This window comes from Providencia sp. PROV129 (genome assembly GCF_028482245.1).
Taxonomy (GTDB): Bacteria; Pseudomonadota; Gammaproteobacteria; order Enterobacterales; family Enterobacteriaceae; genus Providencia; species Providencia vermicola.
In genome coordinates this window covers 57,672-115,342 of the sequence record NZ_JAMPQD010000017.1, presented here as the reverse complement: position 1 = coordinate 115,342, position 57,671 = coordinate 57,672, and the positions used below count along the sequence as shown (strand labels likewise).

The following is a 57,671-nucleotide window of genomic DNA, read 5'->3' as shown; positions in this document are numbered from 1 at the left end:
AGGCCGTTGGCTCTACCCCGCATCAAAAGCAACGATGCTGGAAGTGACTCGCAGCCAAGCGATGGATTATGCCGATAACGGTATTCGTGTGAATTCGGTTTCCCCTGGCTGGACATGGTCCCGTGTGATGGATGAAATTACGGGGGGCGACCGCAAAAAAACCGACCGTGTTGCTGCGGATTATCACTTATTAAAACGCGTGGGTGACCCTGAAGAGGTGGCTCAAGTTGTTGCGTTCCTACTTTCTGATCTGGCGAGTTTCGTGACTGGCGCAGATTACGCCGTTGATGGCGGTTACTCCGCTATGGGCCCTGAACAGGCTAAACCTGCAATTCCCCGTCTTGCACAATAAGACACCATTTAAACTTTGCTGAGGAAAATACTATGCGTCGTATTGCTATCGTAGGTGGTGGTCAAGCGGGGATGCCGTTGGCTTTAGGTTTGTTAGATAAAGGCTATTTCGTTACTGTTGCGACAAACCGCACACCAGAGGATGTTAAAAATGGCCGTGTGATGTCGAGTCAATGCATGTTTGATATTTCGCTGCAATTTGAGCGTGATTTGGGGATTAACTTTTGGGAAGACAAATGCCCTCCTGTTGAAGGCATCGGTTTTACTGTTCCTCATCCTGAAAAAACAGGTGAAAAAGCCATTTCTTGGCGCTCGCGCTTAGACAACTATGCACAAGCCGTCGATCAGCGCATTAAAATGCCTTATTGGATGGAATTGTTTGCAGCACGTGGCGGCAATTTACATATTGAAGATGTTGGCGTTGCAGAGCTGGAGCGTTTGGCAGAAACCCATGACCTCGTTGTGTTGGCGGGGGGAAAAGGGGAAATTGTTAAACTGCTTGAACGTGATGAAACGCGCTCGCCATATGATAAACCCCAACGTGCCTTGGCACTCACTTATGTGCACGGCATGTTGCCAACGTCTGAATACTCTCAAGTGTCGTTTAACTTGATCCCTGGTGTTGGTGAGTACTTTGTGTTTCCATCCCTGACCAATAGCGGTGATTGCCACATTATGGTCTTTGAAGGTATCCCTGGTGGCCCAATGGATCAGTGGGGTGAGGCGCGTACACCGCAAGAACATTTGGCGTACAGTAAAAAAATCCTTAACACCTATTTACCTTGGGAAGCCGATCGCTGTCGTAATATCGAATTGACGGATGATAACGGCATCTTAGCTGGGCGCTTTGCACCGACGGTGCGCAAGCCTGTATTAACGTTGCCATCGGGTAAGATTGTGTTTGGTTTAGGGGATGCGTTAGTGACGAACGATCCATTAACAGGCCAAGGCTCGAATAACGCGACTAAGGCTTGTAAAGTCTACTATGACGCGATCTTAGCGCACGGTGATAAGCCCTATACTGCACAGTGGATGAACGACACCTTCGAACAGTTCTGGAAATATGGTCGCCATGTTGTGGAGTGGACAAACTCATTATTAGCGCCACCAGAGCCACATATTTTGCATCTGTTAGGTGCTGCCCAGCAATTACCATCCCTCGCACACACTATTGCAAATGCTTTTAACTACCCGCCAGTTCTGTTCCCTTGGTGGAAAGATGGGGCGGCATGTGAGGCCTACATTCAATCACAAATGATGGAAGAAGCCCGCGCTTAACGGGGAGGATTGGCTATGTCTATGATTGCAGAGGATACATTTATGTGCGAAAGGGAATGGGGTCATACCGAATTTGAGTCGAAAACCTTGCGCAACTTGCTCGGGTGCTACCCAACAGGGGTCGCAATCGTGACAACACGAACCGCAGATGGCCGTGATGTGGGGCTAACCATTAACTCATTTGCCTCGTTATCACTCGATCCACCATTAGTTTTATGGAGCTTAGTGAATCATTCACCAAACTTAGCGGTATTTCGTGATTGCTCACATTTCACCATCAATATCTTAGGCCACGGGCACCAAGAACTTGCTATGCGCTTTGCGAATCCACGCATTGAAAACAAGTTTGAAGAGGTGGCTATCCATCTGACCCCTGAAGGCGTGCCTGCTTTGCACGGCGCGATTGCGACGCTAGTTTGTGAAAACCACAAGCAAGACACTCTAGGTGACCATTTATTGATGGTGGGGCATGTGCGCCGTATCGGTAGTGAAACGGGTAAGCCGTTAGTTTTCCACGGCGGTGGCTTTACCGCTTTACATGAATCGCCATTGGCGTAGGAGAAACACCATGAATCAGCAAGCATTGATGACATTCGCTAAAGAATTACAGCAAGGCAATATTCAGGTTGTCGATCTAACACAAACCTTATCGCCATCATTCCCTGCACTGCAATTACCTGAGCAGTTTGGGCAGGTGTGGTCGTTCAGTATGGAGCAAATCTCCCGTTACGATGATAATGGCCCTGCTTGGTATTGGAATAACTTTAGTTGTGGTGAACATACTGGCACGCACTTTGATGCACCTATTCACTGGATCAGTGGTAAAGACCAAGCGAATAACACGGTCGATACCATCCCTGTTGAAAATTTTGTTGCCCCTGCCGTGGTGGTAGATGCAAGCAAAGAAGTGGCTGAAAATTCAGACTGGGTGTTAACGGTCGAGTTTTTGCAAAAATGGGAAGAAAAGCATGGCAAAATTCCCAAAGCGGCTTGGGTACTTTTTAGAACGGATTGGTCGAAAAAAGCGGATGATCCTGCGGCTTATGTGAGCATGCGTGAAGATGGGGCTCACACACCAGGGCCTTCCCAAGAAGCGGTTGAATGGCTCATTCACGAGCGTGACGTAAAAGGGTTTGGTGTTGAGACCATCAATACTGATGCAGGGCAGTCCTACAGTTGGCCTGTACCTTACCCATGCCACACCTTAATGCATGGCAACAATAAATATGGCCTACAGTGCTTGAAAAACCTCGATAAATTACCGCCAACAGGCGTAGTAATTGTTGCGGCACCGCTGAAAATCGAAGGGGGATCAGGTAGCCCATTACGCGTCTTGGCACTAGTGGGGTGAGGTATGGCAACACTTTCTAACCCACAAGTGATCGTCGTTGGTAGCGGGATGAATTCCTTGATGTGCGCGGCTTTGCTGGCGGTGCGCGGAAAATCGGTGTTGGTGTTAGAACGAAACGATCGCTTAGGCGGTTGTATTCGGACTGAAAATTTATTTGAAGGGTATACCCATGATCTGCTTTCTTGTTGGTATTCACTGTTTGTTGGTAGCCCCGGCTATCAAGAATTAGAACCCCATCTGAAAAAGTATGGATTAGAGTTTGCCCAATGCGACTATTCAACAGGGTTAGTCCAACCCGATGGGAAGTCTATTGCACTGAAGCGGGATGTTGCTGAGGCAGCTAAACAGCTCGATCTCATTGCGCCTGGTGATGGGCTAGCATTTCGTAAAATGGCAGACAAATTATTCACCCAAGATGCGGCGCTCACATTTGGTTTATTAGGGCAAAACCCTTATAGCGGCGGTATGTTAAAGCTGTTGTTTTCTGAATGGCGTAAACGGGGTGTCGATGGGTTGTTGGATTTTGCTAAATCAGGTGTGGAAAGCTTTCGTCGTTGGTCAGAACGTGAATTACAGCACGATTTTAGCCGCGCATTGATGGCGCCATGGGTACTTCACACAGGGTTAGGGCCTGATGAAGCGAGTTCGGCGCTAATTGGTAAATTAACCTTCGCTGCCGTTGTTGCTGGTGGGATGCCTGTCGTCAAAGGCGGCAGTTATCGCATCGTTGAGGCTTTTGCAAAAGTGATTGAAGCCCATGGTGGCGAGCTTAAAACGGGAATGCACGTTGAGAAAATAGTGACTCAAGGTGAGGGGAAAAATAGCCGTGCGACGGGTGTTATCGTCAATGGACAAATGATTAATACTACCGAAAGTGTGGTGTGCAACGTGACCCCAACGCAGCTATATGGCTCATTACTCGATAATGTATCGCCTCAGGTGATGGAAAGGGCAAAAGGCTACCGCTATGGCCGTGCAGGTATGCAAATTCATTTTGCATTAAGTGCGCCACCACCTTGGTGCAATCCCGAATTATTAAATGTTCCACTCGTTCATTTCACTGAAAGCATGGAACAGGTTTGTTTATCCGTAACTCAAGCGAACAATGGCTATCTACCTGAAAAACCAACGTTTGGCATTGGGCAACCTACTACGTTAGATCCCAGCCGTGCGCCAGATGGCGGATGGATTTTATGGATCCAAATGCAAGAATTGCCAAGGCGCCTAAAAGGTGATTCCGCAGGAGAAATTCGCATCCCTGAAGATGGGCGGTGGGATGAAGACGTACGAGAGGCGGTCGCGGATAGAATTCAGCAACGTTTAGAGTTAGTCATGCCTGGTTTTTCTTCGTTGATCGTGGGGCGCCACGCAATTTCTCCTGCAGATTTAGAAAGTTATAACTGCAATCTTGTCGGTGGCGATCCCTATTCAGGTACTTGTTCCCCCGACCAATTTTTCTGGTTACGGCCTTTTGCAGCATCAGGTCAAACAAAAACACACAAAACAGCGGTTAAAAACCTTTTTCATATTGGCGCATCAACACATCCAGGGCCTGGTCTTAGCGGTGGTTCAGGTTACCTTGTAGCGCAAAAATTGACGAAAAAATAGGACATAAATAAAACGCAAGGGAACTGCGAGATAACAGGCAAAGCACACACAGTAAGAAAACCCACTATGGCAGGAAACATGATGAATAAAAAAATAATCAGTCAGCTTGTTGCAGGTTCGTGTCTCAGCATACTTTCGTTTGGTACCCTCGCGACGGAAGGGGGTGGGCTAGGGATCTATCCCGATGGTCTCGAAAACTTTATGTCAGGTGCATTACCTCCGCAAGGTGTACATGTGCTGATGTATGGTGGAAATGCCCATTATGACAGTATTCGCGATAATAAAGGGGATAAAATTCCTGTGCCAGGTTTTAGCGTGAATGTGAATGTATTGGCTCCTCGCTTAATTTGGGTAACGGATCAAAAAATACTGGGTGGTGACTTAGCCTTCCATACCATCGTGCCATTATTGGATGTGACTGCAAAAGCGGCAGGTAAAAAAGAGACGAGTCGTGGGCTAGGCGATGTAACGTTTGGACCTGCACTGGGCTTCCACCCTTCGGCAGATTTACATTATGTGGTTGGGTTAGATGCCTATGCACCGACAGGAAAATACAGTAAAACAGACCCTTCTAGTTTAGGTAAAAATTATTGGGCGTTACAACCCGTGTGGGCAATTAGCTATATTCCCCCTGTGGGCGTGAATGCGGATTTAAAAATGATGTATGACTTCAATTTTCGCAATAACGATACGAAAACTCGCTCAGGGCAAGCCTTTCATGCAGATTATGGTTTAGGTTGGGGATTTGGTAATGGGTGGGTAGCAGGGATTGGCGGCTATGCTTTTTGGCAAACAACAGATGATAGTGGCCCGAATTCGGCCCAAGGAAAAGCGCGTGCTTACTCCATCGGCCCTTCAATTCGCTACGCGAATCCACAAGGCTGGTTGTTTACTGCTAAATGGGAAAAAGATTTTGAAGTCAGAAACCGCCCAGAAGGTTCTCAAATTTATTTAAAAGCCTCTATTCCTTTCTAACTATTTAATTTTATTGATTTGAATGCACAGCATAATAAAAACCATGCTGTGCTTTTTTATTTATACTGTAAATATATAAATGATATTCTTTGTGAATAAAAAGATAAAAATGTATCTTTATATTTAAATGAAGGTTTAATGGATTTTAACTTCTATTTTATTGGCGTAAGTTAAATTAACTAATTTATCCTTAATATTGAAAATAGAGTTGACTTAATGTTTTAAGTGTATATTATTTCGCTCGGTTTTTAGTTGTAATATAAACTAGCATTAAATTTCTATATTAAGATATTCTTATTGCATTGATTTTTATTTATTTTTTTAGTGTTTTGATCATTTAAAAATATAACATTTTTACTTTAACGTAAAAATTTATATGAATGCTTTATGGTCTTATTTTTGAATTTTTATGTGTGAGTTAAAAATTAATTGAAAATCTGAATAACGTATTTTTCATTTTTGTCTCTATATTAGATACCCCTCTATACTTTAGAGTAAAGAGGGTTTTTTTTTCTTATATTTTAATATCATATTATATACAATAGCTTAATAAATATAATAATTATTGTTATTAAGCTTTTTTTATACTTTGACTTGGTGATTCACCATAGCGTTGTTTATATTCAGCACTAAAACGGCCCATATGTGCAAATCCCCAACGCAGTGCAACCCCAGTGACATTGGTGGCTTCACCTGATAACAATTCTGCACGTACGCGTTCCATACGCAAATCACGTAAATATTGCATGGGGCTAATATCTAAAAACTCTTTAAACCCTGCATATAAGCTACGTAAACTGACACCTGCAATATGTGCTAATTGCTCTACTGTAATTGGCTCGTGGGCATGAGCTTCTAAGTATTCCTGCACGCGGCGAACATGACGGGGACGGATTGTCGCTCGGCGTAAGCCCGAATCTTCAGTATAGTTATGGGCGTGCGTAGAAAGTAGCGTGACAGAGACTAATTGTTCCACTTGCGTGGCAATTAACTTATGTTGCAGAAGATCAGGGGTTCTCGTAGCGCATTCAATCAGGTAATTCATCAACGTGCGCCATTCAATACAAGATTGCCATGCAAAGCCTAATTCAAACACGAGTGGTTTATCCAGCGTATGGCCAAGTTGGCCTACTAATGATCTCTCTAATAATGATCGAGAAATTCTTAACATGCATTGGTCGTTATCACTATTCCAACGCATGGTTGTTGACTCTTCAGGGCTTAATAAAGAAGCCATTTGCGGTGTAGATTCTAGACGTTTTCCACCACTTTCAATGATAGCACTGCCTGCAAGTGGCATTTGTAAAAGAAAAAAATCCTCTAATTTTCCTGGTGCAATTGTCACATCCGCACCATAGCGTAAGCGGCTTAAGGAAATATCACCCATAGGAATATAATGCATACGTGCATCAAGGCGTTGATGGGGATTGAGTTGATGAAATTGGTGCGGTTTCATCACTCGACCCACCATTGATTTTATTTCTTCAGGATCAGCGGATGTAAATAACAAACGTTCTGACGAACAGATCTGATTTTCAATCTGAGGCGCAGATGAATGGGACCACGAGTTGCTCAACATCGAAGGTACCTCCAAAATGAGTCGCCAACCCCTCAGTGACTGACTTAAGTAGTGGCTTGGCTATTTTTGCTTATTATAGGTTTTCTCAATGAATTCAATTAATTATTTTATTTAAGGCAAAAGTGCTTTAGGTTTTTTATTCAACATACTTTATTTTATTTATTATGATGATTAACCTTTTTGTTATTAACATTTCGTTAAAATATTTTTAACCAATTGTCAGTTGAACATATCATAAACAATTTTTCTTACCTAGCTAAATATGTGCAAAAACTATCCAGAAAGTGCAAGAAATCAGAAACAGTGTGGTTATTGTGATAGCCATAACAATATAAAAAATAAAGTTATTTTTATTTTGTTTTAGTAAAATATACATGATTAATCATATTGTTCGTTCTATTTGTATTTTAATTTAACTTTTTATTGGTTTCATTATCTAAAAATCAATTTTTTAGTGGTTTAAAATGCCAAAACCTTTTTTATTGTAGGGGTAATTGACTGTTACTTAATGATTTAACGCCTTTTTTATACATTATCTTTTGTTCTTCTTTATGGGCTATTTCTTGTCGTAAATCTCTCTTTTTCTCTTGTTTTTAAAGGTGATTTGTCCCTTATCTGCAGGGCTTATCCACTCTCTGCATAAATTCAATTTACATGATTAATCATGGATTGACCTTTAATTAACAAAAGAGATACAACTAAGAAACACAAAAAAGATAAAAAACGTTCTGACGTTGACTGGTGAGGTTAAAATGGCTGAGCGCTCGTTTGTTCAAGAAGTTCAAAAGTTACGACAAGGGCAAGGTGATGTTTTCAGTGGTGAAGGCATTCTTGCAGTGACAAAAGCCTTATTAGAATCTGGTGTTTCCTATGTTGCAGGGTATCAGGGGGCGCCAATTTCACATCTCATGGATGTTCTGGCAGATGCACAGGATATTCTGTCTGAATATGGTATTCGTTTCGAAAATAGTGCAAGCGAAGCGACTGCTGCTGCAACGTTAGCGGCTTCTGTTAATTATCCTTTGCGCGGCGCGGTAACATTTAAAGCAACTGTTGGAACAAACGTTGCTTCCGACGCTCTGGCAAACCTTGCGTCAGGCGGTGTATTAGGTGGCGCACTGATTATTGTTGGGGAAGATTATGGCGAAGGTTCCTCAATTATGCAGGAGCGCAGTCATGCATTTGCGATGAAATCACAAATGTGGTTACTTGACCCTCGTCCAAATTTACCTTCGATTGTTCAAGCTGTTAAAGATGGTTTTGATTTATCTGAGGCCAGTAATACACCCGTTATGCTGCAAATGCGTATTCGTTCATGTCATGTGCATGGGCAATTTGTTTGTGCAGATAACCAACATCCAAAATTTACAGTTAAAGATGCACTTGAAAACCCAACCCGCGATGTGAGCCGCATTGTGTTGCCTCCTGCGAGCTTTTTGCATGAAAAAGAGAAAATCGAAGCACGTTGGCCAGCAGCTGTTAAGTTTATTCAACAACGTGAATTAAATGAGTTTTTTGCTGAGGATGCTGATGATGTTGGCATCGCGTTACAAGGGGGGTGCTATAACACATTGATCCGCGCGCTCAACCAAATTGGTTTAGCCGATGTGTTTGGTAATAGCAAAATTCCATTATATGTCATGAATGTTGCTTACCCATTAATTGATGAAGAGTTTGAACGTTTTTGTCGTAATAAAAAAGCGATTTTAGTGTTGGAAGAAGGACAACCGAATTTTGTTGAGCAGAATGTTGCTAGCATTTTACGCCAGCGAAACATCGATATTGAATTACATGGTAAAGATATGCTACCAATGGCGGGAGAGTATAACACCGCGACGGTACTTGCAGGTCTGCGTTCTTTTTTTGAACGATACGGAAAAATAGAACCTCAAGTCAAAGCGGCTGCGAAACAAATTCGTATTCCAACAATTAACATTGCTGCTGGGCAAACCGAAGAATTATTGCCTGAATATGTCAATGCAGCAGAGCCAACACTCGATGACACTGTGCATGCGCGCCCACCAGGGTTTTGTACAGGTTGCCCTGAAAGACCTATTTTTACAGCAATGAAACTGGTTGAGCGTGAACTTGGCGAGCACCATGTCAGTGCTGATATCGGCTGCCATTTATTCTCTATTCTTCCACCATTCAACCTCGGTAATACAACAATGGGGTATGGCTTGGGTGGTGCAGGAGCAGCGGCATTAAATGCCAAAGCAGGGAAACGCGCGATTTCAGTCATGGGGGATGGCGGTTTTTGGCATAACGGCTTAACCAGTGGTATCGCTAATAGCGTATTTAACCGTAGTGATAACTTAACCATTGTTATTGATAACAGTTATACATCAGCAACAGGTGGGCAAGACATCTTGTCATCAACAGCACTTAACCCAACCCGCAGCACAGGCCATGAAATCGAAAAAGCAGTGAAAGGGGTTGGTGTGAATTGGGTGAAAACCATCAAGCGCACTTATGACTTAAAAACAATGACTAATACATTGCGTGAAGCACTGACTACCGATGAGAAAGGCCCTAAAGTACTGATTGCGCAAAGTGAATGCATGTTAAATCTACAGCGTCGCGAAAAGAAAAAAGTTCGTAGTGATGTTGCTGCAGGAAAACGCGTTGTCCGTGAGCGCTTTGGTGTTGACCCTGACACCTGTACGGGGGACCACTCCTGTATTCGCCTTTCGGGTTGCCCATCGTTATCGATAAAACCAAATCCAGATCCATTAAGAACAGATCCTGTGGCGACAGTGATGGACAGTTGTGTGGGATGTGGTTTATGCGGCGAGGTTTCACACGCTGCCGTTCTATGCCCTTCGTTTTTTAAAGCACAAATTATTACCAATCCAAATCGCTGGGACAAATTACGCCACCGTGTCCGCGGTTGGTTTATTGGCTATTTACAACGTCGTGATGCACGTCGTCGTGAAGAACTCAGTTTCTAAGGGGGAATAAATGCTTTCATCTCCATCATCAATCGCATTACAGCCCATTAAAATCGCCATTTTAGCCATGGGGGGTGAGGGCGGCGGCGTCCTCGCGGACTGGATTGTTAATTTAGGCGAAGAAAACGGTTATTTTGCACAAACCACCTCTGTACCAGGCGTTGCTCAACGTACAGGAGCAACGATTTATTACGTTGAATTGTTTCCTGGCGCGGATAATCCAGAAACGCCAGCACCTGTTTTGGCATTGATGCCAATGCCAGGCGATGTGGATGTTGTCCTTGCCTCTGAACTTATGGAGGCCGGTCGCTCTGTTCAACGTGGTTTTGTTACGCCAGAACGCACGACGTTAATTAGCTCTACACACCGTGTTTACTCTATTGCTGAGAAATCAGCCATGGGTGACGGTCGGGTTGATAGCCAAGCATTGATCCGCCACGCGGGGCTTGCAGCTCGTCAATTCATTCACTTTGATATGGCGCAAGCCGCTCAAGAAAGCGGTAGCGTGATCAGCGCAGTATTATTTGGCGCTTTATTTGGTTCAGGCGTTTTACCTTTTAGCCGCACACAATTTGAAGAAACCATCGTGCGCGGTGGTGTCGGGGTAAAACCCAGCCTGCGTGCATTTGCGCTTGGTGCTGAAAAAGCCGCGCAACCCGAAGAGGCATACCAAGCTCAATCAGCTCAAACAGTTTCGTTACCCCCTAAAAATAAACAAATTTCTGCGCTATTAGCGCGTATTGATCATGAATTTGCTCCTCATGTTCATTATTTAGTGACAGAAGGTGTTCGCCGGTTAATTGATTACCAAGACCCTGCTTATGCTGCGTTGTATTTAGACCGCCTTAACAACCTATTTGCGCAAGAAGGTGGCCAAGATGAGCGTTTACAACGAGCACTTGTTCGCCACTTAGCATTATGGATGTCTTATGAAGACACTATTCGCGTGGCTGACCTCAAAATTCGTGATAGCCGATTCACTCGAGTACGTAATGAAGTTCACGCTAAAGATGACCAATTATTGGATATCAATGAATTTATGCATCCACGTATTGAAGAGATTTGCGAAACGCTTCCCAAGAATTTAGGTAATTGGTTGATGAAGCCACATTGGTTTCACAAAGCGCTTCGCAAACTTACGCAACGAGGGCGAACAATCACTACCAGTTCTTTGTGGGGGTTTTTACAGTTATATGTGCTCGCCGCTTGGAGAAAAGGTAGACGCTCAACTTTACGCTATCAATTAGAAAATCAGCGAATTGAAAAATGGCTCACAGCAGTGGTTGATGCCGCACGGACAAACCCCGCTTTGGCAACTGAAATTGCGCAATGCCAGCGGGTAGTAAAAGGGTATAGCGATACTCATGCGAGAGGTTTGCGTAATTTTCAGGTTTTGATGGACATCGTGACGCGGCAAGGTAGCAAATTAGCGCCGATTAGCTTACGCGAATTACGTGAAGCTGCGCTTGCTGATGAATATGGCCATGAATTAAAGAAATGTCGCCAACGTTTGGCTATGGATTAAGGATAACATCATGAGTTTATTGAAATTTACTAAACCCTATAAGATCCATTTCTCTGAGTGTGATCCTGCAGGGATCGTGTTTTATCCACAATATTTCGTGATGTTCAATAACCTCCTTGAACGTTGGATTGATGCGCTGATCCCCCAAGGGTTTGCTGGATACATCCTCGAACAACGTTTCGGGTTACCTACTGTGCACCTAGAGGCTGAGTTTAAAGCCATTAGTCGCATGGGGGATGACGTTATCTTAGAGCTGATAGTTGAGCGAATTGGGCGCAAGTCACTCACGCTGCGCCAACGTTGTATCAGTGTGACGGGGGAGCTGCGTATGCAAGTGACACAAACCTACGTTACAACGTCGTTGATTACACACCAAGCCATTCCTATTCCAGAGGCCTTGCATCAGGCACTCACGGCTCAGTCAGCGGTATAAACAAAGGGGTACTTTCATGAATATAGTGTGTATTGGCGGGGGACCCGCTGGGCTGTACTTTGGGCTACTGATGAAACTGCAAAACCCACAGAACCGCGTAGTGGTCGTTGAGCGCAATCGCCCGTTTGACACGTTTGGTTGGGGTGTCGTGTTCTCTGATGCGACGCTCAACAACTTACGTCACGCTGACCCTGTGTCTGCGCAGACCATTTCTGCAGAGTTTAGTCACTGGGACGATATCGACATTCACTTTAATGGTGCCTGTAATCGCAGCGGTGGGCACGGGTTTATTGGGATTGGCCGTAAAAAGCTATTGAATATCTTACAAGATCGTTGTCTTGAGCTGGGGGTGGAGCTGGTATTTGAAACCCAAGTAACGGATGACCAAGCCATTGCACGTGAGTACAACGCGGACTTACTGATTGCCTCTGACGGGATTAACAGCGCGGTACGTACCCGCTATGAAAATGTCTTTAAGCCCGACATAGACCCGCGTCGTTGCCGCTTTGTCTGGTTAGGCACCAAAAAGATTTTCGATGCCTTTACCTTCCTATTTGCCAAAAATGAACACGGTTGGTTCCAAGTTCACGCGTACCAGTTCCAAGAGGGGTTATCGACCTTTATCGTTGAAACCACCGAAGAAACATGGCTCAAAGCGGGTATCGATCAGATGTCCCAAGAAGATGGCATTGCGTATTGTGAAAAACTGTTTGCCCCGTGGTTAGATGGGGAGAAATTGATTGCCAATGCAGCGCATTTGCGCGGTGCAGCAATTTGGATCCGTTTCCCACGGGTGATTTGTGATAACTGGGTGCATTGGACACAGCCTTCACCAGGTAAAGACGTACCTGTGGTGCTGATGGGGGACGCGGCGCACACCGCCCACTTCTCTATTGGGTCAGGCACCAAACTGGCTTTAGAAGATGCGATTGAACTGTGTGAAAGCTTGAAAACCACAGAAGGGGATTTGCGTAAAGGACTTGAACATTACCAAGCGGTACGCAGCGTGGAAGTGCTAAAAATTCAAAATGCAGCGCGTAACTCGACTGAGTGGTTTGAAAATGTTCGTCGCTATGAAAACCTTGCCCCTGAGCAGTTTGCCTACTCACTGCTAACACGTTCTCAGCGCATCTCCCATGAAAATTTACGCGTTCGCGATGCGGCGTGGCTGGATAACTATGAGCAGTGGTTTGCTACGCAAGCAGGCGCAACAAGGCATGTTCCTCCAATGCTTACGCCATTTCAGGTGCGAGATATTACGTTGAACAACCGCGTTGTGGCCTCGCCGACTTTGTTATACAGCGCCACTGATGGTGTGGTGGGTGATTTTCACACAGTGCATTTGGGAAGCCGTGCCCTAGGTGGTGTGGGATTAGTGATGACCGAAATGACGGCTATTGCCCCAGATGCTCGTATGACATTGGGATGCCCAGGGTTATGGAATGATGAGCAGGCGGTGGCGTGGCAACGTGTGACAAAATTTGTGCATCAACACAGTACGGCCAAAATCGGCATTCAGTTGGGGCATGCAGGGCGCCGTGGCTCAACCCAGCGGGGGTGGGAGCAGGAAAACTACCCGTTGCAGAGCGGGAATTGGCCGCTCGTATCTGCTTCTGCCTTGCCGTATTTACCGAACGTGTCCCAAACGCCAGCGGCTTTAACAGAAGCGCAAATGGCGACGGTGATTGACCAATTTGTAGCAGCAGCTAAACGGGCAGACCATGCGGGGTTTGATTGGTTAGAGTTACAAGCAGGGCACGGCTATTTATTGTCGAGCTTCTTATCGCCACTGACGAATAAGCGCACTGATAACTTCGGGGGTAACCTTGAAAACCGCCTGCGTTTCCCACTGGCGGTGATCCAGGCGGTACGCCACGTGTGGGGGAAACCGTTGGCGGTACGTATTTCGACCACCGATTGGGTTGAGGGTGGTACCACCGTGGACGAGGCCGTATTGATGGCCAAGGCGATGAAACAAGTGGGTGCTGACCTTATCGATTGTTCATCAGGGGAAGTGTCCCCTGAACAAAAACCCGTATACGGGCGTATGTTCCAAACACCGATGGCAGACCGCGTGCGCAATGAGGCGGGAGTCCCTGTGATAGCGGTGGGGGCAATTACAGATGCTGACCAAGTCAACAGCATTATTGCCGCGGGGCGTGCTGACCTTTGTGCTCTATCACGCCCGTTATTATCGAACCCTGCGTGGCTGCTGCACGAATGTGCCCGTCACGGTTGGGAGGTCACGTGGCCTGCGCCGTATGAATATGGGCGTCAACAGCTGTTGCAGCAAGTCAAATCCAACGGGCGTTAATCGCCCCGTGAATGAGGAGAACGAGCCGATGAACATGAAATCCCATGACCAATACCGTGAAAGCGTGGCAGGCCGCGCAGATGTAGCAGATACCCCTGAGCTTGTGGCGTATTACCAAGAGTTAGCCGACCTGAAAACGGGGGCCTTGTGGACGGTAGCAAACAAGATTGAGCCATGGCAGCCGCAGTCGTCGTCAGTCCCTGTGTTATGGCGTTACCGTGATTTGCGTGAACATGTATTGCGCTCAGTGGAGCTGGTGACCCCTGAAAAAGCGGGGAGGCGAGTGGTTTATCTCAATAACCCAGGTCGTCAAGACGTGGCGGCAGCCGTGGGCTGGTTGTACTCTGGCTTGCAAGTGATGCACCCAGGGGAAGCAGCATCTGCCCATGCCCACTCCTCTTCAGCACTACGTTTTATTATGGAAGGGCGCGGAGCGTACACCATCGTGGAAGGGCAAAAGATGATGCTTGAAGCGAATGATTTTGTGCTAACCCCGAATGGAACGTGGCACGAACACGGTGTCGCGGAAGATGGCTTGCCGTGCATTTGGCAGGATGGACTGGACATTCCGCTGGTCAATGCGATGGAAGCGGGTTTTTACAAAGTCCATCCAGACTTACACCAAGCACACACGCGCCCTATTGATTACCCTGTGGGGATGTGGGGCGGTACTGCCTTACGCCCACACGATATCGGCTGGGATAAACCCTATTCGCCATTATTTAAATATCAATGGGGGCCAACCTATGAGGCACTGTGCCGAGCCGCAAACGTGGCCGACGGTTCGCTATTTGATGATGTGCTAATGCATTACACCAACCCTGTAACGGGTGGTCACGTGATGCCCACCATCGGTGCGAGTATGCAATTGCTGCGCCCAGGGTTTGTTGGCAAAGCCCATCGTCACACGGGGAGCTTCATTTACCAAGTGGCGAAAGGCCAGGGGTATTCGATTATTAATGGACAGCGCTTTGATTGGCAAGAACGGGATATTTTCTGTGTGCCATCGTGGATGTTCCATGAGCATGTGAACACCTCACAGACTGATGATGCGTGCCTGTTCTGTTTTAACGACTTACCCGTGATGCAGTCATTGGGGCTGTATTACGAAGAGGCATTAGTGGACAACGATGGCCATCAAAAAATGACAGGCTAGGTGGTGGAGTAAAGGGCAAGATTCACGTCCTAACCTCGATGAAATTATTTATTTAATTGATTTTGTTAGTTTATTTATTTTTGATTAACCGATTTTACCTGAAATAGGCAGATGGCGAAACGCCGTATGCTGAGGAGAAAACACCATGCGCTTAATTACTTACCGTTCTGATATCACTGCTGCGGCCCGTTTGGGTGCGATTGTTGACCACCAAGTCGTCGACTTGGCGTGCTTGGCAGAAGAGCAAGGGCTGTACTTACCCGATAACATGCTGGACTTTATTGATTTAGGCCCGCAAGGGATACGTGTGGGGACCGAGTTGCTGAACACCTACCAAGGGAAATTTCCTGCAGGAACGGCTTGGCCAGTGCAAAACGTGAAAATCTTGGCACCGATCCCACGTCCCCGCAAAAACATCTTTGGTATTGGGCTCAATTATGTTGAGCACGTGGCGGAATCCAGTCGTACCTTAGACACATCGAAAGAGCTTCCTAAAGAGCCCGTGATTTTCTCTAAGCCACCGACCACAGTGATTGGCCCAGGAGATGCAATTGAACATAACGCTCAAATTACCCAACAACTGGATTGGGAAGTGGAACTGGCGGTGATTATGGGTACGCGAGCCAAAGGGGTGTCAGCGAAAGATGCGCTGAATTATGTGTTTGGTTATAGCCTAATGATTGACATGAGCGCCCGTGATTGCCGTCGCGCTGGGCAATGGATTTACTCAAAAGGGCAAGATACCTACGCACCATTTGGCCCATGTATTGTTACTGCGGATGAAATTCCAGACCCACACACCTTGGACTTAAGCTTAAAAGTTAATGGCGTGACCAAGCAATCATCCAACACTCGTCATATGTTGTTTAACGTGAACGCGTTAATTGAAGATATCAGCAAGGGGATTACTCTTGAGCCAGGGGACATTATTGCCACGGGTACCCCTGAAGGTGTGGGGGCAGGGCGCTCACCGCAAGAGTGGGTGTGGCCAGGGGATGTGATTGAGGCATATGTACAAGGCATTGGTGAGCTGCGCCATCCTGTAGTGGCGGTGTAAAAAAGGAGCCAAAGCATGTTGAACTTAGCGCAATTTAAAGCCGCAGCGGTGCAAGCGGCCCCCGTGTTTTTGGACACGAATGCCACTGTGGATAAAGCCTGTCTGCTGATTGAAGAGGCGGCGGATAACGGTGCCAAATTAGTGGCGTTTCCTGAAGTGTTTATATCGGGTTACCCGTATTGGAGTTGGGTGATGAACCCGATTGACGGCAGCCCGTGGTTTGAAAAACTGTGCAAATCGGCCATTGAAGTCCCAGGGCCAGAAATCCAAAAAATCGCTCAAGCTGCGGCACGTCACCGTATCAATGTGGTGATTGGCGTCAATGAGCGTAACCCGCACGGTATTGCTACCTTGTATAACACGTTAGTGACCATTTCTGATGAGGGTAAAATTCTGGGACGTCACCGCAAATTGGTGCCGACATGGGCGGAAAAACTGACATGGGCAAATGGCGATGCGTCCTCGTTAAAAGTGCACCAAACCAGCGTCGGGCCACTGGGTGCCTTGGCGTGCGGGGAAAATACCAATACCTTGGCGCGCTTTGCGTTATTGGCACAAGGAGAATTAGTGCACATTGCTAGCTATATTGCACTGCCTGTGGCTCCGAAAGATTATGACATGGCTGAGGCCATCCGCCTGCGTGCGTCGGCACATTGTTTTGAGGGAAAAGTGTTCACCATCGTTTCCTGCTCGACGGTGTCGGCGGAGATTATCGATGCGATATCAGCGAGCCACCCTGAAGCGCGTGATTTGTTGGCTCGCCCAAACAGTGCATTTTCGGGCATTATCGGCCCCGATGGTCGTGTGGTGGGGGAACCACTGATTGATAAAGAAGGGATTGTGTACGGTGATATTGATTTAAACCGCTGTATTCAACCGCGGCAAATGCACGATATCACGGGGCACTATAACCGCTTTGATATCTTCGATTTACAGGTAAATCGCCGTCCATTGAGTGCTGCCCGCTTTTATGGCGAGGGGCAAAGTGTGGATGAATTAAATCCCATGACTGATAGCGATGAACCGTTTGGGGAGAAAAAATGATGAGTCTGGCACGCACATTTCGGATTGGGCAGATTGTTCCGTCCTCGAACACCACCATGGAAACGGAAATTCCCGCCATTTTACGAGCACGGGAAGCGCAGTTTGCGGAGCGTTTTACCTTTCATTCCAGTCGTATGCGGATGAAAAAAGTGACCAAAGAGGAGCTGGCTCAAATGGATTCTGACAGCGACCGCTGCGCTCTTGAGCTATCGGATGCGGCGGTGGATGTCCTGGGGTATGCCTGCTTGGTTGCCATCATGAGCATGGGGAAAGGTTACCACCGCGTGTCGGAAAGCCGTTTACATCAACGTACGGTGGATAACGGCCACCCCGCACCGATTGTGACCAGTGCGGGGGCGTTAGTGGATGGGCTACATGCCATTGGTGCAAAAAAAGTGTCTATTTTGACGCCATACATGAAGCCGTTGACGCAATTAGTGATTGAGTATATTGAAAGCGAAGGTATTGAAGTGGTGGACAGCATTTCGTTGGAAATCCCTGATAACTTAGCAGTGGGTAGGCAAGACCCGCTGGCGCCAGTGGAAATCACTAAGAGACTCAACTCCAACGTGGATGCGATAGTCGCATCGGCTTGCGTGCAAATGCCATCATTGCCATCGGTGCAATTAATTGAAGACCGAGTGGGTTTACCTGTGCTGTCTTCTTCGGTGGCGACAACCTATATGATGTTGAAAAAGCTTGGCTTAGAGACACGGGCTGATGGATTTGGGTCTTTACTCAGTGGAAAGTTTTAGCTGAATTATCGTCTCCTTCTGCTACTCTTGAGGGGCTAGATTAAATGCAATTATGCATAGCGCGTATCGAGAGGGACAGATGTCAGACTCAAAGGTTTTTGTTGATAATTACTTGCCTGCCCTATTAGGGCAGGCATGGATGTTAGTTTCATCTGAATTTCATGCAATTGTTGAAAAAAAAGGGTTATCGGTATTGGAGTGGCGGGTGCTATCAACATTAGCGGGTAATGGCTCGATGGGGATCACTGAACTATCGCAAAAAACAGTTAGTAAACAACCGACAATTACTCGTGTTTTACAACGCTTAGAACAGCAAGGGCATGTGCTCCGTCACAATAATCATAGTGGGAGTGATAAGCGAATTACATTGGTGAGTGTTACCTCCAGTGGGATGGCATTAGTCGATGGGCTATTAGTTGAAGCACAACAACATGAAGAGGTGGTACTCGCTCCACTAGGTCTGCGTAAGAGTAAGATGCTTAAAGAAGTCTTACAGGAGTTAATTGAGCGCCATAGCTTAGAGAACGTAAGTGAGACAGGAAACACCGAGAAAAAAGCAACCAGCAAAAAACAATTAAAAAATAAAAATAACACTAAAAATTTAATTGAATAATCAATTAATGATAACTTAGAGAGCTATCTTATCTTAGATGAATGATTTTTGTATTACGGATATTTTTATTGTTAATTATCAAGTTGATAGGTAACTTTCTCACACTTGGTGACACTATTGGGGTAAATGATAACCTAATGATAGATAGGTAATTTCTGAATTTTGTTTTTTTTGTATCTGTTAATTAATTGCTACTTTACATTGATTCAATTTATCTATTAACTTCATTACTGATAATTAATGATTAGCTAAATATGGAGCAATCAATGTCAGTTGTGACACTTGTACTCGTTTTTTTACTTGCGGTTATTGTGAGTGTATTTATCTCGCGATTGCTCAAAGATATTATTCCATTACCCCTTATTCAGATAGCGCTGGGAGCTGGGCTGTCTCTGTATGGTTTTACGGTTGAATTTGAGCCTCATTTATTCCTCTTCTTATTTATTCCACCATTGCTGTTTCTTGATGGCTGGCGTATTCCAAAAGAAGCCTTATTCCAAGAAATTAAACCGATTATGTCATTAGCGATAGGCCTTGTTGTGGTTACTGTTATTGGCATGGGGTTCTTTATTCATTGGTTAATTCCTGCCATTTCATTGGCCGTTGCCTTTGCGCTTGCCGCGATTTTGTCGCCGACCGACCCCGTTTCAGTTTCTGCGATGACAGTAAACTCTCCATTACCATCGAGGATGGCGCACATACTGGAAGGCGAGTCACTGCTCAACGATGCAACCGGTTTAGTCTGCTTTAGTTTTGCCGTAGTGGCCGCGTTAACGGGGACATTTTCCCTTGCTTCAGCGGCGGGAGAATTCGTCTTTGTCGCATTCGGTGGAATTTTAATTGGCTTAGTGGTCGCTTGGGCAATTGGTTGGTTAAACCAATTTTTGGTTAAGCGTACAGGTGAGGAACCTGCTATCCAAATCATGATCAGCCTGCTAATGCCGTTTACGGCTTATTTACTTGCAGAGCACTTGCATGTGTCTGGTATTTTAGCCGCGGTTGTTGCGGGTATTGCTATGCACTATGAGAAAATTGCAGGGCGTATGCAGGCAGCGACACGGATGCAAAGTAAAGCCGTTTGGGACACTGTTCAAACGGCATTGAATGGGATGATCTTTATTTTGTTGGGTGAGCAATTACCAGGTATGTGGACAAACATGCCAGAAGTTGCGGCCGCCGCAGGGGCAAGCCATCCTTGGATGTTATTTGTTTACGTTGCAATTATTACGGTGGCGCTGGCAATCTTACGTTTTAGTTGGGTTTGGATCTCAATGACCTTGACCGTATTCCATAACCGTCGCCGTGGTAAAGAAGCGGATGTGGTGCATATTCGTATGATGGCGATTATGGCGACGGCAGGTGTACGAGGTGCAATTACATTGGCAGGTATTTTAACACTGCCATTATTGATGCCAGACGGTTCTCTATTCCCAAATCGTGATGTGGCGATTTTCTTGGCAATGGGCGTTATCCTGTGTTCATTATTGATAGCCAGTATTGCATTACCGATTTTAACAAAAGGTTTAGTCCAAGACTTGCCATATGACAATGATGAAATTCGTGCTCGGTTAGCGCTAAATGAAGCGGCTATGGCCCACTTACGTGAGCTAATGAACCACCCTTCAGAGGATATGGATGAAATCGCTATGCGTACCGAGGTTGGGGCACAATTGTTAGAAATTTATGGCAGACGACTCGATAACACCGATGAAACAGAATCTGATGTATATGATTTACATCGAATGATTGAGATGGAACGTCAAATGTCTAACTCTGCATTGAAAGCAAAACGTGAAGCGCTATATCTCATGCGGAAAAATAAAAACATTAATGAGCGGGTTTATCACCGTTTACGCGATGAATTGGATCTGAAAGAAGAAACGCTGAATCACCATAAAAATGGTAAACACTAGTTTATGAAATTAAAGGCCTGAATTTATTCAGGCCTGAGGTTGTTGACAAAGCAGGATAAAAGCGTGGTTTTTCCTGCTTTGTGTTATCAGCCGAAAATCAATAAATTGATTTTCCTCGTTTATTTTCAAAACTATCCAACCTGCAGCCAAACCTAATCGGTTTGTCAGCAGTCTGAGGCCTGAATTTATTCAGGCCTTTTTCTGAACAATATAAATGAGAGTGAAAACCGTATTTGACTAATCATATTGATGGCTGATAAGTTAGCATTAACTCTATTTAGGAAAAAAAATATGTCACAGGTTGTCGCACGTTTAAGCATGATTATTACCATCACTTAGTGGTGGGGATAAGCGACAACCGAAACCCGCCAGGCAAGGCGGGTTTTTTGTTCTTGTCTGGTCAAATCATCAGCAAGGAAACATATATGAATTTAACTGGAACACCACAACTCTCTGATAACAAAGTTCGTTTGCATTTTCTCTGTGGGAAAATTGCGTCTGGGAAGTCAACTCTCGCCAAACAGTTAGCTAAGCAGCCTCGAACGGTTTTATTGAGTGAAGATGAATGGCTTTCGACGTTGTACCCCAATGAAATCACAGAGCTTTCACACTATATCGCTAAAAGCGCCTTGGTGAAAAAGGTGTTGGAAAAACATATCAAGCAATTGATGGAGGCAGGTAATACGGTCGTGATGGATTTCCCTGCCAATACACCAAATCAGCGCCAATGGCTAAAATCACTCGCCCAATTATCGAATGTACCGTATGTTTTTCACGTTTTACAGGTTGATAACGATGAGTGCAAAGCACGCCTTGCAGCGCGTAATTTAACAGGTGAAAACCCTTTTCACACCTCAGACACACAGTTTGATTTAATCACCGCACATTTTTCTTACCCTGCGCCAGATGAACAATTAAATTGCCAGTTTTATCCTGAATAGGTGATATTTTCAGCGGTCTAACTTGTTCGCAGACTGCTGAAAATATTGATTATTTTGGACGGTACATCTTCACATTTTGTTGTTGTTCAATCCAATAGTAATCTGCGGGGCCACCTGCACGTAGCAACGGTTTTTGCACTGCACAATCATAAAGCCCATCAGTTAAGGTGGATTCATCAATATGCACCATGACAACCTCTCCCATGACCATCCACGTATCCAGTAATTGGCCATCAGCGCGTTTAAGTTGCTGATACTGAGTGACCACGCATTCCATCGAGACGGGAGTTTGTGCTATGCGTGGTGGCGAAATCAATGTTGAAGGTAGGGTGGAAAGTTGTGTTAAAGCAAACTCACTTTCCCCTCGCTCAAGGGTGGCACTGCTCATATTAACTTGCTCACCAAGGCTTAGTGTCGCAAGGTTATAGACAAATTCCCCTGTTTCGATGGCATTGGTGACAGAGTCTTTTTTACCCACGCTGGAAAAGGCCAAAATGGGGGGGAATAGTTAAAAATATTGAAAAAGCTATAAGGAGCAAGGTTGGTTCGGCCTTGGCTGTCACAGGTTGAGATCCAACCAATAGGACGTGGGCCGATTAAAGATGGAATAGGATCATGGGGAAGTCCATGCCCTTTAGTTGGTTGATAACTATAGAATTTGGTTGTCATTGCAAGCTCCTTTTTTGTTTTATCCTAACGGATAATAGGGGCTGGCGTAAGGTTAAAAAATGAAAAATGCAATGAACGCATAAAGTTAGCAGTCAGCGGATAGCAATGAGTGAATAATAGGCTGATATTACTCACCAATGCGCTGGATAAAACTAGAAGGGCTTTGTCCCAGCCACTTTTTAAACATGGTGGAAAAAGACCCGACACTGCTGTAACCCAAGTCAAAAGCCACTTCGGTAATCGATTTTCCTGCGGAAATATGAGTGATGGCACTGAGCAAGCAAGCTTGTTGGCGCCAATCTGAGAAAGACAATCCCGTTTGTGCTCCGAAAAAGCGGCTAAAAGAACGCTCACTTTTATGGAGTTTCGCTGCCCACTCTTGGGGAAGAGAGGTGATCTGAGGCGCCTTTAAAAATTCACGACACATATGGGCGAGGTGCTCATCCCGTGGGATCGGCGCATAAAATGGTAAAGGCTCCGCACGCTCAATTTCGTGCAAGATCAATTGGATCATGGCGCCATCACGGCCATGAAGGTCATATTCGATAGGCGTATCGACGGCTTCCAGTAATAACTGGCGAAGTAATGGTGAAACGCGGAGCACTTCGCATTTATTCCCTTTGCGTGGTGCCGCTGCGGGTTCGATATACAAGCTGCGCGTACTCACATTTAGCATGCGGGTTTCATGGGGCGTATTGCAGGGGATCCACACACCGCTATCTGGAGGAATAACCCACTCGCCATCATCTGTGCTCACTTCAATCAAACCTGTTGCACCATATAAAAATTGTGCGCGGCGGTGAACATGAGAGTCCAGTAACACATTCGGTAAGTAATCAGTTCCGATCGCGAGAACATCACGTGGAACCGAATCAACGGTTTTAAGGGGGATATTTCTCATGGAAATTCCTCTTGGCTGAAATACAAACATAATGATTTTTTTTCGAATATAGGCAATTTTTATTGATATAACCACATGTTTTCCATGGTTGGCTGAAATTCCGATCTCTTTGGCTGTTTTTCGAAAGTTGGTAAAACGGAAAATGATTACCCTAGCGCGGAAACCCAATGTATGCCTGAGGTAGAGTTATCATGGAAAATTACAACAATCAGAATGATGAGCAAGTCGGCCTGATTGAACCTTTAACCCGTCGTCGGTTTATTCAGGGCAGCTCTGCACTCATGGCTGTCCCTTTTTTAGCCGCAAATACGGTTGCTTCAACGCCAGAAAACCCAGATATCATTCCAACAAAAACGATTAATAATGAAGGGGAACGCGTCGTTTCCACTTGCAGTAGTTTTGACTGTGGTGGGAAATGCGATATTCGTGCGCATGTTAAAGAAGGTGTTGTCACGCGTATTAGCACTCGACCTGATGCTGATCTTGATGAAGATATGCCAATCATGCGTGCCTGCGTGCGTGGTCGTAGTTATCGGAAATTTGTTTACCACCCTAACCGGCTGAAATACCCAATGAAACGTGTTGGTAAACGTGGAGAAGGGCGTTTTGAGCGGATCAGTTGGGAGGAAGCCACCACGCTGATCGCAAGTAACATGCAACGAATCAATGAACAATATGGCCCCGCTTCACGCTTTGTTAGCTTAAGTACTGGGGTTACTGGGGGGATTTTTTCTGGTGCGAACATGTTACGCCGTTTATTCAATATCACAGGCGGTTTTTTAGAGAATTACCACTCGGTCAGTAATGGCAACACCATGGCGGTAACACCTTATACCTATGGAACTTCCGCGAGTGGCAGTACTTTGGATACGTTGGAAAATACTCCATTGGTGATTTTATGGGGGCATAACCCCAATGAAACCATTTTTGGGCATTCCAATCATTATTTCCAAAAAATGAAGAAAAATGGCACCAAATTTATTGTTGTCGACCCACGCTATTCTGATACTGCGTCGTCATTAGCTGACCAATGGATCCCCATTTTACCAACTACGGATAACGCGATGATGGACGCGATGATGTATGTGATCATCAGTGAAAATCGCCATGACCAAGCCTTTATTGATAAATATACAGTCGGTTTTGATGAGCACCAGATGCCTGATGGTGTGCCTGAAAATGAGTCATTGGTGGCTTATTTAATGGGCAAAAAAGATGGGGTAGTGAAAACCCCTGAATGGGCGGAACCCATAACCAAAGTTCCCGCAGATACCATCCGCCAGTTAGCACGTGAATATGCGGGTACTAAACCTGCAGCATTGATGCAAGGTTGGGGGCCTCAACGCCATATTTGCGGCGAGCGCTCAGCGCGTGGTGCAACGTTATTAGCGACTATCACGGGTAATGTAGGTGTGAAAGGGGGTTGGGCTGCGGGGTATGGTATGGCCGTTACGCCAGATTTACGCAAAACGTTGGCGGGCCCAAGCTTATTCGAAAACCCAGTTAAGGCGAAAATCAACATTACCAATTGGGTTCAAGCCTGTGAAGATAAAAGCCTTGTCACACCAAATAACGGCCTGAAAAATGCCGAAAAGCTCGATACCGAGATAAAAATGATTTTCTCGTTAGCGGGTAATTATATGACCAACCAAAATCCCGATATATTGCACGCCGCCAAAGTGCTGGAGGATGAAAGCAAGGTGGAATTTATCGTCTATAGCGACTTATATATGACACCGAGTGCCAAATATGCCGATATTTTACTGCCCGAAACCAGTTTTTTAGAGCGCTGGAATGTGGGGGGAACTTGGGGAACGGGTAACTACATTATTTTATCTGAAAAAGTCATTGAGCCAGAGTTTGAACGCCGCAGTGATTATGAGTGGTTGTGTGAAGTGGCTGAAAAACTCGGTGTAGGTGAAAAATTCAGTGAAGGCCGAACGGAAAAACAGTGGATTGAACATCTCGTTAACGATGCCCACCAAAAACGCCCTGAGGATGGAATTCCTACCTTTGATGAGCTGTTGGTAAAACGTCGTCATTTACTGAAACACAAACCGCATATCGGGCATGTGGCGTTTGAAAAAAACATTAATGATATTGAAAAACACCCATTTGAAACGCCATCTGGGAAAATTGAGATTTTCTCGAAGCGTTTGTATGAGCGTCATGATGTTGATATTCCAGCGTTATCTCATTATGTCCCAGCGATTGAAGGGCCAGAAGATGCATTAACGACACGTTTCCCGCTGCAGCTTATTACGTGGAAAGGCCGAAATCGCGCCAACTCAACGCAATTTGCTAACCCATGGCTGCAAGAAGTCCAGCGCCAAGAGCTATGGATTAATCCAATTGATGCTAAGCGCCGAAACATTGCTGAAGGTGATTATGCCAAAGTGAACAATGACCGTGGGGTAACACAAGTGCCAGTAAAAATCACTCAGCGCATTATGCCAGGGGTCGTTGCACTGCAAGCAGGTGCATGGTGGCAGCCTGATGAAAATGGTATCGACCAAGGTGGGTGCGCCAACGTATTAACATCAGCGCGTAGCACGGCAATGGCTCACGGAAATGCCCATCAAACATTATTGGTGGAGGTAACAAAAGCATGAGTAAATTCCACGTTTATCCCGCAGTTAGTGACAAACAACTCGGGTTTTATATCGATTCGGCACGCTGCTCTGGCTGTAAAGCGTGTCAGGTATCCTGTAAAGATAAAAACAACCTCGACGTCGGGCGCAAATACCGCCGTGTTTACGAAGTAACTGGCGGTGAGTTTATCGAAAACGGCACAGGGGGGCTGGTGAATAATGTCTTTGCCTATACGTTATCTATTTCATGCAACCACTGTGCCGACCCTATGTGTGTCAAAAATTGCCCGACCACCGCGATGCATAAGCGCGAAGGTGACGGCATTGTGATGGTTAATACGGACAAGTGCGTTGGATGTGGCACCTGTGCATGGTCTTGTCCGTATGGCGCGCCGCAGATGAACCCTGAGACACAACAAATGTCAAAATGCGATTTTTGCATTGACCTGCAGCTCAAAGGTGAGCAACCCGTTTGTGTGGCAACCTGCCCATTAGGTGCAATTCAGTTTGGCCCAATTGACGAGCTCAGAAAACGTTATGGTGAATTGGCGGATGTACGAGGGTTACCAGATTCCTCGATTACACACCCTAACCTTGTTATTCACCCACACCAAGGTTCTGGTCGTCAGTCTCAAGACACACAAGGAGAAACCAAATGAACGAATGGCCATTATTGTTATTCACCTTTTTGATGCAGTTATCTATTGGGTTAAGCATTATGTTAGGCGTTTCTGCAAAGAAACTGTCTTCGGTGTTTGCAGGTAAAATTAATTCGCAATTTTTCTTGTGGTATTTATTTGTGGCCTGTGTCTTTGCGGGGGTAGGATTATTATCTTCGATTACTCACTTAGGTGTGCCACTCAATGCACCTAATTCGTTGTTAAATCTTTTTTCCTCTTGGCTAAGTCGAGAAGTGGTTCTTACTGCCACCTACTTTACATTTTTAGGACTCACTTTTTTATGGCTTTGGTTTAAAAAAGAATTGTCTTATCTGCTACTGGGGATGGCGATTATTGCAGGGCTGTGTGATGTATATGCTATGGCGTCAATCTATCGTTATACATCAATGTTAACGTGGATGAATGATAATACTTATCTGATGTTCTACGGCACGATGCTAACGGCTGGCGCTGCGGGTTATTATTTATTAATCAGTTTATTACTGCGTTTTAAAGCAGGTAGCACTGGGGTACAAATTCCGACCCGCGGGCTGTGGATATTATGGGCAGTTATAGGGGGGAGCTTATTTATTCGCCTGGTTTATCAACCCGCTTATGAAAGTTACCTTGTCCACACGAGTTATAACAATGAGTCGATAACCTTTCCTATCGATTCTATTCATGCTTATCAAGCGATTTGGTCATTACGTATGACCAGCTGGGTGGTAGGAATGTTAGCGGTGATAGTTTTAGGCGTTGGTATATTCCGTCGTATGCGCACAGCGTCAAGTGAGGTATTAACTTCAAACGGTCAGGGCTATTTAGTGCTGGGGTGTGCCTGTGCGATTGTTGCTGAGTTTATGCTGCGTTATTGCTTTTACTCTATTCATATTTAAGGCAATTGTGATTCATTTTTTAGGAAGTCTTGGTCATTATGATCCACTTTTCACATTACGCAGCGGCTTTTAATATTTTGGGGACTTGCTATTTGTTTTCGCCCAATGATGATGCAAGTCACTATGCATTAAGCTTTTTTAAATTGGATGATTTTGCTGAACAATGGCCTTGTAAAATAAGTCCTCAATTGAGCCATCAAATCACGCAGTTTTTAAATATTGAACGGCAACAATTACATAAGCAATGGGCTGATTTGTTTATTGGCCTCAATACATTACCCGCTCCACCTTGGGGCTCGGTGTATCTCGACCCTGAGGGGGTATTGCAAGGTTCTTCAACGCAAGCGTTAAGTGCATTTTTACAACGCGAGCGGTTAAAAGTGCAAACACGTTACCCAGAACCTTCAGACCATGTTGGTTTAATGTTATTTCAGGCAGCGGTATTAGCGTCAGAGGTGAGAGAGCGTGCATTAAAAGAATTACTTGTTGACCATTTGGAAAGTTGGTTACCACAGTTTTACCATCAACTAAATAGAACAATGCCAAACTCTTTTTATTCGCCATTAACTGAGTTAGCGCTAGTCACAGTTAAATCATGCCGCTAGTCTTTTATCAATGTGACTTTTAATTCAGTATATTTGAATGTTAAATGGTTAATTAAACGTAATATTTGAATGAGGAAATAGTTAACAATTTATAATTAAATGAAAATTGATTTAGTTATAAGAAATGCAAATTAAAATGATTCCCACTTTAATTTTCTAAGCCATAATACATTTTTACGTCATACTACTTAATGATAGGTGTTTACAGCGAAGGGGGTATAAAGTGGTCAATCTATTTAATCGGCTGTTGTCCCATGAAGATGCGGGAAAATTACTGTTACGTCTTTCTGTGGGCGGGCTAATGCTGTTCCATGGAATGAGCAAGTTAATGACAGGTGCTAGTGGTATCAAGGCGTTACTGGCTTCTTACGGTCTACCTGAATTTATCGCTTACGGCACTATTCTAGGCGAAGTCGTTGCCCCTATTTTTATTATTTTAGGGATATTAACTCGTCCATCTGCATTGTTAGTGGCGTTTACCATGGTTGTTGCATGGCTGATGATTGGTTTAGATAAAACCTTCGTTCTGGATAAAACAGGGGCATGGGCGATTGAAAGTATTGTGTATTTCTTCTTAAGTGCCATTGCATTGGCATTTATGGGCTCAGGACGATTTTCAGTGATGCGCAATGCATGCTGGCGATAAATAAATTTTAGTTAAGTGTTTTGACATTGCTTTGAGAAAAGACCATCAAGATTTTCTGATGGTCTTATTTTTTGTCTAACGTACTGGGAATTCAAGGTGAGCGATACTTTTGCATTATTGGTAATTTAAGCCATTTTAGCTATAATGACTAAACAAGCCATTTTATCCTGTAGGTGATGTATGGAAACGATCTCCGCACAAGTTGCTAAAAATCAATTTGGTGATTTATTGATGAAAGTTCAACGTGCGCCTGTTGAAATAAGTAAACATGGGAAGCGTGTTGCTGTTGTTATTTCTTCTGATGAATATGACCAGTTAATGCAGTTAAAATTACAGAACTTAAAAGCGGTTTTGGCTGAATCTATTTCGCAAGCAGAGCGCGGGGAATTTCATAGTATTGATGATGTATTTGCTCCATTAACTAGGGATGAACTTGATAATAAGGCTTAAGGATGAGCGTTAGGTTTACTCAGAAAGCGAAAGGCCATATCCACTCAATTAGGCTTTATTCTATGCGTAGATGGGGGGCTAATGTTGCAGAGGCTTATGCTAACTCATTACGAGTGACAATGACCGACATACTCGCGAGCCAGCCATCTCTTGGGCGTGATCGCAGTGAAGATTTGTATTTGGGGATTTTCAGCTTCCCTGTCGAAAGTCATATTATTTATTATCGAAAAGCGCCTGAAGGTATTGAGGTGCTGGCAGTATTACATCATACGCAAGATCCCCATTCTCATTTATAAAAATTCGTTTTTGCGATAAGTCAATTTTCATTAGGTATTTGATATTGCTTTTGAAAGAAGACCATCAAGATTTTCTGATGGTCTTCTTTTTTGAACAATAACCTGTTGAATTAGTCATTTTTCAACACAGTTTCGCGGAAAAATAGGTCTAACAAGCTGCTGTCTCGACATGCAGGTTCAGGAAAATCCAAACGCTCAGCGCGTTCAACGGTCTCCATCACTAGCGCATCTATCGCAGGGCGCCTTGCACCATAATGGCTTTCGTCGACATTCGACTTTATCACTAACAGTGCTTCAATTTCTGCCAACACAGATTTATTGGTAACGGTTGCAGTCACTAATTCTGAAAAAGCCATCGGTGGCATACTTTTATGCATTTCTATCCAACGCAGTGCTAAAACGGCTCTAAGCAGATAAAAATACTTTTTAAGTTTGACTTCTTTACCTTTAAAATCCGTATGTAAGTTACGCTTACTGATTGATAAATAATGATATCTAGACTTTAATGGTGAATAAAATCTTGCAGCAAGTTGCTCTAGCTCAGCAAAAAAATCATTGTCTTTAAAGTAGACAATAGGGGAATGTAGCCATTCTATTAATGCGGGGTTTGAATTACGCATTAATTTTAAAGCCTTGGATAATTCCCAGCCAGAAACGTCCAGCTCATCATCTATCGGTTTCTCTATGACATCCCGCTTGGGGTCTAGCGTTAAGTACCAGTCTAATTTATGAACATAGATAAATCGCACATCATAGTCGCTGTCGCGGGAGGCAAAGCCCCAACCGCGACTGCCTGATTCACAAGCAAAAAGAACTTTAACGTGGTGACTTTCTTCTATGTCTTTTAAGGTACGGTATATCCGTTCTTTCATTAGCACGGATACGCTTCCACGGTTGGTTTCCATGCTTTCTCCTTTTTTAACCTTTCACACACACCACTTGGCGTAGGGTATGCACGATTTCAACTAATGATGATTGCGCTGCCATTACGGCATCAATGTCTTTATATGCCATTGGAATTTCATCAATCACATCGCTATCTTTTCGGCACTCAACGTGCGCAGTTGCCATTTTTTGGTCGCTGACTGAAAAACGCTTTTTAGCCTCAGTTCGGCTCATCACACGGCCTGCACCGTGACTGCAAGAGCAAAAACTTTCTTCATCGCCCAGTCCGCGCACAATAAAACTTTTCGCTCCCATTGACCCTGGAATGATCCCCATTTGGCCTTTTCGAGCAGACACTGCGCCTTTTCGTGTCACCAAAATTTCTTCACCAAAATGTAGCTCTTTTTGCACATAATTATGGTGGCAATTTACCGCTTCTTGTTGGGTGGTAAACGGTTTTGGAATTTCACGTGAAAGTGCTTCCAACACACGGTGCATCATCACTTCGCGGTTATGGCGGGCGAAATCCTGCGCCCAACCCACGGCTTCCATATAGTCATTAAAATGCACGCTGCCTTCTTCAAAGTACGCTAAATCCCTATCTGGCAAATTAGCGATATGTTGCTGCATATCCTTTTGTGCCAATGAAATGAATAGGTTACCTATCGCATTTCCTACTCCGCGTGACCCGCTATGTAACATCACCCATACACGATTTTGCTCATCCAAACACAGTTCAATAAAGTGGTTCCCCGTTCCCAGCGTTCCTAAGTGGTTATAATGGTTAGTCCCACGTAGTTTTGGGTACTTATCGCAAATACGTTTAAAGTCCTCATCCAAATGCGCCCAATGGGTATCCACAATATCTGGTGTACGGTGCCATGCGCCTTTATCACGTCCGTGTCGATGAGTCGTTCGTCCGTGCGGCACAGCGGCTTCGATAGCAAAACGAATATTCTGTAAGCTATCAGGCAAATCAGACGCGGTTAGGGATGTACGCACTGCAATCATTCCACAACCGATATCGACTCCCACTGCGGCAGGGATAATCGCTCCTTTGGTTGGGATCACACTCCCGATGGTTGATCCTTTCCCTACGTGTACATCTGGCATTACTGCTAAGTGTTTAAAAATAAAGGGCATCTTGGCGGTATTTTGCAATTGTGTTACCGCTTTCGGATCAACAGGAACGCCGTTAGTCCACATTTTTACAGGTACGCCAGTTTCTTGAATTAATTGATTGAAATTATTATGACTCATTGTTATTCCTTAATTTTTACCAATCCGTTTAATACTTGGTCTAATCCACCGTAAACGGAAATTTGGTCGATTCGATGTGCGATGCTTTCTAAGGTTTCGAGCTCTTTTAAGCGCAGCGCAACAGGGTTGTTTTCCATCACTTTGGCAGTATTTAACAGCGAACGCGTGGCGGCCGTTTCTTCGCGGCGGCGGATCACGTTAGCTTGTGCTGATTTTTCAGCTTCAACCACTTGGGACAATATAGTGCGCATTTCGCCTGGTAAAATAATGTCTTTTACACCAATGCTGTCGACCTCTAAGCCAAACTCCGCAATACTTTGCACCACTTGCATTAGCATGAGTTCATCGATTAACTGCTTGTTTTCTAATAGTTCATCCAGTGTGCGGGTGCCCACGATCTCCCTTAATGAAAACTGTAATTCACGGTATAAATGTTCTACTGGCTGACTCAATTGAGAAAATGCATGTAGCACATCGGCATAGCGCCAGTTAGCCGACAAATTAATGCGCAACGTCACTTTATCTTTGGTTAAGATTTCTTGCCCGCTGACTTCCAGTGATTGTAAACGCGTATCAATAATGTCAATTTCAGGCGTGTGTTCTACACGCCAGTAACCGTGCGTACCTGCTTCAAGTAAACCCGTGATTTCACCATCAATTTTTAACACGCCAATATGCCAAGCGGGTATTTGAGCGACAAGACACAGCTCGCTGCCTTTGATACGTTTTTTCGCGGCTAAGCGCTGTGTTAAGGCTTCTGGTAACACTAAATGCCCCACTTTTTGTTTTTCGACGCGCAGTGTATTGCCAGATTTCCAGTACAGACGGCGCGTTGCTGGCGATAAAATTTCAACCAAGTTATTGTGTGAATATAAAAAACCAATCTCATCATCTAATAAATCAATATCAACGCCATAGGAGGCTACCCAATTTGGGTGATATTGGCGAATTTGCTCAGCAAGCACAGAATCAATTGGTTTATCAATGGACTGTGAGCAAACATCAATGATTTGAATCTCAGGCTTCTGTTTAACTGACCAAAAACCGTAATTTCCCGCTTCTAACAGGCTTTTTATTTCACCATCCACTTTGAGCAGGCCAATTTGCCCCGCAAAAATTTGCGCCATTACACATAAATCACGGCCTTTAACCCCTTTTTTGTGCACTAAATGATCTGTTAATTCATTGGTCATGGCTAATTGGGTCACGTTATGTTTTTCGATACGTAAATCATCGTTGGTTTTCCAGTATAAACGGCGTGTTTGTGGCGCGATAATTTCAACTAAATGATGATGTAAGTATAAAAAAGCGACTTCATCATCGGATAAATTAATATCAACACAATACGTATTTACCCAATCCATATGGAATTGGCGCAAATGATTTGCCAGTTTTTCTTCAATCGGTTCATTGTTTAATGTGAAAAATGAAACCGTCAGTTTATTAAACCAATCTTGTACGCGGTGCTCGCCTGCCACTAACAGTTGTTTGAAATCACCATTTTTTGACGTTAGTGCAATAAGTCCTTGAGCAACATTTATTTTTTTCATTATTTTTCCTTTTATTTATGTGTCTGGCGCTGAAGAACAAAACGAAGTTATGAGGGGAAAGAAAGAGCGCCAGATCGGCTGTCTAAATTTCTGCTCATCACTCGGTGAGGCTCTCGAGTGCCAGTTGTTAGCTAAACTTCAGCTAGGTTTTATTTACGTTTGGAATCGTATTTTAAGTTCAGGAGTCGAACCTGATAGCTAGGCTATTACCAAGGTATCTTACCGACGGCGGCATACAGACCATGTAGTGACAACAGCCACCATGTCTGCACCGGTTGAACGCGAAGTTCAGACATTTTCCGGCAGTGGATAAATTTATAATTGCCAGAAGCGTGCCAACTTTTTAAATGAGGTGAAAAATATTTTTATCTTAATGAAAAATAAAGACTAATTATTTTTTGGCTAAATGTTGCTTACAATGAGAGAGAAAATGAATTAGGCTATTTATTATCTTTTTATATCGTATTTTATAAATTTATATAAATCATGAACGAGAAACGCAAGGTTGTGATAGGTGTGCTTGGCACGGTATTAGACAGGCGAGGTAAAAAAGCCAATCGCTGGACCAAATGGCGTCCAACTGTGGGGCTATGCCAACAGCCGAATATCAATATTGGTCGCTTTGAATTGATTCATCAGGTCAATGACTACTCGATGGCGCAGCGTGTTAAAGAGGATATCGAGCAAGCCTCACCGCAAACGGAGGTCGTATTGCATGAGGTGGATATTGCAGATCCGTGGGATTTCGAGGAGGTGTATACCTCGCTGCTCGATTTTTCTGCGAGTTACCCCTTTGATACGGATAACGAAGAGTACCTTGTGCACATCACTACAGGGACGCACGTGGTACAAATTTGTTGGTTTTTATTAACTGAAGCGCATTATTTGCCCGCTAAACTTATTCAAACATCACCCAGTGAAAAGGGCAGGGAAAAAGACCCGATGGGTATTCACACGGTGATTGACCTTGATTTAAGCCGTTACACCCATATCACTAGTCGCTTCCAAAAAGAGCAACAGCAGCAAGTTTTGTTTTTAAAATCAGGTATTGCCACGCGTAACAGCGCGTTTAATACCATGATTGAGCAAATTGAACGGGTGGCGCTACGTTCAAAAGCCCCTATTTTATTGAATGGCCCGACAGGTGCGGGGAAATCATTTCTGGCTCGACGAATTTACCAATTGCGTGAAAGCCGTCACCAAGTGAAAGGGCGGTTTGTGGAAGTGAACTGCGCCACGTTACGCGGTGATAATGCCATGTCGACGTTGTTTGGCCATGTGAAAGGGGCATTTACGGGGGCGTTAAACTCCCGAAAAGGGCTGTTAAAAGAAGCGGATAGCGGCATTTTATTTCTCGATGAAATCGCTGAGCTCGGCCTTGATGAGCAAGCGATGCTGCTTAAAGCCATCGAAGAAAAACGTTTTTTCCCTTATGGCGCCGATGAAGAAATTCACAGTGATTTTCAATTGATTGCGGGAACCCATCGCAACTTGGTGCAACAGGTTGAAGAGGGGAAATTTCGTGAAGATTTATTCGCCCGCATCAATATGTGGACGTTTGCTTTACCTGGTTTGCGCGATCGCCGTGAAGATATTGAGCCGAATATCGATTATGAGCTTGTGAAGTTCAGCCAAGATGCGCAAAACCAAATCCGTTTTGATAGCGAAGCGCGCAACGTGTATGTGAAATTTGCGTGCTCAGAACAGGCGTTATGGCGCGGTAACTTCCGCGAACTGGGGGCATCGATTAGCCGAATGGCAACATTTGCTGAAAAAGGGCGGGTCACCAAGTCGATAGCTGAAGAGGAAATTGAACGTTTGCAATCCCAGTGGCAAGTTAAATCAAGCAATCCATTACCTAAACACGTGGGTGAAATTGATTTATTCGACCAACAACAGTTAGCCACAGTACTGGATGTGTGCCGCCGTTCTTCATCCCTTTCAGAGGCGGGGCGTGCACTATTTGCGGTATCTCGGCAACAGAAAAAACAACCCAATGATGCAGATAGACTACGAAAATATTTGGCGAAATTTGGGTTAGATTGGGATAGTGTGAAAGCTGACGGTTAAGAGGCTTTATATTGCTAAATTGCAGAAATAAATCTCTCCGCTGAGGCTGAGATTTATGGTTTGGTAGATACGGTTTGTTGTGTTCGTGACTTTCTAACCTGAGGCGCCCTGAAATGGTTTTTCAGGGAGATAGCCATTAATTGCCGAGATTAAAGTTTTTGAGCCATCTCAAATTGATCACCGCTGTTATGACAATATGGCCCATAATGCTTTTTTTATTTTTTCTACCTGTTCAGTTTGATTTTTTCGACTTGATTGGAGAGGACTGACGACTAAGGTTGTGTCAGTTGAGTATTTACCATTCACACTCGCGTTAATATTGTGATTGCCTGCTTTTAGCTCAGGTAATGTCACATGATAAATACCCGTTTTTCCTTCTTTCGCTGGACGTGTATAGGCTTGCCCATCAATATTGACGGTAATTTCAGTTTCACTGGTCACCAAATTGCCATATTTATCGATTAGCTCGATAATCGCAATGCTATCTGTGCCAGACACCCGCTTTTCTATGTTAGTGATTTTCACCTTATCAACATGGGATGTTCCTGCTGCGTTATTAACCTGTACTGCAGTGAGAGGGCTACGGGTACTATTGATGAAGGTCGTTAAATCATTGCTCCCAACGTCTGTTAATGTCAAAGTAGTGGTGTAAGACCCATCGTTATTATCCATCCAGTTTAAGGTATTACCTTTGTGTTTACCGATATCGATATTCTCGGTATTTAAGCCCGCTAAGCCATTACCAAAGGTATCAGTCACCGTTACCGTTATATCAAGAGGATTACCGGATTGAAAACGGTGACTGTGATCAAGCGTGATAGCCACTTTGTCAATAACGCCTTTCCTGCCTTGTTGACCCATTTCGTTTGAGTTATTCAGTGGCTGCTCAATCAGTGTGCTTTTCTTGATTGATGCAATGCCACTTGCACTCACATGGACATCATCTATTGCATCGCTTTGGCTATATTCAGTAATAAACTGTCCTACCTTGTTATCATCTGTTAGTACGGGAATATTCACCAGTGTTAGCAGGTCATCAGAAGTTAGCATTTTTGCATGGCTAGCCATAACGAGTATGATGGCTGAAGACCATATTGTCGTAAAGAGGACAAAACCATTTGAAATCTTGTGTCTCAGTGTGGATTTTATCGTTGACGTAGCGGGGTTCATTCAATTTATTCCTAGTTTTATATTAACTCGGTTATTGTTGAATTTTTATATAGGTAAGAGCTTGTGAATTACTCTGACTTAAACAGAAGAGGAACTTCCAAAATGGAAAGACGTGGAGTGGAAGGCTTTTACTGGCAATGTTAAAAGCAACAGTACTGTGCATATATCCAATAAATCCATCAACTGGCGAGTTGAATTAAAAAATGTTAAGAACCAAATTTTGCCTCTGAGAGAGCAAATAAATTAAACTTATTTTATCGCAAGTAGTGTTATCCAATTTTTTGAAATAGTTCCCTTAATAAACTTAACGATGTATGTCTGTTTTGCTCATTTATTGAGGGCTTGAAAAGACTCTCTGTGCTTGGTTGAATATATGAGGTAGGTGCATACTTTAGAAAATTCACTTGTATTGTTCTACTATCGCCATTCAAGGTAGCAATGATATCTATGGAACCTTCAACTAAGCTGCTGATCTCTAATTCCGTATTTCCATACTCATCAGTCAGGTTAGCTGGTGAGATAATGCCATTTGAGGCTTCAAAGTGAACAAGTGCACCAGCAATGCTTTGTCGGCTATTATTTATAATACGCAGTTTGATTTTGTTTTTACTGATCCCATCTGCCGCTACATTGTTTCGAATGATATCAATACTACTAATAAATGACTGACTAATATCGGGTTTAAAGTGATACATTTCATTAATTTCTGGGCCATACTCAGTGTTTGCTTTTACTACATAACTTCCTGATATAAAAGTAGTAAATAGTATGGATGCCTCGCCTTTATCATTGGCGATAATGTTATATTTTTGCTCAGAAACCGCTTTTTTAGCTTTGGCTTTCCACATAAAATGATTAAGTAATGAATAATATCCCGTATTTTTTTGGTCAATAGATCTAAGATTTGCAGGCAATACGAAGTTGACTTTCGCATTGGGGACAGGGTGACCAAGAGGATCTTTAATTACGATGGCGAATGTATTTGCGTCCTTACCATCAGCGATACCATTATTTCTTTTCTTGGTATTTTCATGAGTGATAGTGAGCGCGCCTGTGCCAGTTACTTCAATTAACGTTTCCACTTGTGGTGAAACATTGCCTTTCGTGTCATAAACCGTCACGGTTAAGCGATAGAGGTTGAGCTGTTGGTTTTTTAATGCGTTGTTGGTAATTTTGTAAGACGGCAATTTTACTGAACTATCTATTCCATTAAGGTGGAGTCTTCCCCCAGCAGCTATCAATTCAGGGGCATCTACAACTATTTTTTCTATAGGATATTTAGTAGTTAAGTTGCGGATAATAGAGCGTTCTTCTCCTGTCACGCCCTGAATAACTTTCGGTAATGATAACGAAATTAAGGTTTTCTTCTGGTACTCCAACACAATATTGTTATTACGATTAACAAAGTCATAGCGATTGTTGGGAATATGACGATTAGCCTCTATTACTGAAGTATCAAGGTGCTGCTCTAAGCTTCTCCCTAACAACCAGTTGAACGCAATTTTTGCACCTGTTTCATTTGCTCCATTATTACCTATTCTATGTTCTACATTTAGAGCAAGGAGGGGGAATGGAGACCAGTTGACACCGACGGTAGCAGCCATTGGGTTTTTCTGGCGTTCATTTGTACCAAATAAAGCCACGTCATCACCGTAATATTGTTCAAGTTTTAGGTTAGCACCTAAATTAGAATAAGCGGGTAGCCAACCTTCAAGTTGAATATCCCAGCCGTTGGCTGGGCGTACATAATAATTATAGGCTAATTCGGATGCACTACGCCAAGTCGATAGCCCTAAATAGCTATTCGTACTCACCCTAGCGTAATCTTGAACATACTCCAAACCAAGTCCTAAGCGCGAATGGTAATGGGATAAATCATGGTCAAAGAAAGCATTTATCCCGACCATGCTATTTTGATGAAAATGACGTAATCCAATACCATTATTACTTTGCAGACGACCATCAGTACGATGAATACTGTGCTGAGAAAATAGTAAAAAGTCATGTTGGTCATACCAAGGTACTAGCCAATCTAATTGAGAGGTTTTAATTGATAACTTTTCATTAAGGTTAATATTTAGCCTAGTATTACCTGCTTTAGATAACCAATGTGTTATTTCATCAGTAGCGATATTTGCGGCTTTATGGCGAGCGTAATCTTGTGCCATATCTGCAAGTTTTTTTTGTTTTTTTTCTTCAGATACAAAGTTTGCTGCATTTTGCCCATATTCTGCTAAAAAACGTTCAGTGCTATCTCCTGATTGGGTTCCCTCAAATTGAAAGGCATTGCTACCTAGCGTAGGTAAATCGTCTAAATAGGCGATTTGGGCATAACTTGGCACTATTAGCCCAATAGCCGTGAACCAAATTACCGTAGAGAGTATTAAACTGCTCGGTAGTTTTGAGTTCAATTTTGACGAAGGGGAATTCATCGAACATATATCCTGATATCAATATTAAGACTGTTATTTTCAGGGTAAATAGTGGTCTGTGCTTGTGAATTGATTGGATTTAAACGGAAAGGGTATTCGTGTTGTGGAATCGTTCGAAATGGGCGTTGCTATCTTTTGATTAATAAAGTTTTTTACTCCCCGCTCTAAAGTAGAGGGGGGAGTGTCTAAGATGCTAAGGTGTTACTGACACGGTAAGCTTAGGGCTTGAATGCCCATTGATTGAAGCAATAATGTTAGTGTCACCAGATGGTAATAGTGTTAAGTAGGTAGAATAATCTCCATCACTTTCTTCATTCCAGCCCAATATATTGGCGTTATGGTGGCCAAGGTCGATATTGTTTGGGTTTACACCTTCAAGTGTGTTTCCAAAGGCATCGCTGAGAGTGACCGTAATGAGTACATCACCACCAACGGTGACATGATGAGTGGACGATGTTGATAGTTCAATGTTTTCGACGACACCTAACTGGCCTTTAGGACCGCTACCATCAGAATTAATCGCACTGATAGTTAGTGGTGGATTCACAGTTAGCGTATGTTTAGGTGATGTTTTTCCGTTCAAAGAAACGGAAATGGTGTAATCACCAGCCATTTGTCCTGAAAGTAACCCATAATACTCACCTAGATTAACGAAACTTTCTTCGATCTTGACGGGAATTTGTTTATTGCCAATGTTGACCATTATGATCCCATCCGCACCAGATACTGGATTGCCATTCACATCGGTTAATTTGAGTGACATCGTTATTTCTTTCCCTGCATAGACTGACTGAGTATTCAGGATCTCAATTTTTTTCAAAGTTCCACTGACAAAATAAACGGCAATGGTTTCTTTTTGGCCATTGATAGTTGCGGTAACTTCACTTGTTCCGCTTTTCATACTCGTCAAAGGCATTTTAATGATCCCCGCTTTATTAGTAATACCTTGAGCCGCAATATCCCCTAAAGTAGCGGTAAAATTGACGGTTTCACCTGCTATAGGGTTGCCCTTAGCATCGGTAATATAAGCTGAGACCATATTCGCTGACTTCCCATCGGAGAGAGCGCCTGTTTGGTCGATAGTGAAACTATGAATACGCGCCTGGCTAGTTGTTACGGTACTGATATCAGTGACTTCAATCAGAGTGTTACTTGTTGATGAGGCATTTCCGTTAATATCATAGGCAATAGCACTTAAATGATAACGATTCAATTTTTTACTTTCTGAAGGGGTTGATGCGGTTTTATAAGGCGGTAACTTTACGGTAGTATTTTGGCCAGAAGCATGAATAACACCGCCCGCAGCGAGTAGTTCAGGTGCATTCCAGACAATCTTTTTAAGTGGATATTGAGTTGTTATTGATTGTACGAGTGGTAACTCTTGTCCTGCCTCCCCTTGAACTTTTGCTACGAGTTTCAATTGAATTTCAGTTTTCTTTTGATAATCAAGAACAATATTGTTATTGCGATTGACGAAGTCAAAGCGATTATTCGAAACATGCCGTGATTCACCGACTTTAGATGGGTCTATTTGCTCAATGAAATTCTTATCAAATGCCCAAGTAAATTGTACTTTGGCACTGGTATCTTGTAATCCACTGCTTGTTTTGTGATCTGCACTAAAGGTGACAAGCGTAAAAGGAGTCCAACTTACGCCGAGAGTGGCTGCCATGGGGTCTTTTTGCAGTTTATTTTTCCCCATTAAAGCCACATTATGACCAACATACTGTTCAAACTTAAGGCTTCCACCGAGTTGAGGGTAAGCGGGTAGCCAACCTTGTGCTTGTAAATCCCACCCACGAGCAGGGCGTGCATTATAAGATTGGGGTAGCTCAGATGAGCTACGCCATGAAGAAACAGGGAAATAAGTATTCGCACTTAGCTTTAAGTAATTTTGCCAGTATTCAGCGCCAAGGCCTAATCTGGAATGGTAATGTGAAAGGTCATGGTCAAAGAATGCATTGATACCCACAGTGCTCTTATCATTGAAATGACGTAGACCAACCCCATTGTTGCTTTGTAATCGCCCATCTGTATTGTGAATACTATGCTGGGTAAACAACAACATATTAGTTTGCTGGTACCAAGGGATCAGCCAATCAAAATGGCTGTTTTTAAGGGATAATTGTTGATCGAAATTCAGGCCAACTTTCACATTACCAGCCTTTGACAGCCAACGGGTAATCTCTTCTATCGCGGCATTAGCAGCTTGATTACTGAAATAACTTTGCGCCATTTGTGAGATTTCATGGCCACTTTTTTGTGAGGCGATCAATGTTGCTGCAGTTTTACTGTATTGAGCTAAATTACGCTCGCCATCGTTATTTTCTGCCATTTGGTTAGGGCTGCCTAAAATTGGAAGCTCATCTGGTGTTAGCATTTTTGCATAGCTGGGTAATATTGGTACCATAGCTAATGGCCCGACCGCCATCAATAAGGCACAAAGGGTGGGAAATTTATTTTTAGAGCAAAACATTAAATCTATTCCTAGGCTGGATATTCATTATTATTATTTTGGAATATGAGCGACTGGAAACGCTTGGGAATTAATTGGATTAATACGGAAAGGAAATTTGTACGCTGGAAATGTTTGGAATTGGTGACGTTGATTAACATCCGCGAGCATATCGAATAATAATTAGAACAAGCTGGTATTTTATTGTTTGGAAAAAATCTTACTTTAATAAAAACAAATAAATAGATAGAGGAAGTATGGAACTTACATTTTTAGGAACCAGTGCAGGGGTGCCGACAAAAGAACGCAATGTCACCAGTATGATATTAAATTTGGTCGGCATTCGAAAAAGTTATTGGCTGTTTGACTGTGGCGAAGGGACACAGCACCGTATCCTTAATAGCCCATTTAAAGCACCAAAAATTGAGAAAATATTTATTACCCATTTACACGGCGACCATATTTTTGGCTTACCAGGGCTTTTGTGCAGCCGTTCAATGGGCGGGGCAACGGAGCCATTGACACTGTATGGGCCAAAAGGGCTCAAGCAATATATTGAAACGGTGTTGTCTCTTAGTGTGTCTTATATGACTTATCCAATTGAAATTATTGAAATTGAGGCGGGGCAGTTATTTGATGATGGCGAGTTGATTGTGACGGCTTACTCTCTTGAGCACCGTGTAGAATGTTATGGTTATCGTATTGAAGAACACGCCAAAAGTGGGCCGTTAGATGCGAACAAATTGGCGAGTGATAACATTCCCCGTGGCCCATGGATGCAAGCGCTTAAAGCGGGTGAGACCATAACCCTTGAAGATGGTCGTGTGGTTAATGGTGCAGATTACCTTGGTGAACCTATCCCTGGTAAAGTTATCGCTATTTTTGGAGATACACAACCGACGCCACAGGCGTTTGAACTTGCTAGAAATGCGGATGTGATGGTGCATGAAACCACGTTGGAAGCAGCTTTTACAGAAAAAGCGAATGAGCGTGGGCACTCAACAACAGTGCAAGCGGCACAATTAGCCCGTGAAGCAGGGGTAAAGCGTTTTATTGCCACTCACTTGAGTGGGCGTTATATGAGCGAAGATATTCCAAGGTTATTAATGGAGTGCCAAGCTGAATTCGCGGAGACTCAAATTGCCGAAGATTATTTGACGGTGAAGATTTGATTTAGCGGGCAATGATGAGCCCGCCACCTATTTTTGACTCAGTAAATTACTTTCACAAATCCATTACGACAGTAAGTTTCATACTCATCGGAAAGCTGCCTGTTTGTGACTATCACATCAAATTGTGATAATTCCCCCATATTGGCGGTCGCCACTTCATCAAACAAGTTATAAGGTGCCAATAAAATTTTACGGATGGATTTTTCCATCGCTTTTTTCTTCATTGGTAAATCGTCAATATTATAACAGGTTACGCCATATGTGCTGTGGACGCCTGCGGCAGAAATAAAGGCTTTTTTGGGGTTAATGGAGTCAAGCAAGGAAGGCAGAGAAGGGTTGTAAAACGAGTCGCTTTTAGGGCGGTATTCACCACCGCATAATAAGGCGGTGGCGTTTTTTTTCTGGCTAAGGGCGAGAAAAACGTTATGGGAATAACAAATTCCCGTGAAACAGATTTCTTCTGGGATAAGGGAAATCAAGGTCGCCATCTCAATGCCATTATCGAAGAAAATAACGTCATCTTCTGTGACCATACTCGCCGCGAGATTAGGAATATAGAGTTCTTCGGTTTGATCTGGCGTGAAAACATCGGCTTGCTGCTCCTGAGCAACTAAATTTACAGGTTGGGTAACAGAAACAATGTAGCCACCAAGCAGTGACATCGGAATAGGGCCTTCTGCATCAGCGTTAAGGTCTCGGCGGATGGTCATTTCAGAGACTTCGAGTATCCTAGCGGCTTCTTTAAGATGAATGCGTCCTGAACGTTTCAAACATTCACTTAAGCGGCGAAGGCGTTCTTTTTGTTTAGTTTCTATCACCCTACAATCCTTTTATGATATACAAAATTGGCGCGGTTAGACCGCGCCCCATCACTTAGTAGTCACTCGGCTTTGTTGCCGTTCCTGTGACAATCGCAACACTGGCACTCGCACCAACTCGGTTTGCGCCCGCTTCAATCATTTTAATCGCAGTTTCACGGTCACGCACGCCACCAGAGGCTTTGACACCGATTTCGCTGCCAACGACTTTACGCATTAACGCAACATGGTGCTCAGTCGCCCCCATTGTACTGAAACCTGTTGAAGTTTTCACAAAACCGACGTTAATTGTGCGGCAAATTTCACAAACTTGTGTAATTTCTTCATCAGTTAACAGGCAATTTTCTAAAATGACTTTTAATGTTGCATTACCGCAGGCAGCAAATACGGCTTCAATATCTTTACGGACAAAGTCTAAATCGCCACTTTTTAACATGCCAACATTAATCACCATATCCACTTCATCCGCACCGCGGCGCACAGCTTCAGCTGCTTCAAAAGCTTTTGCTTCTGTTAAGCAAGCACCTAATGGGAAGCCTACCACACAGCAAACTTTTACATCGCTGTTTTTTAAAAGTTCATTGGCTAAAGGAACATAGCCTGTATTTACACATACGGAAGCAAAGTGGTGTTCAGCCGCTTCTGCACACAATTTTGTGATATCGCTGACAGTTGCGTTAGCAGCAAGTAAAGTGTGATCAATATATTTTGCTAAGTCTTGCATTTTCAACTTTCCTATATAAATGTGGGATAGACAACAAAGAATGAGGAAATGTGGTAGATGTAACACTTGATCATTCGTTATTCGAGATCCTAATCACAAATGATATTTTTGCAACATGATAATGTTACTATCATATCATTATGTGATTTATTTAACACGAGGGGCATCATGGATATAGCAGTTATTGGTTCAAACATGGTTGATTTGATCACTTACATTGATCAAATGCCAAAAGAAGGCGAAACGTTAGAAGCGCCCGCGTTCAAAATAGGTTGTGGTGGTAAAGGTGCGAATCAGGCGGTTGCCGCTGCTAAATTAAATTCAAAAGTGATTATGTTAACCAAAGTTGGAGATGACATTTTCGCAGATAATACCATTCGTAACCTTGAATCTTACGGTATTAACACCCGTTATGTTGAAAAAGTGCCTTGTACATCAAGCGGTGTTGCACCGATTTTTGTTAATCAAAACTCATCAAACAGTATTCTGATCGTCAAAGGCGCCAACAAGTTCTTATCACCTGAAGATATCGACCGTGCAGCGGAAGATCTGAAGAAATGTAAGTTGATCGTTCTGCAATTAGAAGTGCAGTTAGAAACAGTTTATCACGCGATTTCATTTGGTAACAAACATGGGATCCCTGTCCTGCTTAACCCAGCTCCTGCACAGCGCTCGCTTGATCTGGATTTTGCTTGCCGTTGTGATTTCTTTGTGCCGAATGAAACGGAATTAGAAATTTTAACCAATATGCCAGTCGACACGATGGATAACGTCCGCCGAGCAGCACAATCTCTGCTGGATAAAGGGTTAAAAAACCTCATTGTGACCTTAGGGGAAAAAGGCGCTTTGTGGATGACCCGCGATAGCGAGTTATACATACCGGCAATCAAAGTGAATGCCATCGATACAAGTGGTGCGGGAGATGCCTTTATTGGTTGTTTCTCTCATTATTATGTACACACGGGGAATATTGAAGAAGCACTGAAAAAAGCAGTGATGTTTTCTGCATTTAGTGTGACAGGGAAAGGGACTCAATCTTCTTATCCAAGTGTTGAGCAATTCAATGAATTTGTGCAAATCAACACCTCAAACGCATAGCTAAATAATAAAACTCAACGTAGCTGTATACCCTTTGACGTATTAATCCGCCATTAGAGCAGAATAGGAACTCCTAGGGTATAAATTATAAAAATATAAGGGTTACTATGAACATTAAGAACATCACTCAGTTACCTGATGGGTACCTGAGTCGGACTCCTCTATTCCAATTTATCCTACTATCGTGCTTATTCCCTTTGTGGGGATGCGCCGCAGCATTAAATGATATTTTAATTACCCAGTTCAAAAGTGTCTTTGAACTCAGTAACTTCGCATCAGCTTTAGTACAAAGTGCATTCTATGGCGGGTACTTTTTAATTGCGATCCCAGCCTCTTTAGTGATCAAAAAAACCAGTTATAAATATGCGATTATGGTGGGGTTAATTCTCTATATCGCAGGTTGCAGTATGTTTTTCCCTGCGTCCCATATGGCAACTTATACTATGTTCTTGGCGGCAATCTTCGCCATTGCGATTGGTTTAAGCTTCCTTGAAACTGCAGCGAACACTTACAGCTCAATGATTGGCCCTAAACAATACGCCACATTACGCTTAAATATCAGCCAAACATTCTACCCAATTGGTGCTGCGGGCGGGATCTTACTGGGTAAATATTTAGTCTTCTCCGAAGGGGATAGCTTACAAAGCCAGATGGCAGGCATGAATGCAGAACAAATTCATGAATTTCGCTTAGCGATGTTGGAAAACACCCTCGAACCTTACCGTTATATGATTATGGTATTGGTGGTGGTGATGATCCTCTTCCTCATTACTAAGTTCCCGAAATGTAAAGTGGCAGAAACCCAAGATCATAAACGCCCAACCGCATTAGAAACCTTAAGATATTTAGCAAAAAATAGCCGCTTTAGAAAAGGGATCATTGCCCAGTTTTTATATGTGGGTATGCAAGTTGCGGTTTGGTCATTCACTATCCGTTTAGCGCTGGAAATGGGCGATATTAACGAACGTGATGCCTCGAATTTCATGGTGTACAGCTTTGCGTGTTTCTTTATTGGTAAGTTTATCGCCAATATCTTAATGACTCGCTTTAATGCCGAAAAAGTCCTGATTATTTACTCGGTGATTGGTGCACTGTTCTTAATTTATGTTGCATTTATTCCTAGCTTCACCGCGGTCTATGCCGCCGTGATGGTGAGTATTCTGTTTGGGCCTTGCTGGGCAACAATTTATGCAGGCACATTGGATACAGTAGATAACGAACACACTGAAATGGCAGGGGCGGTGATTGTGATGGCAATTGTCGGTGCTGCTGTGGTGCCTGCCGTTCAAGGTTACGTGGCCGACGTATTACATTCCCTACAACTCTCTTTCTTAGTTTCAATGCTGTGCTTTGTGTATGTCGGTATTTATTTTGTTGGAGAACGCCGCTTTAAAGCGAAGCAAGAAGCCAAATAATCTCTAGTTTGGGTAGTGAAAGCTACCCAATTTCCTTTATTAACCGTGAGTATGAAAATGAATACACAAATTCCTCTTCACAAAAGCGTATTTACGGAAAACCCGACGCTTATTCTTAAAAATGACCAATTCACCGCCACTGCATTTCGTTATCACACTGGCGTGGAAGGTTTACGTATTGAAAATCAACAAGGTTATCTAACGATTTTACCTTTTTTAGGGCAAATGATTTGGGATGCCGAATTTTGTGGCCAAAATCTGAAAATGGAAAATATGTTTTCAGCGCCTAAATCGGTTCCTACAGTCATTGAAACCTATGGTTGCTTTGCTTTTCACTCAGGATTAATCAGTAATGGCTGCCCTTCACCAGAGGATAACCACCCATTGCACGGCGAAATGCCTTGCGCACCGATGGACAGCGCATGGCTAGAATTGACCGAAAACGGTTTAAAAATTTGCGGCGAATATGAATATGTGATGGGGTTTGGCCACCATTACCACGCCGCGCCGTCTGTTTCATTAAAGGCAAATAGCTCATTGTTTGATATTCATATGTCTGTGACAAATTTGGCCTCAGTGCCAATGCCACTTCAATATATGTGCCACATGAATTATGCCTATGTGGATGATGCTACATTGACCCAAAATATTCCTGAGCAAGCGATCAAATTACGTGAATCGATACCTGGGCATGTTCACCCAACGGAAAAATGGCTTGAATTTAACGAGGCATTGAAATCGGGAGCCGTAAAGCTAAATCAGCTTAATCAGCCACAAATGTGTGACCCTGAAATTGTGTTCTTTATGGATAACCTGAGCCAATATACAGAAAACCCTGAGTTTAGAATGACTTCACCCGCAGGAGATACCTTTGTTACGCAATTTAAGTCCAGCGAATTGAATTATGCGACGCGTTGGATTTTATATAATGGCGACCAAAAAGTGGGGGCGTTTGTATTACCTGCAACGTGCAGACCTGAAGGTTTTTTAGCGGCGGAGAATAACCAAACCTTAATTTGGCTAGAGGCAGGAAAAACCCGTGAGTTTACGGTAACTACAGGTGTTGAAAAGTAGTTTTTCACAACATAAGGCAGCAAGTTGCTGCCTTTTATTCATATTGTTGACACTCTTCTTCTAAATCAGCTAGTAATTGCGCGGCATCATTAACGGGCGTTTTTTTTCCATCAGACTGCATCATCAACGCGACCTTAATATTCGCTTCATGCATATCAGGTAAAATTTCTGTCATTAAGTGTTCAAGGGTAAATGGCATGGGCGTAAAATTGGCCCATTCACCGATTAAACACAATTCGACATACGCTTTCGCAGGCCATAAGGGTAAAGAAAGGCACTTATCATCATGCCATGTAGTGATGAGGTTTTGTCCATCGCCGATACTCCAAACCTGCTGCCAATCGGCGATTTTACCGACAAAATAGCGGTATTTTTGTGAAGTACTTAAAGCCAAAACGTTTTGAATTTCTTTCTCATTAGGGGAAAATATTGGACTATTCATTATTAGACGGTCTAAAAAGTAATTGATAATTATTGGGAAAATTATATTTATAATTGTTATCTTAATAACAAGATAACGTAAAACAATGCACAGTAAAACGATTAAAAAATATCTATCAGATGAATTTTAGGGCGGTTAGAGATGATAGAAGTCTTACTTGAAAAATATGCCATTGGCATGACCATCATCGCAGCATGCCTCATGCTGTATGTCTTTTTTGAGATATTCCATAAACGACGTAAACATAAGCACAAACATAAAAGCATTATTATTCATGTTATTCAAACAGTTGTATTATGTTCTGTCGTTGTGGTCGCGGCGCAATATGTGGATATGGCCGCGGCTGATTTTGATTTGAATTTTATTTCCACACCGCTGGTCAATTTTATCACGATCGCATTAATTGCTTTGATTTTAATGCGAAAATTGTTTCAACTTGCCAATCGGTTAGAGAAGACACAAATCAAAAAGGGCAGTGACCCAACTTCGGCTCGTATTGTGGCCCGGGTGTTTAAAACCACGGTATTTGTCGTTATGGTACTGTTGTTTGGTGAACACTTTGGTATGAGCCTATCAGGACTGATGGCCTTTGGTGGCATCGGTGGTATTGCCATCGGTATGGCGGGTAAGGATATCCTGAGTAATTTTTTCTCAGGGTTGATGCTGTATTTTGACCGCCCGTTTAATATTGGGGATTGGGTGAGTTCACCCGATAGAAATATTGAAGGTACGGTAGTGGAAATTGGTTGGCGGATCACCAAGATCATCACGTTCGACCATCGGCCATTGTATATTCCAAACTCAGTATTTTCGTCCATTAGCGTGGAAAACCCTGGGAGAATGACTAACCGTCGGATCAAAACTGAATTAGGTTTACGTTATGAAGATTCCGATAAAATTGGTGCGATCGTCGACGATATTCGCACAATGCTACAGCAAGATGAAAATATTGATACCAGCCAAACTCTGCTGGTGTATTTTGATGCGTTTGCAGATTCATCGTTAAATATTATGGTGTACTGCTTTACTAAAACGACGGTTTGGGCTGAGTGGTTAGCGGCGCAACAGGACGTCTATTTAAAGATCATTGAGATTGTTAAGCGCCACGGCGCAGACTTTGCATTCCCTTCTCAAACATTGTATGTGGAAAAAAACCACTAACGTCCCATACAGGATAAATTGACCGACTGATTTCATAGATTTTTGCTATTAGTTGGTCATTTTATCTATAAATTTTAGTTTATCTGATTTTATATTTTGGTTAAGGTGTCGAGTAGCATGAATATTTTTATGCTATTAACCAGTGGCTTATAAAAAACATTCGACTCCACTCATTTCCCGCTTTTTTACCACAGTGCAAATCATTTCAATTCCCTGATCTATCAAGTATATTGACCGCCTCTTTTCCTCAGCTAACTAAGAGCCAGACTGCTATGAACAAAATCAATGTGGCATGTAGCCAGGGGGTCGCAATCTATTTCACTAACCAATTTCAGTGGGTAGATGTTCGCGATGCACAGTTAAACAATATTGCTGCGGTAGTGCTATCTGAACAAGATGCTGACCAAGGGCTGTGGGAAAGGATAGCTCAGAGTAAACTGAGTATTCCGCTGTTTATCATCAGTGATAAACAGCTACCAACAAATGAGAGTTTACCGCCATACATCACGGCATTATTACCACCAACGCCATCGGAGCGGGAAGAAAATAGTCGCCAATTGCTTGATGCTGCCAATCAGTACCTAGAGCAGTTATTACCGCCATTTTTTGCGCGAATGATGGATTATGCTGCGGGTCATAACGTTACGTTTGCCTGCCCTGGCCATCAAGGTGGGCAATTTTTCCGCCGCCACCCAACGGGAGAGCAATTTTACCAATTTTACGGTGAAAATTTATTCCGTACCGATTTATGCAATGCGGATGTCGCGATGGGAGACTTGCTGATCCACGAAGGTGCAGCTAAAGAAGCCCAAAAGTTTGCGGCAAAAGTGTTTAATGCAGACAAAACCTATTTTGTTCTCAATGGGACATCATCTTCCAATAAAGTGGTGCTCAATGCATTATTAACACCTGGTGATTTGGTGTTATTCGATCGCAACAACCATAAATCCAACCACCACGGTGCATTAATTCAAGCGGGTGCTACCCCCGTTTATTTAGAGACGGCGCGTAACCCGTTTGGCTTTATTGGTGGTATTGATGCCCATTGCTTTGAAGAGCGTTATTTACGTGAGTTAATCCAAGATGTGATGCCTGAAAAAACGCAACAAACGCGCCCTTTTCGCTTGGCGGTGATCCAACTCGGTACTTACGACGGCACCGTGTATAACGCAAGGCAAGTGGTCGATAAAATAGGCCACTTATGTGACTATATTTTATTCGACTCGGCGTGGGTGGGTTATGAACAGTTCATCCCGATGATGCGCCAGTGTTCCCCTTTGTTGCTTGAATTAAATGAAAGTGACCCAGGCATTATGGTCACTCAGTCAGTGCACAAGCAACTGGCGGGGTTTTCACAAGCGTCACAAATTCACAAAAAAGATAACCATATCAAAGGACAAGAACGTTTTGTTTCCCATAAGAAACTGAATAATGCCTTTATGATGCACGCCTCTACTAGCCCATTTTATCCCTTATTTGCCTCGTTAGATGTTAATGCACGCATTCACCAAGGCGCAGCGGGTGAAATGATGTGGATGGATTGCGTAAAAACGGGTATTGAAGTGCGCAAATCAATTTTCCAGCACTGTCGCTATTTTAGGCCGTTTGTGCCTGAATTGATTGACGGAAAAGCATGGCATGAATACCCGACAGAACAAATTGCTTCGGAACAACGTTTTTTCAATTTTATCCCTAAGGAACGTTGGCATGCCTTTGAGGGCTATGCTCAAGACCAATATTTTGTCGACCCATGCAAACTCATGTTAACGACGCCTGGTATTGATGTCGAAAGTGGGGAATATGAGTCGTTTGGCGTACCTGCAACTATTTTGGCGCATTTTTTACGTGAACACGGTGTGATCCCTGAAAAATGTGACTTAAACTCGATTTTATTTTTATTAACCCCTGCAGAAACGACGGAAAAACTCGCACTGTTAGTTTCTCATTTAGTACGCTTTGAACAATTATTGGATGAAGATGCGTTCTTAGAAGATGTACTTCCATCAGTATACCAGCGCTACCAAGAGCATTATCAAGGTTATACATTGCGTCGTTTATGCCAAGAAATGCATCAATTGAGCGTTAATGACAATATCAAGCAGTTGCAAAAAGAGATGTTCCGCAAGGCGCATTTCCCTGAAGTCAAAATGAACCCACAACAAGCGCATTTAGAATTTATTCGTGGCAATTGTGAGCTATTGCCATTGGATGAACTCGAAGGGCGCATTGCGGTAGAGGGCGCTTTGCCATATCCACCTGGCGTCTTATGTGTTGTGCCTGGGGAGGTGTGGTCAGGCCCTGTACTGCGTTATTTCAAAGCTCTTGAAGCGGGGATTAATGCGTTACCAGGCTTCGCACCTGAGCTGCAAGGCGTGTATATTTCGAAAAATGAAGGCGAGAAAAAACGTGTCTATGCGCATGTTTTAAAATAATTTCCTTCGTATTCAGACTTTAAGCGTAGATTTTGCCTTATCGGGTCGTTACATTGGAGTCAGAGCCATCTCTGACTCCAAATTTATAAGGTAAGGTATGAGCAAAAAAATCATTCTTGATTGTGACCCTGGTCATGATGATGCTATCGCATTATTACTGGCTTACGGTAACCCAGATATCGATTTATTGGCTGTAACAACCGTTGCAGGTAACCAAACCCTTGAAAAAGTGACTCGTAATGCACTGGCAATCGCTGAAATGGCGAAGATCACGGGTATTCCATTTGCTGCGGGTTCGATTCGCCCATTAGTTCGTGGCATTGAGGTTGCACCTGATATTCACGGCGATTCAGGGCTTGATGGGCCTGTATTACCCACGCCAACTTTACAGCTTGATGAAAGGCATGCTGTTTCATTGATTATCGATACCATCATGTCTCACCCACCGAAAACCGTCACATTAGTTCCGACAGGTGCGCTGACAAACATTGCCCTTGCTGCTCGTCTTGAGCCACGTATTGTTGAGCGGGTGAAAGAGGTGGTTTTGATGGGAGGTGGCTACCATGTCGGTAATTGGAGTGCGGTGGCGGAGTTTAATATCAAAATTGATCCTGAAGCGGCGCATATTGTCTTTAATGAAAAATGGCCATTAACGATGGTTGGGCTAGACTTGACCCATCAAGCATTGGCAACACCTGAAATCGTAAACGAAATTGCTGCGATTGGTACCGATTGTTCGCAATTTGTCGTTGAACTACTGGATTTTTTCGGCAAGATGTATAAGCAAGCTCAAAACTTTGATGCCCCACCTGTTCATGACCCTTGTGCAGTCGCTTATGTGATTGACCCTTCAGTAATGACCACGCAAAAAGTCCCTGTGGATATCGAACTTACTGGTTCACTCACACTTGGCATGACCGTTGCTGATTTCCGCCATCCTGCTCCAGTGGATTGCCATACGCAGGTTGCCGTCAAACTTGATCATCAAAAGTTTTGGCAATTAATTGTGAATTCTTTAAAAAATATTGGATAATCAATGAGTAATGAATTAGAACAATTGCCTTACGAGGCGTTGATTGAACGTAGTATGAACAGCCTACAAGCGAAAAACCAATTTCATTGTGAGACATGGAAGCTGGATGAGGCTGATTGGTCGGTTGATCAAGATGAAGGTACCATTATCTTTCATGCTCCTGATAACATTGTAGCGACGGCGCCTGTTCAGATTATTGGTACTTATGATCAAAGCCAAGGCAGCTGGATGTGGAGTTGGGCGAATACGTCAATTGATAGTGCGTTAGCGCAAGATGCGATCGCAGTAAAAGCCTATGGCGAGCGTAAAGACAATGCATTACTGACGGCTCGTGTTAGCCAAATAGAAGAATATGATGCGTGGCAATTAACGGCATTGGCTTGCGAACTAAACCAGCAGCAAGGTGTTTACCGTGGTATTGCAGGACATACGTTGATTTTTATGACATTTGGTGACGTTTCCCTTCGTCAAAATTAACGTTGCTGCCTTATTGGCTTCTAATAGGGCATTTTCGCGCCTACGTCATTTTATCGTATTGTTTATAATTAGTTTTTAAACAGGAACTGCTTTATGTTAACGATTGCACTTGATGCAGCTCATCTAGTTAAAAATCTCGCCCTTGATGCGTTTCAAAGTGCAGGTAAATTCGATTACAAGCCAGATCGCTCGGTGGTAACTGAAACAGATTTACGTGTCGAAGAACAAATTCGTGAATTATTTGCCAAGCGTACGCCAAGTGTACCTGTTTTAGGTGAGGAGTTTGGTTTTACGGGGGAGCAAAAATTTACCTCTGGCTGGGTAATTGACCCAATTGATGGAACGCGTGCATTTATCTATGGTGTGCCATTGTTCAGTACTTTGATTGCTTATGTGGAAAATGGTGAGCCACTACTCAGCGTGATTAGCTTCCCTGCAATTTCGACGATGGTGTATGCCTCTCAAGGCGAAGGGTGCTGGATAGATATCAGTGGGCAGCCGTTACGGCAGTTAACATTAGGGCCTGATTCGCCAAAATCACTTTCAAACGCGGTGATTAGTGCATCGGGCATTCATAGCAGTAACTACAACCGCCGTGAGGGTACACAGGTATATAACCTTGATGCCGTGGTGGGGCAAGCCCGTGATTTTATTTTTGCTAACGATGCATACCAGCATGCCATGGTTGCAGCAGGGCGCATTCATGGCGCGATTGATACTATTATGAAGCCTTGGGACAGTGCTGCGTTAATTCCCTGTATACGTGAAGCGGGCGGTGAAGTTTGTGCGCTTAATGGCGAACGTGAGCAAGCCATGTTTGCGGGGAGTTTATTATCTGCCGCAAGCCCTGAGCTTGCAGACCAACTTATTGAATTGCTCAATAGTTAATCATTAATGGCGGGGTTGGTTTACCTCGCCATATCATCACCCACAATACTAATCCTTCTATTTTTCCTTCATTACTTAATTAGGTCTAAGTAATTTTACTTATTCAATTTATTTGAATTAAACAAGCTATTTTATTAGCTTTAACTCAAATAACCTTTGGGGCTATGATATGTCCATCGAAGGCAACACGGGTTGCCTCCCCAAATAAACACTGAAGGAATTATATTATGAACATGTTTAAAACTCTGATGGCAGCTTCTGTATTATCTATGATGGCATTTGGCGCTTCAGCAGCAACCTTAACTGCAACAGGCGATACACTGGACTCAGCAGAAGCGATTATTGCCGCTAAAGCAAAAGCAGCAGGTGCAGATAGCTACACAATTACCAGTGCTCGTATGGGTAATGTCGTCACAATGAGTGCAGAAACCAAATAATTTGGTAGCCAAAAAACTTATTGAAATATTTTATCTAAAATGGCGCTTATCCAACTTTTAAATGTAAGCGCCATCAAGAAAATTATTATCTTCTATACTAAATAAGAGTACTTCCCCTGTTCTAAGGAGTTGTTGCCATGAGTTTCAAATATAACCGTTTAGATAAAAACAATGCTGCAGTATTACTTGTTGACCACCAAACAGGTTTGTTATCACTAGTTCGTGACCAAGACCCAGACAAGTTTAAGAACAGTGTTTTAGCATTAGCTGATCTCGCCAAATATTTTAACTTACCAACGATTCTCACGACCTCTTTCGAAAATGGCCCTAATGGCCCATTAGTCCCTGAATTAAAAGAAATGTTTCCAGATGCACCATATGTTGCACGCCCAGGGCAAATCAATGCGTGGGATAACGAAGAGTTTGTTAAAGCCGTGAAAGCAACAGGTAAAAAGCAGTTAATTATTGCAGGTGTGGTAACAGAGGTCTGTGTGGCATTCCCTGCGCTATCTGCTTTAGAAGAGGATTATGAAGTATTCGTGATAACGGATGCATCAGGGACTTTCAACCCAATTACACGTGATGCCGCTTGGGATAGAATGTCCAAAGCTGGTGCTCAGCTGATGAGTTGGTTTGGTGCAGCATGTGAGTTACACCGTGACTGGCGTAATGACGTGGAAGGTTTAGGAACGCTGTTCTCAAACCATATCCCAGATTACCGTAACTTAATGACTAGCTATGCACTGCTTTCTGCGAAAAAATAGCGTGTGGCTGAGTATTAAAATGACATAATTGGTTTAGTAACCCCCGATATGTATTCGCGCATACCGGGGGTTAATTATTTAATACTATCATCTGATAGCCAGTCATAATCGATGTGTTGTTGGTCGGAATTAACAACTGTATTTTGATTACTACAGTCGTCATTCGATAACATTTTACAGGATGTATTTCTATTATCTTGTTTTATTCCTAGCCATTCTGAAAATAAATCAAATAAATAAAGCCCACTTCTTCGTGCTTGTATTATTTCTTTCGTATCAGAATCAGATGAGGTGATAAAAAGTGGGACATCAAAATTTTGATGACGGCTATAGCCATGAATTAGGTCTTGCTGTTGGTCGATAAAAGAGAGCCCATGATCTGAAAAATATAACATAGACCAAGTTTTTTGGGTTTTTGATAGTTCAGCGTACACTTGAGAAAGAAGTAAATCGGTGTTTTTTATACTCTGAATATAGCAAGATAAGTCTTTGTTTTTATAAAATGTATCGTACTGCTCAGAAACTCTTGTGCAAAATGGCGAGTGGCTACCAATTAAGTGAATAACAATTAATTTTTTAGGGGCAGGGTTATTAAGTGATTCAATAAACTTAGGTAAAACTGGACCATCATCCGAGATTACAGTATCAGAAATTTTTGCTTTACCACTAACAAAGTACGTTTTTCCCGCTTTTTTAGCAACAGAAGCAACTGGGCCATCATGTTTACCACTTTGTCCTTGTCGTGATATCCAAAACGTACTAAAACCTGCTTTGTTTGCCAATGTAATGATGTTGTTAGGCATTGTTGGGTACATAGAAAGGCTTCTTGATAATGATAAATTCGTAGATCCTGCTGCAGCTATGTAGTTATTATAAAAAATACCATTAATACTATTCATAAAAGGTGTGTTATTGATAGGAAACCCATAGTTACTCATGAAATCACGGCGTACACTTTCGCCTATAATGACAACATAAGTGTCATATGGACTATCGGTGGTGAGAGAACCGAAAGTGTTGTCCCCTTCTATCGATTTTTTTTCTGTATCTAAGTAGTCTAAATAGTACAAACTTTCAGTAAAAAACCTAATTTCAGGAAGGCCAGATGTTAAAAATAGTTTCGGGCTGTTGCTATAAACGGCTTTGAATGGTTGTATCAGTACCACGATAATAAAAAATGAAAACCCACCTATTCTTATTTTCTTATTAAAATTGAATTTAATTCGGCAAATAAAAATTCCAAAAAAGAACAGTAGGATAGACCAGATATAGTACCTTAAGTTTATGTTGCTAATAAACCCTTTAGCTTCTTCGGTATTAGTATAATAAAAAGATGAAAAAATATTATAGTCAGGAGGGCCATAAAGTACGCCAACAGGGAAATAAAGCGAGGCAACTACAGTGTAAAATAAGATAGTAGCTAAATAGAATTTTCTATACTTATTTATGAATATAGCTAATCCCGTAATAGCCAGTACATAAAAAGGCTTAAAGTGATACCCCATAGCATAGTGGACAAGTGTAAAAAATAGAAATATTTGGAGTATGTTTAATAATAAACTGTTTTTATTAAAAAATTTTGCTACTGGCATATTTTTATTTTGGGGTTCTATACGTTAAATTTATGAAAAATTTAACAACATACTTTTATGTTGTCACGAAAATTGGTTCTTTAGCTATTATTTTTTTGTTATTGGAAATAAAAAGACAGGCGCTATTGCAGCATAACTTCTATTCTATCCTCATTTTTGCCTGTGCTATAATAATCTATCTTAACTTTTTATGCTAAATTTATATATTGATGATACTCAACCAGGTAAAAATGCACGGAAACACGACAAATATAAAAAACAGTGAAAACAAGGGTTTTCAAGGTATGACAGGCTATAAGAACATTAATAGATTTTCCGTTGCTCCTATGCTCGATTGGACAGATCGCCACTGCCGCTATTTCCATCGGTTATTAAGCAAAAATACCTTGTTGTACACCGAAATGGTGACAACGGGGGCTATCATCTATGGAAAGGGAAACTACCTTGCGTTTAGTGAAGAAGAGCACCCTGTTTCATTGCAACTGGGTGGTAGCGACCCTGCAGCGTTAGCCCAATGTGCTAAATTGGCGGAAGAACGCGGTTATGATGAAATTAACTTAAATGTGGGTTGCCCATCTGACCGTGTACAAAATGGCCGTTTTGGAGCTTGTCTGATGGGGGATGCGCAGTTGGTGGCGGATTGTATAAAAGCGATGCAAGACGTGGTATCCATCCCAGTTACGGTCAAAACTCGCATTGGTATTGATGAGCAAGATAGCTACGAATTTTTGTGTGATTTTATCGAGACTGTTTCTAGCAAGGGCG

49 protein-coding genes and 1 pseudogene (2 of these 50 cut by a window edge) are annotated in these 57,671 nt (G+C 43.1%); 37 read left to right on the top strand and 13 right to left on the bottom strand.

Annotated elements, in window-relative coordinates:
* The 6 genes from PSF27_RS13385 to PSF27_RS13360 form a co-directional block, all read left to right on the top strand.
* Positions 1 to 352 carry the end of an SDR family oxidoreductase gene (locus PSF27_RS13385; RefSeq protein WP_206086271.1) on the top strand. The gene continues 434 nt to the left of window position 1, outside the view, so only the last 352 of its 786 coding nucleotides appear in the window; the start codon falls outside the window, past its left edge; it ends in the stop codon at positions 350 to 352.
* A gap of 32 nt (positions 353 to 384) precedes the next feature.
* The gene (locus PSF27_RS13380) at positions 385 to 1,629 is read left to right on the top strand and encodes a styrene monooxygenase/indole monooxygenase family protein (protein ID WP_272681646.1); all 1,245 of its coding nucleotides are present in this window, start codon (positions 385 to 387) and stop codon (positions 1,627 to 1,629) included.
* A gap of 15 nt (positions 1,630 to 1,644) precedes the next feature.
* Positions 1,645 to 2,187, top strand: a complete 543-nt coding sequence (locus PSF27_RS13375) for a flavin reductase family protein (RefSeq protein ID WP_241016896.1) — start codon at positions 1,645 to 1,647, stop codon at positions 2,185 to 2,187.
* Positions 2,188 to 2,197: 10 nt separating this feature from the next.
* On the top strand, positions 2,198 to 2,980 hold the full coding sequence (locus PSF27_RS13370; protein ID WP_206086273.1) for a cyclase family protein: 783 nt from the start codon (positions 2,198 to 2,200) through the stop codon (positions 2,978 to 2,980).
* A gap of 3 nt (positions 2,981 to 2,983) precedes the next feature.
* The gene (locus PSF27_RS13365) at positions 2,984 to 4,588 is read left to right on the top strand and encodes a phytoene desaturase family protein (protein ID WP_272516345.1); all 1,605 of its coding nucleotides are present in this window, start codon (positions 2,984 to 2,986) and stop codon (positions 4,586 to 4,588) included.
* Between the two features lie 78 nt (positions 4,589 to 4,666).
* Positions 4,667 to 5,563, top strand: a complete 897-nt coding sequence (locus tag PSF27_RS13360; RefSeq protein WP_206086365.1) for a transporter — start codon at positions 4,667 to 4,669, stop codon at positions 5,561 to 5,563.
* Positions 5,564 to 6,134: 571 nt separating this feature from the next.
* Here PSF27_RS13360 and PSF27_RS13355 read toward each other — a convergent pair.
* Positions 6,135 to 7,142, bottom strand: a complete 1,008-nt coding sequence (locus PSF27_RS13355) for an AraC family transcriptional regulator (RefSeq protein ID WP_206086275.1) — start codon at positions 7,140 to 7,142, stop codon at positions 6,135 to 6,137.
* A gap of 752 nt (positions 7,143 to 7,894) precedes the next feature.
* On the opposite strand from PSF27_RS13355, the gene PSF27_RS13350 reads away from it, so the two are divergent.
* The 11 genes from PSF27_RS13350 to PSF27_RS13300 all read left to right on the top strand — a co-directional run bounded on the left by PSF27_RS13350 (position 7,895) and on the right by PSF27_RS13300 (position 21,844).
* The gene (locus PSF27_RS13350; protein WP_206086276.1) at positions 7,895 to 10,093 is read left to right on the top strand and encodes a thiamine pyrophosphate-dependent enzyme; all 2,199 of its coding nucleotides are present in this window, start codon (positions 7,895 to 7,897) and stop codon (positions 10,091 to 10,093) included.
* 10 nt (positions 10,094 to 10,103) lie between these two features.
* Complete coding sequence (locus tag PSF27_RS13345; RefSeq protein ID WP_206086277.1) at positions 10,104 to 11,618, top strand: indolepyruvate oxidoreductase subunit beta family protein; 1,515 nt, start codon at positions 10,104 to 10,106, stop codon at positions 11,616 to 11,618.
* 10 nt (positions 11,619 to 11,628) lie between these two features.
* Complete coding sequence (locus PSF27_RS13340; RefSeq protein WP_272681645.1) at positions 11,629 to 12,051, top strand: acyl-CoA thioesterase; 423 nt, start codon at positions 11,629 to 11,631, stop codon at positions 12,049 to 12,051.
* Between the two features lie 16 nt (positions 12,052 to 12,067).
* Entirely contained in the window at positions 12,068 to 14,365 is a 2,298-nt protein-coding gene (locus tag PSF27_RS13335) for a bifunctional salicylyl-CoA 5-hydroxylase/oxidoreductase (RefSeq protein WP_272681644.1), read from the top strand.
* Positions 14,366 to 14,393: 28 nt separating this feature from the next.
* On the top strand, positions 14,394 to 15,521 hold the full coding sequence (locus tag PSF27_RS13330; RefSeq protein ID WP_206086280.1) for a cupin domain-containing protein: 1,128 nt from the start codon (positions 14,394 to 14,396) through the stop codon (positions 15,519 to 15,521).
* Positions 15,522 to 15,666: 145 nt separating this feature from the next.
* Positions 15,667 to 16,578 (top strand): fumarylacetoacetate hydrolase family protein, encoded by a 912-nt coding sequence (locus PSF27_RS13325; RefSeq protein ID WP_272681643.1) that lies wholly within the window; start codon positions 15,667 to 15,669, stop codon positions 16,576 to 16,578.
* A gap of 15 nt (positions 16,579 to 16,593) precedes the next feature.
* Complete coding sequence (locus tag PSF27_RS13320) at positions 16,594 to 17,622, top strand: carbon-nitrogen hydrolase family protein (RefSeq protein ID WP_272681642.1); 1,029 nt, start codon at positions 16,594 to 16,596, stop codon at positions 17,620 to 17,622.
* Positions 17,622 to 18,377: a maleate cis-trans isomerase family protein gene (locus tag PSF27_RS13315; RefSeq protein ID WP_272516347.1), complete on the top strand. Its 756-nt coding sequence runs from the start codon at positions 17,622 to 17,624 to the stop codon at positions 18,375 to 18,377. The genes PSF27_RS13320 and PSF27_RS13315 overlap by 1 nt, the downstream gene beginning before the upstream one ends.
* Positions 18,378 to 18,456: 79 nt before the next feature.
* Positions 18,457 to 18,990, top strand: coding sequence for a MarR family winged helix-turn-helix transcriptional regulator (locus PSF27_RS13310; RefSeq protein ID WP_241016898.1), 534 nt, complete (start codon positions 18,457 to 18,459; stop codon positions 18,988 to 18,990).
* Between the two features lie 266 nt (positions 18,991 to 19,256).
* Positions 19,257 to 20,903, top strand: coding sequence for a Na+/H+ antiporter (locus PSF27_RS13305; protein ID WP_206086283.1), 1,647 nt, complete (start codon positions 19,257 to 19,259; stop codon positions 20,901 to 20,903).
* A gap of 425 nt (positions 20,904 to 21,328) precedes the next feature.
* Positions 21,329 to 21,844, top strand: a complete 516-nt coding sequence (locus tag PSF27_RS13300) for an AAA family ATPase (RefSeq protein ID WP_272681641.1) — start codon at positions 21,329 to 21,331, stop codon at positions 21,842 to 21,844.
* 49 nt (positions 21,845 to 21,893) lie between these two features.
* Here the strand turns inward: PSF27_RS13300 and PSF27_RS13295 are convergent.
* Positions 21,894 to 22,513: pseudogene (locus tag PSF27_RS13295) on the bottom strand (flavin reductase family protein).
* Positions 22,514 to 22,640: 127 nt separating this feature from the next.
* On the bottom strand, positions 22,641 to 23,414 hold the full coding sequence (locus PSF27_RS13290; RefSeq protein WP_272539594.1) for an AraC family transcriptional regulator: 774 nt from the start codon (positions 23,412 to 23,414) through the stop codon (positions 22,641 to 22,643).
* A gap of 191 nt (positions 23,415 to 23,605) precedes the next feature.
* Here PSF27_RS13290 and PSF27_RS13285 point away from each other — a divergent pair, with 191 nt between their 5' ends.
* The 7 genes from PSF27_RS13285 to PSF27_RS13255 all read left to right on the top strand — a co-directional run bounded on the left by PSF27_RS13285 (position 23,606) and on the right by PSF27_RS13255 (position 29,557).
* Positions 23,606 to 26,026 (top strand): DMSO/selenate family reductase complex A subunit, encoded by a 2,421-nt coding sequence (locus tag PSF27_RS13285; RefSeq protein WP_272681640.1) that lies wholly within the window; start codon positions 23,606 to 23,608, stop codon positions 26,024 to 26,026.
* The gene (locus PSF27_RS13280) at positions 26,023 to 26,664 is read left to right on the top strand and encodes a DMSO/selenate family reductase complex B subunit (RefSeq protein ID WP_272539593.1); all 642 of its coding nucleotides are present in this window, start codon (positions 26,023 to 26,025) and stop codon (positions 26,662 to 26,664) included. Before PSF27_RS13285 ends, PSF27_RS13280 begins: the two co-directional genes overlap by 4 nt.
* Entirely contained in the window at positions 26,661 to 27,560 is a 900-nt protein-coding gene (locus PSF27_RS13275) for a dimethyl sulfoxide reductase anchor subunit family protein (RefSeq protein WP_272681639.1), read from the top strand. Before PSF27_RS13280 ends, PSF27_RS13275 begins: the two co-directional genes overlap by 4 nt.
* 38 nt (positions 27,561 to 27,598) lie before the next feature.
* Positions 27,599 to 28,165: a molecular chaperone TorD family protein gene (locus tag PSF27_RS13270; RefSeq protein WP_272681638.1), complete on the top strand. Its 567-nt coding sequence runs from the start codon at positions 27,599 to 27,601 to the stop codon at positions 28,163 to 28,165.
* Between the two features lie 223 nt (positions 28,166 to 28,388).
* A complete protein-coding gene (locus PSF27_RS13265) occupies positions 28,389 to 28,811 on the top strand; it encodes a DoxX family protein (protein WP_206086291.1) in 423 nt (140 codons plus the stop codon).
* A 180-nt stretch (positions 28,812 to 28,991) separates the two neighbouring features.
* Positions 28,992 to 29,261, top strand: coding sequence for a type II toxin-antitoxin system Phd/YefM family antitoxin (locus PSF27_RS13260; protein WP_206086292.1), 270 nt, complete (start codon positions 28,992 to 28,994; stop codon positions 29,259 to 29,261).
* A gap of 2 nt (positions 29,262 to 29,263) precedes the next feature.
* A complete protein-coding gene (locus tag PSF27_RS13255; protein WP_272681637.1) occupies positions 29,264 to 29,557 on the top strand; it encodes a type II toxin-antitoxin system RelE/ParE family toxin in 294 nt (97 codons plus the stop codon).
* A gap of 110 nt (positions 29,558 to 29,667) precedes the next feature.
* Here the strand turns inward: PSF27_RS13255 and PSF27_RS13250 are convergent, their stop codons facing one another.
* Genes PSF27_RS13250 through PSF27_RS13240 form a run of 3 tightly spaced genes read right to left on the bottom strand, consistent with a single transcriptional unit; the run spans position 29,668 to position 32,829 of the window.
* On the bottom strand, positions 29,668 to 30,462 hold the full coding sequence (locus tag PSF27_RS13250) for a nucleotidyltransferase domain-containing protein (RefSeq protein ID WP_206086294.1): 795 nt from the start codon (positions 30,460 to 30,462) through the stop codon (positions 29,668 to 29,670).
* Between the two features lie 13 nt (positions 30,463 to 30,475).
* Complete coding sequence (locus PSF27_RS13245; RefSeq protein ID WP_272681636.1) at positions 30,476 to 31,702, bottom strand: RtcB family protein; 1,227 nt, start codon at positions 31,700 to 31,702, stop codon at positions 30,476 to 30,478.
* Between the two features lie 2 nt (positions 31,703 to 31,704).
* Positions 31,705 to 32,829 carry a slipin family protein gene (locus tag PSF27_RS13240; protein WP_206086367.1) on the bottom strand — a complete coding sequence of 375 codons (1,125 nt, stop codon included), beginning with the start codon at positions 32,827 to 32,829 and terminating at the stop codon, positions 31,705 to 31,707.
* Positions 32,830 to 33,738: 909 nt separating this feature from the next.
* Between PSF27_RS13240 and rtcR the strand changes: the two genes are divergently transcribed.
* The gene (gene rtcR / locus PSF27_RS13235) at positions 33,739 to 35,322 is read left to right on the top strand and encodes an RNA repair transcriptional activator RtcR (RefSeq protein ID WP_272681635.1); all 1,584 of its coding nucleotides are present in this window, start codon (positions 33,739 to 33,741) and stop codon (positions 35,320 to 35,322) included.
* Positions 35,323 to 35,508: 186 nt separating this feature from the next.
* Here the strand turns inward: rtcR and PSF27_RS13230 are convergent, their stop codons facing one another.
* From PSF27_RS13230 to PSF27_RS13220, 3 genes are all read right to left on the bottom strand, one after another.
* Positions 35,509 to 36,492 (bottom strand): hypothetical protein, encoded by a 984-nt coding sequence (locus PSF27_RS13230; protein ID WP_272681634.1) that lies wholly within the window; start codon positions 36,490 to 36,492, stop codon positions 35,509 to 35,511.
* A gap of 269 nt (positions 36,493 to 36,761) precedes the next feature.
* Positions 36,762 to 38,834, bottom strand: coding sequence for an inverse autotransporter beta domain-containing protein (locus PSF27_RS13225; protein WP_272681633.1), 2,073 nt, complete (start codon positions 38,832 to 38,834; stop codon positions 36,762 to 36,764).
* 283 nt (positions 38,835 to 39,117) lie between these two features.
* Complete coding sequence (locus PSF27_RS13220; protein WP_272681632.1) at positions 39,118 to 41,400, bottom strand: inverse autotransporter beta domain-containing protein; 2,283 nt, start codon at positions 41,398 to 41,400, stop codon at positions 39,118 to 39,120.
* Between the two features lie 236 nt (positions 41,401 to 41,636).
* Here PSF27_RS13220 and rnz point away from each other — a divergent pair, with 236 nt between their 5' ends.
* The gene (gene rnz / locus PSF27_RS13215) at positions 41,637 to 42,551 is read left to right on the top strand and encodes a ribonuclease Z (protein WP_272681631.1); all 915 of its coding nucleotides are present in this window, start codon (positions 41,637 to 41,639) and stop codon (positions 42,549 to 42,551) included.
* 38 nt (positions 42,552 to 42,589) lie between these two features.
* Here the strand turns inward: rnz and deoR are convergent, their stop codons facing one another.
* Positions 42,590 to 43,369 (bottom strand): DNA-binding transcriptional repressor DeoR, encoded by a 780-nt coding sequence (deoR, locus tag PSF27_RS13210; RefSeq protein ID WP_272681630.1) that lies wholly within the window; start codon positions 43,367 to 43,369, stop codon positions 42,590 to 42,592.
* A 55-nt stretch (positions 43,370 to 43,424) separates the two neighbouring features.
* Positions 43,425 to 44,093 (bottom strand): deoxyribose-phosphate aldolase, encoded by a 669-nt coding sequence (gene deoC / locus PSF27_RS13205; protein ID WP_206086302.1) that lies wholly within the window; start codon positions 44,091 to 44,093, stop codon positions 43,425 to 43,427.
* 168 nt (positions 44,094 to 44,261) lie between these two features.
* Here deoC and rbsK point away from each other — a divergent pair, with 168 nt between their 5' ends.
* The 3 genes from rbsK to PSF27_RS13190 all read left to right on the top strand — a co-directional run bounded on the left by rbsK (position 44,262) and on the right by PSF27_RS13190 (position 47,680).
* Entirely contained in the window at positions 44,262 to 45,191 is a 930-nt protein-coding gene (gene rbsK, locus PSF27_RS13200; protein WP_206086303.1) for a ribokinase, read from the top strand.
* Between the two features lie 107 nt (positions 45,192 to 45,298).
* A complete protein-coding gene (gene fucP, locus PSF27_RS13195) occupies positions 45,299 to 46,606 on the top strand; it encodes an L-fucose:H+ symporter permease (protein WP_206086304.1) in 1,308 nt (435 codons plus the stop codon).
* A gap of 57 nt (positions 46,607 to 46,663) precedes the next feature.
* Entirely contained in the window at positions 46,664 to 47,680 is a 1,017-nt protein-coding gene (locus PSF27_RS13190) for an aldose 1-epimerase family protein (RefSeq protein WP_272681629.1), read from the top strand.
* A gap of 34 nt (positions 47,681 to 47,714) precedes the next feature.
* Here PSF27_RS13190 and PSF27_RS13185 read toward each other — a convergent pair whose 3' ends face one another.
* Positions 47,715 to 48,122: a DUF2750 domain-containing protein gene (locus PSF27_RS13185; protein ID WP_272681628.1), complete on the bottom strand. Its 408-nt coding sequence runs from the start codon at positions 48,120 to 48,122 to the stop codon at positions 47,715 to 47,717.
* A gap of 141 nt (positions 48,123 to 48,263) precedes the next feature.
* On the opposite strand from PSF27_RS13185, the gene PSF27_RS13180 reads away from it, so the two are divergent.
* The 7 genes from PSF27_RS13180 (at position 48,264) to ycaC (ending at position 55,314) form a co-directional block, all read left to right on the top strand.
* Positions 48,264 to 49,283, top strand: a complete 1,020-nt coding sequence (locus PSF27_RS13180) for a mechanosensitive ion channel family protein (RefSeq protein WP_206086307.1) — start codon at positions 48,264 to 48,266, stop codon at positions 49,281 to 49,283.
* Positions 49,284 to 49,555: 272 nt separating this feature from the next.
* The gene (locus PSF27_RS13175) at positions 49,556 to 51,715 is read left to right on the top strand and encodes an ornithine decarboxylase (RefSeq protein ID WP_272681627.1); all 2,160 of its coding nucleotides are present in this window, start codon (positions 49,556 to 49,558) and stop codon (positions 51,713 to 51,715) included.
* A 97-nt stretch (positions 51,716 to 51,812) separates the two neighbouring features.
* A complete protein-coding gene (gene uriH, locus PSF27_RS13170; protein ID WP_206086309.1) occupies positions 51,813 to 52,748 on the top strand; it encodes a uridine-preferring nucleoside hydrolase UriH in 936 nt (311 codons plus the stop codon).
* A gap of 3 nt (positions 52,749 to 52,751) precedes the next feature.
* The gene (locus tag PSF27_RS13165; RefSeq protein ID WP_272681626.1) at positions 52,752 to 53,225 is read left to right on the top strand and encodes a DUF6882 domain-containing protein; all 474 of its coding nucleotides are present in this window, start codon (positions 52,752 to 52,754) and stop codon (positions 53,223 to 53,225) included.
* A gap of 93 nt (positions 53,226 to 53,318) precedes the next feature.
* Complete coding sequence (locus tag PSF27_RS13160) at positions 53,319 to 54,113, top strand: inositol monophosphatase family protein (RefSeq protein ID WP_272681625.1); 795 nt, start codon at positions 53,319 to 53,321, stop codon at positions 54,111 to 54,113.
* Between the two features lie 227 nt (positions 54,114 to 54,340).
* Positions 54,341 to 54,550 carry a YdgH/BhsA/McbA-like domain containing protein gene (locus tag PSF27_RS13155; RefSeq protein ID WP_225820723.1) on the top strand — a complete coding sequence of 70 codons (210 nt, stop codon included), beginning with the start codon at positions 54,341 to 54,343 and terminating at the stop codon, positions 54,548 to 54,550.
* Positions 54,551 to 54,687: 137 nt separating this feature from the next.
* Positions 54,688 to 55,314, top strand: a complete 627-nt coding sequence (gene ycaC, locus PSF27_RS13150) for an isochorismate family cysteine hydrolase YcaC (protein WP_272681624.1) — start codon at positions 54,688 to 54,690, stop codon at positions 55,312 to 55,314.
* A gap of 74 nt (positions 55,315 to 55,388) precedes the next feature.
* Here ycaC and PSF27_RS13145 read toward each other — a convergent pair whose 3' ends face one another.
* Positions 55,389 to 56,906 (bottom strand): phosphoethanolamine transferase, encoded by a 1,518-nt coding sequence (locus PSF27_RS13145; protein ID WP_272681623.1) that lies wholly within the window; start codon positions 56,904 to 56,906, stop codon positions 55,389 to 55,391.
* Positions 56,907 to 57,190: 284 nt separating this feature from the next.
* On the opposite strand from PSF27_RS13145, the gene dusA reads away from it, so the two are divergent.
* A protein-coding gene (gene dusA / locus PSF27_RS13140; RefSeq protein ID WP_272681622.1) for a tRNA dihydrouridine(20/20a) synthase DusA crosses the window boundary here: on the top strand, positions 57,191 to 57,671 show its start. The gene runs 503 nt beyond the window's last position; 481 of the gene's 984 nt are visible here — the first part of the coding sequence; its start codon is at positions 57,191 to 57,193; its stop codon lies off the right edge, out of view.

What these genes read in the sequence shown, in the direction of transcription:
- PSF27_RS13220 (WP_272681632.1), bottom strand. Translation starts at nt 41,400, where the DNA reads ATGTTTTGCTCTAAAAATAAATTTCCCACCCTTTGTGCCTTATTGATG.
- PSF27_RS13305 (WP_206086283.1), top strand. Translation starts at nt 19,257, where the DNA reads ATGTCAGTTGTGACACTTGTACTCGTTTTTTTACTTGCGGTTATTGTG.
- PSF27_RS13275 (WP_272681639.1), top strand. Translation starts at nt 26,661, where the DNA reads ATGAACGAATGGCCATTATTGTTATTCACCTTTTTGATGCAGTTATCT.
- fucP (WP_206086304.1), top strand. Translation starts at nt 45,299, where the DNA reads ATGAACATTAAGAACATCACTCAGTTACCTGATGGGTACCTGAGTCGG.
- PSF27_RS13320 (WP_272681642.1), top strand. Translation starts at nt 16,594, where the DNA reads ATGTTGAACTTAGCGCAATTTAAAGCCGCAGCGGTGCAAGCGGCCCCC.
- PSF27_RS13310 (WP_241016898.1), top strand. Translation starts at nt 18,457, where the DNA reads ATGTCAGACTCAAAGGTTTTTGTTGATAATTACTTGCCTGCCCTATTA.
- PSF27_RS13340 (WP_272681645.1), top strand. Translation starts at nt 11,629, where the DNA reads ATGAGTTTATTGAAATTTACTAAACCCTATAAGATCCATTTCTCTGAG.
- PSF27_RS13280 (WP_272539593.1), top strand. Translation starts at nt 26,023, where the DNA reads ATGAGTAAATTCCACGTTTATCCCGCAGTTAGTGACAAACAACTCGGG.
- PSF27_RS13285 (WP_272681640.1), top strand. Translation starts at nt 23,606, where the DNA reads ATGGAAAATTACAACAATCAGAATGATGAGCAAGTCGGCCTGATTGAA.
- PSF27_RS13255 (WP_272681637.1), top strand. Translation starts at nt 29,264, where the DNA reads ATGAGCGTTAGGTTTACTCAGAAAGCGAAAGGCCATATCCACTCAATT.
- uriH (WP_206086309.1), top strand. Translation starts at nt 51,813, where the DNA reads ATGAGCAAAAAAATCATTCTTGATTGTGACCCTGGTCATGATGATGCT.
- PSF27_RS13155 (WP_225820723.1), top strand. Translation starts at nt 54,341, where the DNA reads ATGAACATGTTTAAAACTCTGATGGCAGCTTCTGTATTATCTATGATG.
- PSF27_RS13360 (WP_206086365.1), top strand. Translation starts at nt 4,667, where the DNA reads ATGATGAATAAAAAAATAATCAGTCAGCTTGTTGCAGGTTCGTGTCTC.
- PSF27_RS13145 (WP_272681623.1), bottom strand. Translation starts at nt 56,906, where the DNA reads ATGCCAGTAGCAAAATTTTTTAATAAAAACAGTTTATTATTAAACATA.
- PSF27_RS13250 (WP_206086294.1), bottom strand. Translation starts at nt 30,462, where the DNA reads ATGGAAACCAACCGTGGAAGCGTATCCGTGCTAATGAAAGAACGGATA.
- PSF27_RS13300 (WP_272681641.1), top strand. Translation starts at nt 21,329, where the DNA reads ATGAATTTAACTGGAACACCACAACTCTCTGATAACAAAGTTCGTTTG.
- rtcR (WP_272681635.1), top strand. Translation starts at nt 33,739, where the DNA reads ATGAACGAGAAACGCAAGGTTGTGATAGGTGTGCTTGGCACGGTATTA.
- rbsK (WP_206086303.1), top strand. Translation starts at nt 44,262, where the DNA reads ATGGATATAGCAGTTATTGGTTCAAACATGGTTGATTTGATCACTTAC.
- PSF27_RS13355 (WP_206086275.1), bottom strand. Translation starts at nt 7,142, where the DNA reads ATGTTGAGCAACTCGTGGTCCCATTCATCTGCGCCTCAGATTGAAAAT.
- deoC (WP_206086302.1), bottom strand. Translation starts at nt 44,093, where the DNA reads ATGCAAGACTTAGCAAAATATATTGATCACACTTTACTTGCTGCTAAC.
- PSF27_RS13240 (WP_206086367.1), bottom strand. Translation starts at nt 32,829, where the DNA reads ATGGCGCAAATTTTTGCGGGGCAAATTGGCCTGCTCAAAGTGGATGGT.
- PSF27_RS13175 (WP_272681627.1), top strand. Translation starts at nt 49,556, where the DNA reads ATGAACAAAATCAATGTGGCATGTAGCCAGGGGGTCGCAATCTATTTC.
- PSF27_RS13315 (WP_272516347.1), top strand. Translation starts at nt 17,622, where the DNA reads ATGAGTCTGGCACGCACATTTCGGATTGGGCAGATTGTTCCGTCCTCG.
- PSF27_RS13165 (WP_272681626.1), top strand. Translation starts at nt 52,752, where the DNA reads ATGAGTAATGAATTAGAACAATTGCCTTACGAGGCGTTGATTGAACGT.
- PSF27_RS13230 (WP_272681634.1), bottom strand. Translation starts at nt 36,492, where the DNA reads ATGAACCCCGCTACGTCAACGATAAAATCCACACTGAGACACAAGATT.
- PSF27_RS13180 (WP_206086307.1), top strand. Translation starts at nt 48,264, where the DNA reads ATGATAGAAGTCTTACTTGAAAAATATGCCATTGGCATGACCATCATC.
- PSF27_RS13245 (WP_272681636.1), bottom strand. Translation starts at nt 31,702, where the DNA reads ATGAGTCATAATAATTTCAATCAATTAATTCAAGAAACTGGCGTACCT.
- PSF27_RS13160 (WP_272681625.1), top strand. Translation starts at nt 53,319, where the DNA reads ATGTTAACGATTGCACTTGATGCAGCTCATCTAGTTAAAAATCTCGCC.
- PSF27_RS13185 (WP_272681628.1), bottom strand. Translation starts at nt 48,122, where the DNA reads ATGAATAGTCCAATATTTTCCCCTAATGAGAAAGAAATTCAAAACGTT.
- PSF27_RS13335 (WP_272681644.1), top strand. Translation starts at nt 12,068, where the DNA reads ATGAATATAGTGTGTATTGGCGGGGGACCCGCTGGGCTGTACTTTGGG.
- PSF27_RS13345 (WP_206086277.1), top strand. Translation starts at nt 10,104, where the DNA reads ATGCTTTCATCTCCATCATCAATCGCATTACAGCCCATTAAAATCGCC.
- rnz (WP_272681631.1), top strand. Translation starts at nt 41,637, where the DNA reads ATGGAACTTACATTTTTAGGAACCAGTGCAGGGGTGCCGACAAAAGAA.
- PSF27_RS13190 (WP_272681629.1), top strand. Translation starts at nt 46,664, where the DNA reads ATGAATACACAAATTCCTCTTCACAAAAGCGTATTTACGGAAAACCCG.
- ycaC (WP_272681624.1), top strand. Translation starts at nt 54,688, where the DNA reads ATGAGTTTCAAATATAACCGTTTAGATAAAAACAATGCTGCAGTATTA.
- PSF27_RS13325 (WP_272681643.1), top strand. Translation starts at nt 15,667, where the DNA reads ATGCGCTTAATTACTTACCGTTCTGATATCACTGCTGCGGCCCGTTTG.
- PSF27_RS13380 (WP_272681646.1), top strand. Translation starts at nt 385, where the DNA reads ATGCGTCGTATTGCTATCGTAGGTGGTGGTCAAGCGGGGATGCCGTTG.
- PSF27_RS13270 (WP_272681638.1), top strand. Translation starts at nt 27,599, where the DNA reads ATGATCCACTTTTCACATTACGCAGCGGCTTTTAATATTTTGGGGACT.
- PSF27_RS13330 (WP_206086280.1), top strand. Translation starts at nt 14,394, where the DNA reads ATGAACATGAAATCCCATGACCAATACCGTGAAAGCGTGGCAGGCCGC.
- PSF27_RS13375 (WP_241016896.1), top strand. Translation starts at nt 1,645, where the DNA reads ATGTCTATGATTGCAGAGGATACATTTATGTGCGAAAGGGAATGGGGT.
- PSF27_RS13370 (WP_206086273.1), top strand. Translation starts at nt 2,198, where the DNA reads ATGAATCAGCAAGCATTGATGACATTCGCTAAAGAATTACAGCAAGGC.
- PSF27_RS13260 (WP_206086292.1), top strand. Translation starts at nt 28,992, where the DNA reads ATGGAAACGATCTCCGCACAAGTTGCTAAAAATCAATTTGGTGATTTA.
- PSF27_RS13290 (WP_272539594.1), bottom strand. Translation starts at nt 23,414, where the DNA reads ATGAGAAATATCCCCCTTAAAACCGTTGATTCGGTTCCACGTGATGTT.
- PSF27_RS13350 (WP_206086276.1), top strand. Translation starts at nt 7,895, where the DNA reads ATGGCTGAGCGCTCGTTTGTTCAAGAAGTTCAAAAGTTACGACAAGGG.
- PSF27_RS13365 (WP_272516345.1), top strand. Translation starts at nt 2,984, where the DNA reads ATGGCAACACTTTCTAACCCACAAGTGATCGTCGTTGGTAGCGGGATG.